Raw genomic sequence first — 57,671 nt, forward strand, 5'->3', positions numbered from 1 at the left:
CGGCTGCTGCCGGCGGCGGATCGCGAGAAGGAAGAGCAGGCGCAGAAGGGCGCGACCGGGACCGCGCCGGCTGGCGCGGTGCGCTAAGGGAGCGAATGGCGAATAGGGAGTGGCGAACATGGCCACCCCTTCTATTCGCTACTCGCCACTCACTATTCGCTAATCCACAAACACCACGGTCTTGCGGCCGTTGAGAATGACGCGGTCGTCGAGGTGGTAGCGGATCGCGCGGGCCAGCACGCGACGCTCGATATCGCGGCCCTTGCGAACGAGATCCTCAGGCGTGTCGCGATGGCTGATGCGCTCGACGTCCTGGTCGATGATCGGACCTTCGTCGAGATCGCGCGTGACGTAATGCGCGGTGGCGCCGATCAGCTTGACGCCGCGCTCATGGGCCTGGTGATAGGGCTTTGCGCCCTTGAAGCCCGGCAGGAACGAGTGATGGATGTTGATGCAGCGCCCCGAAAGCTGCGCCGACAGATCGTCCGACAGGATCTGCATATAGCGGGCGAGCACGACCAGATCGGTCCTGGTCTTGGCGACGAGGTCGAGGATCTGTGCCTCCTGCTCGCGCTTGGTCTCCTTGGTCACCGGCAGATGGTGGAACGGAATGCCGCCGAAATCGAGCCCGCCATAGACCTCGCGCGGATGGTTGGAGACGATGGCGGCAAGCGTCATCGGCAGTTCGCCGGTGCGCCAGCGATAGAGGATGTCGACCAGGCAGTGGTCCGACTTCGACACCAGCAGCATCACCTTGCGATGCGCGGCCCGATCGCGCATCTGCCAGTCCATGCCGAAACGCTCGGCGATCGCGGCAAAGCCGGTCTGCAGCGCCGACAGTTCCACGGCGAGATCGGCCGCGGTGAACACCACGCGCATGAAGAACTGCTTGGTCTCGATGTCGTCGAACTGCTGAGCATCGAGAATGTTCTGTCCGTTGTGGGCGAGAAACGTCGACACCGCCGAGACGATGCCGGGACGATCCGGACAGGACAGGGTCAGGACATATTGATGATCGGGCATGTTGATGAACAGGCTTGGCTCTTGATGAAGGTTTGGGCAAATGATGCGGAACGACCCGCGATTTGCGCCCTGCTCTATCACCGACGTCCCCTTGCGCCAATCCCAAGACTTGCTTCGACCTGAAGCGCGGAGTCAGGATGAACGGACGACTGCTTTAACTGACCGGAGTACGCCCATGGCCGAACGCTTGAACGGCTACCGCATCCTGATCCTGGAAACGCGCGAGGAGGCGCAGTTCTCGAAGCTTCTGGCCGAGCAAGGCGCCGAGGTCGTGCAATGCCCGATGTTTACCATCCAGGATGCACCGGACCCTGCTCCGGTCGAGGCCTGGATCCGCCGCGCCATCGACAAGCCCCTTGACGACCTTGTGCTGATGACCGGCGAAGGCCTTCGGCGGATCATGAAGCTCGCGCGGGCGCGTGGGCTCGACGGCGCGTTTGTCGCATCCCTCGCCGGATCGCGAAAATTCACCCGCGGCCCGAAGCCCGGCAAGGCGCTGCGCGAGGTCGGCCTCGAAGCGCAGCAGACCACGGGCAAGCCGACCACCGAGGGCGTGATGGAGATGCTGGGCAAGCTCGACCTGAAGGGCCGGCGCCTTGGCCTTCAGCTCTATCCCGACAAGGACCATGGCGCGCTGATCGGCGCCCTTGCCGCGCAAGGCGCCGAGGTCGATGCCGTGCTGCCCTATGCCTACGATTCCAAGGCAGCGGATGCCAACATCGTCACCGCCATCGACGACATGGCCGCGGGGCGGATCGATGCCGTCGCGCTCACCAATCTCGGCCAGGTCCGCCGCCTGATCGAGGCCGCCAAGGCGCATGGCAGCGAGGCGAAGCTGCGCGCCGGCTTCGACCGGACGCTGATTGCGTCGGTGGGCCCGGCTGTTTCGGGTGAGCTTGCTGCCCATGGACTGCGCACGGACGTCTCGCCGGCCGATGAAGCCTATTTCATGCGGCCGCTGATCTCGGCGATGGCAGCCGCGCTCGCGGAGAAGCTGCCCCGGCAAGGGAGGTAAGGGTCCTACCCGGGCACGACACGATACACGCTGGCATTTCCTTCAACGCCGCGAAGAGGAGCTTCAAACACCGCGATTGCATGCCCGGAAAGGAGATCGCTCACTCCCGGCGCCGAATACAGCGCCTCCGAGATACAAATCTCGCCCGCATCCGCCAGCGACTGGACACGCGCGGCAACATTTACGGTCTGGCCGAAATAATCCAGATTGTCGTTCAGGGTCACGGCGATGGAGGGGCCGCAATGGGCTCCAATCTTCAGGATGATGCTCGGATCGCCGTGGTCGGAATTGTAGCGTTCGATTTCCCCCAATATGTGGAGCGCCGCCGAGATCGCGTCTGTCGGGCGAGAGAAGACCGCCATGACTGCATCGCCGATCGTCTTGACGATGGCACCGGAATGTTCCTGAACGGTCGCACCGAGCAAAGCAAAATGTTCGCGGACCAGCGCATAGGCATTGAGATCGCCGAGCCGTTCGTACATGGCGGTCGAACCTTTGAGATCCGTGAACAGCAGGGTCACCTGCCGGATTCCCAGGCCCTCCCTTTCGTCCACGCGTTCTGACCGGAACAGGCGGCGAAACGTCTGTCTCGCGAGCAACATCCCGCCGGACATGTAGGGCTCGAAATCAAGCGGCGGCTTGATCGCTTGAGCCAAAACCTCAGGCGGCCAGTTGATCAGGAGCAGGGAGCCTCGCGTGGATCCGCGGTTCTCCGCCTCGACAATGACGGGGCCGGGCGGCACGGCGGCCAGCGAGGGGGAAAAGCGCTGCCCATCGTATCCAACTCGCAAGATTGTCGGCGAGGTTGTCGGCTCGCCGGCCACCGCAACGGCGAACGCAGCCTGGGTTTGAATATTGACCCCCGCCAGAGCGCCGGGACCGAGTTCGCAACGAATGGTCGTGGCGGAGCCTGGCGGCAAGAACGAAAGGCCGCGAACGAACGCATGCAAATAGTCGAGAAATCGGATTTGTTGGCCAGGTATCCGCGCGTCATTCAGAAATCGAAGCTTCCAATGGAAATCCTCGACCGAGAGGGAGGCAGGATCGTGAAACGGAAGCCGCCGAAGCTGGGGCGACACCGTAAACGTGACCTCTATGAAGTCGTCGAGATCGGTTTCGCCAGTGACGTCGCACAAACCACAAACATAGTGGGTCTTGAGCGTGCGCAAGGCGCCGAAGCTATCGAGCACCATCCCGGATTGGGGACAAACAACATCCCAGCTCATCTCGAATAGCCCGCTTCTCGTCGCATAGAGAAACAGGTCAATGCTTTCCGGCTCTGCAATGGCGCGGTCGCGCGCGAATGCCAGCGGATTGACGCGGTAGAGCGATAGATCGTCACCGCTCCTGATGAGCGTTTCGAATTTGGAGATCACGCGGGGGCTCCAGGATCGGGCCCGCTCGATCTCGGTCATCTTGCTTTCGAGGAGCCTTTCCTGAATGTCGGTCATTGTGCGCTCGGATTAAGTGCGCTCGGATTAATCGTTCGTCACGCGCAGGCGTGGGCGCGAAAACGGCGGCACCACCTCGAGCGCACCGGCTCGTGCCTGCTGCGGTCGAGAGCACCACGCCAACCGCGCGACGATGTCTAGCCCGCCACCTGCGAAGCCGCCGACATCAACTCACCCGGGCTCGGCATCCCGAACATGCGCTGGCCGCCTTCCGGAACTTCTGTAAAGGCCCAGCGCACGACCCCTTCCCGATCGAGCAGGAACTGGCCGAATAGCTGGCCCTGGCCGGTTGCAGCCATGCGCTGATCGGCCTCCATCATCTCGTAGCCATCCTTGTTGTTGAGCTGCTCGGCGGCTGCCAAACGATTCATCGGCCCGGGCAATTCTCCGGGAATGTCAACTTGCATGCCCATGACCACATCCATGCCCACCTTGCGCGGCCACTCGGTTTCCTTCTCGGTGAACTCGAGATTGGGCAGGCCGAACGCGCGGTGCGAGACCCGCTCGGGATCGGACGCGGCAAGCAGATTGGGCAACGGGTGATAACGGAAGTAGAGCCGAGCGCGCTCGATCGGCGTATTGACGACCGTCAGACTTTCAACGCCCTTGTCGCGCAGGGCCGCGTCAAGCTGCGCCTGGGCCGCGATATGGCGGCGGCAGAACGGGCAGTGCAGGCCTCGAAACAGGCCGACCAATATCGGACTTTGCCCGCGAAAATCATCGAGCGCGATCTTCCCTTCGCGGGTGATGGCATCCAGCACGATGTTCGGTGCGCGATCACCCGGTTGCAGCGGTCCATCGACATGACGTTCTGGCATGGTTGAACTCCTTCACATGACCTAGTCAAGAAATGGCAGTACAATCAGTCCGGCGGGATCAAGCCCGTGCCTGGTGCAGACGTCATCGGCCAGCGCGAAATACCGCTCGGCCTCGGGCATGTCGCCACGATCAAGGTTCAGCGTCGCGAGACCATCATAGCACGGAAAAAGCTGCTGCGGCTCGCCGGTTTCGCTCGCGACCTTGATCGCCTCATTGTAGCAGCGGGCGGCCTGATCGGGCCGGAAATGGCATTGATGGATTTGCCCGAGCACGATCAGGGGCACGGGGAGATGCTCGCGCTGATCGAGCGCACGGTCGATCTCGATTGCCTTTTCGGCAGCCGGCACCCCTTCCTCGGTGCATTTGTCCGTGAAGGTGCAACAGGCAACGGCGAAATTGGCGAGAAGACGCGCCTGGAACCCGAGATCGCCAATACGATGCGCGACATCCAGTCCGCGCCGACATACATCAATGGCTTGCGCCGGGTCGACAATCGTGTAGAGCACGCTGAGATTGGTGTAGCCGCGGCAGGCCACATTGAGAAGGCCGGCGGCCTCGGCCGCCGCGACACTTTGCTCCACTTCGCACACCGCATCCTGGTGTCGCCCAAGCCGTGCCAGCGCAACCGCCTTGGTATTGAGAGCCTCGGCAATGGCGCGCGCCGCCTCGAGTCCGGCCTGCTCGTCCGCGTCCGCCGGGACGGATCGGGCGTAGCCAAGCGCCTCGTCCGCCCATGTCGCGGCGGCCACGTGATCGCCCATGCGAAACGCGAGACGGCCGCGCTCTTGCAAGAGGTGCGCCCGCTCGATCGGCGCATCGGTCCCTCCAAGCAGGTCAGCCGCCTCGGCGTAATGCCTCTCTGCGTTGATCCGCTTGCCGGCGTCCCACAACAACCTGCCAAGCTTGCGAAGGATTCGCGCTTCGCCAATGCGGTCCTTTTCGGCGCGGTGCCCCTCCAGCGCGCTCTGGTAGTGCTCCTCGGCCGTGTTGCGGCGGCCCGCCGCGGCGCAGAGGTCCGCGATCCGCTCGTACAGAAGCAGGCGCTCCGGCACGCATTCGCCGCCGGTCAACAACATGGCGAGGGCCTGCTGGTAGAGACGGATGGCATCGTCATTGGCATAGGTCGCGCGTGCGCGATCGCCGGCCGCGCGCAGATGGCGGGCGCCTTTCGACTTGTGCGCGCTCAGGCTGAAATGATGGCCCAGCAGGATGAGGTCCTCGAGCCGTTCGGGCTCGCTGCCATAGAGCCGCTCCAGCGCGGCACCAATCCGTCCATGGAGCTCGATCCGCCGCTGCAAGAGCAGGTTTTGATAGATCACGTCCTGCAGCATGGTCTGCGTGAAACGGTAGGATCGCAGCGAGATCGAGTTTGCGCCCGCAACCTCCTCGACAATCTCGGCGTCGCACAGAAGTTCGAGGCCCACTTCGACCTTCGCCGGCCCGGTTGCCGTCGCACCGAGCAGAGCCGCGTCGAAGCGCGGGCCGATCACCGCGGCCTCCTGGGCCAGCCGGCGCACCTCATGCGGCAGCCGGTCCAGCCGCGCCAGCAATAGCGCCTGAATGCTTGCCGGGATGTCGGCGGCGGCCTCATCCGACTTTATCCGCCACTGCGGGCCGTCACGCTCCAAGGCGCCGGCCTCGATGAGACCGCGGATGATTTCCTCGAGGAAAAGCGGATTGCCGCTCGCGCGCTCCAGGATTCGACTGAACAGATTTCCCGGCGGCTCGCGCCAACCGTGACTGAAATAAGCCGCCAGCAGGTTCTGTCCGTCGGCGTCACCGAGCGGAAGCAATCGAAGGGTCGTGTGGCTGATCCGGCCCGAACCGAACTGATCCAGCTCCAGCATTGGCCGATGCGTAAACAACAGCATCAACCGCGTGCGCTCCAGCCGGTCCATCAGGAACCGCAGCGCCTCGAGGGAGACGGCATCGGCCCAGTGCAGATCCTCGACGATGATCAGAAGCGGTGACAAGGCCAGGCGCCGTTCGAAGACGGTCCGGATCGCAAAGAATATCTGCCGCCGGAGCTGTTCGGGCTCGACGTGCTGCAATGCGGCGTCCGGGCCGCCGAGGCCAAGGACATGGACATAGAGCGGCATCAGCCGCTCTGCCTCTTCGGCCGGAAGGCCAAGCTCCGACAGGGCCTCAGCCAGCCTGGCCTCAGCCGCCGCGGCGCTGGCCTTCTGCGCGATCCCATAGGCGCTGCGCAGCACCGCGGCGAGCGTGCCGTAGGATTGTTCGCCGAGGGGCGAGCAGGCGGCCTGCCGGATCGCCACACCTGCGAAGCGCTCCTCATCGCGGATGCGGGCGACGAATTCGTTCACCAGGCGCGTTTTGCCGATGCCCGCTTCGCCGACCAGCCGCACCAGTTGCGCCGCACCGCCGCACGCGCGATCGAGACTGCCGATCATGCGGGCAAGCTCGACGTCGCGGCCGATCAGCGGCGCACTGAGGCCCAGCGTGTCGAGGCCTCGCGCCGCACGCGGCGTGTCGAGCGGTCCCTTGAGACGATGGACCAGGACACTGCCCATCTTGCCCTTGAGCGAGACCTCGCCGAGCGATTCATACGAGAACGCATGCCGGGTCAGGCGGTAGGTCAAGGGCCCGACCAGCACTTCGTCCGGCGGCGCCATCGACTGCAATCGCTGCGCGGTATTCACCGTGTCGCCCGTTACCGAATAGGACTTGGCAACGCCCACACCCAGTCCGCCCGCAACCACGTGCCCGGTATTGATGCCGATGTGGAGCAGCAGCGGTGCGCCGGCATAGACCTTCGCGCGCTCGCTGAGCTGCTCCGTCCGCTTGATCATGTCGAGTGCAGCACGGACCGCCCGCTCCGGATCGTCCTCGTGCGCTGCTGGCGCGCCGAACAGCGCCAGCAGCGCATCGCCGATGAATTTGTCCACGAAGCCGCCAAAGCCTTGCACCGCTTCCGTCAGCTCCTCGAACAATTCGTTCTGAAGGGCCTGCATGACCTCGGGGTCGAGGCGCTCGCTCATCGCGGTGAAGCCGCTGAGATCGGCAAACAGCACGGTAATGGTGCGGCGGTTGGCTTCGTTGTCCATCCTGTCTGGCTGCGGTCGAAAAGCCTGGTGAGGGTCGACCACCGGCGCCAGCGGCGGTGACGACGCTCTGACCGGCGCTGTCGACCGGCCCGGCTGCGCCTGTCCCCCGGCTTTGGGGGGTTCACTGACGAGGGCGCCGCATTTCGGGCAATACGTGAAATCCGGAGCGCATGCATAGCCGCAGCCGGGGCACGCGTTCGGCTGCTTCGTGCCGCACTTCGGGCAGAAGGCAAAGCCGCTCTGAACCTCGGAACCGCAGCAAGAGCAGTTCATGGGTCAAGACCCCGCGGAAGCCGCGATGACGCGGTCTACTGGACCTGTCGGATGGGCCCAGCGACCTGACAAGCATGGGCTCGTCGTGCAGGAAGAGCAAGCGGTGGTTGATTAACGGCCGCGAGCGCCGCTTCACTCATCCCCGCAAACAGCCGGTTCAGCGCGCGGCGGCGCGCTGAACCGCTAGATGGCGCCGGCCCCCACCAGCACGAAGGGCGCCCAAGTTGCGGGCTGCGCGCTCTCGCCGCCCTTGGTGATCAGTGCCGAGATCGAGCGACGCAGCGCCTCTGCTCGGCCGATATCGGGATGCGTCTTCATGGCGTCGATCGTGCCGGTGGTGATGGCGACCGCGGCGTCGGAGTTCACCGCCCAGTGCGACACCAGCAGCGCGCGCGTGCCAGCATAGAAGAAGGCCCGCGCAAGACCGGAGAAGGCCTCCGAATTGGCGGCCTGCCCGCCAGCAGTGTTGCAGGCCGACAGGATCACCCAATCGGCATCGAGCTTGAGGCCGGATATCTCCGACGACGAGAGATAGCCGTCATCGGTGGACGTCGGCGCCGCTGGCGGGCTGAGGATCAGTCCGGGCTCGATCGAGCCGCGCACCTGGCCCGCAAGCGCGCCATGCGTCGCAAAATGCAGGATGCGATACTTCGCGAGATCGCCGCTTTGGCCGAGCGTCTTCATCCTGGTCTCGGAGGCGTCGCCAGCGAGGACGACGTCGCCTTTGACGGGCGTGAAGGTGCTGGCCACCGCGCACAGTTCGAGCGCAGTTTCCGGCAGCGGCATCTGCCGCCTGAGCTGCACGATGTCCGCGGTGCCGCCCGACAGCGCGTCCACGGCGCGCAAGCTCCGTTGTGCGACCTGGGTCGCCTGCGTCGGGAGGACGGCGCAGGTCTGAATCTGGCGCGCCAGCTTGGCACGCGCCATCGCGACATCGCTGCGGCCATCGCCGTCGAGCACGGGATTGCCGATGCCGAGAAAGGGTTTCGACGCCGCGCTCTTGCGTGCGACCTGCCGCAATGCCTTGAGGCTGGAGACTGAAGGCAGCACTGTGGTGGCAAATCGCTGGACCAGCCAGGGCGCCTTCGCGAGGTCCTGGCCGGCAGCCGGCTTCTCGGTCAGCAAGACCTGAAAGGGCAGCGTCGCCAGCGGTCCCGACGGCACCAGGATCAGCTCCTTGCCATCGATGTCGCGCGCGACAGGCCCGAGCAGCGCCTGGTAGAGCGCAAAGGCGCGCTCCTGGTCGAACGGCAATCGCTCGTCCGCCCCAAGCGGGGCCTTGCGGCCGAGCTTCTGCGGACATGTGGTCGCCTTGTCCAGCCATGCATCCGTATCCAGACCGCAGCGCAAGGCACCGGCGGCCTCAGCGATTTGCTTTTCGCCGAGATCCGCCGAATGCCAGCGCACGTCCGAGCGCGTCACGGTCCAGACGAAGGTGGCGCGTGACGTCGTCGTGAACAGCAACATCGCCTCGTTGGGACGAAGCTGCTGCTGGGCATCCTCGATCGCAATCGGCGCCTTCGTTACGAGCGCTGCATAGTCCGGAAACTGCGCAGCGATTGAGCGATCCAGTTCCCGGATTTGACCTGAGATGGCCGAGGCTCGGGCACGAAGCGCCTGCTCCGCCGCCGGGTTGCGCGCAGCATCCGCCTGCGAGATCGCCGCCACGAGCATCTTGTCGGTCGCGACAGCTTGCGCGCCGAGATCCTGCCGCTCGCGGACGCGCGCGGCGAGATCCCCGCTGCCATCGGCGATGCGGGCCGACATGCCGGCAATCGCCCGCGCAGCCTGCTCGTCACCGATCCATTGCGCCGCTTCGAACGCCTCCGATTGCAAGGCGCCGGCCTGCCCCGCATTGGCGTTCGCGAGGTTATATGCGGCTACGATCAGTCCGGGATAGGGATTGGTCTCTTCATGGACCTTCACATCGCCGCGGCTCTCCTGCTCGGCGGCGCGGCGGCCGTTCTGGATCGCGACCGCGCGCGCGAACGCGTCGCGGGCCTGCTGCCAATCCTTCAAATCGATATGATGGGCGCCGAGATTGGCGAAGCTGTTGGCAACATCCGGATGCTGCTCGCCGAGAGCGCGCAGGCGGATATCCAGCGCGCGCTTCAGCAGCGGCTCGGCCTCCTGCGGCCGGCCGGTGCTGTCCAGAATGACGGCCAGATTGTTGAGACTGTTGGCGATCAGCGGGTGAGAACCCCCGAGCGCGGCCTCGCGTATCGCAAGCGACCGGCGCGCGAACGGTTCGGCCTCGGCGTAACGATCGGCCTCGCTCATCAGCGTCACCCGATTGTCAAGCGCGATCGCGACATCCAGATGCGCCGGCCCGAGCGCCGTCTCACGGATCGCCATCGACTTGCGGAACAGCTGCTCCGCCTCCTGCTTGCGATCGAGATGGGCCCAGGCCTCCGCAAGGTTGTTCAATGCCGTCGCCACGTTCGGATGCGCTATCCCGACGGCCTTCTCCTGAATGGCGAGTGCGCGGGTCAGCAGCCCCTCGGCCTCGGCGTCCCGGCCCTCGCGCGAGAACACCAGGGCCAGATTGTTGAGGCTCGCGGCGACATCGGGATGATCAGGTCCGAGCGCCTTCTCCCTGATAGCCAAAGTCCGTCGGGCCAATTGCTCGGCCTCCGGAAGCCGTCCCTGCGCACGGCGGAGCTCGCCGAGATTGTTGAGGGTCGCTGTCAGATAGATGCTGTCCGGGCCATGCTGCTTCTCCTGAAGCACAAGCGCTTCGGCAAAACTCGCCTCGGCCTGCTGTAACCGGCCTTGCGCCCGATTGACCTCCGCGATGTTGTTCAAGGTCACCGGGATCATGATGTCGGCCTGTCCCGGAGACTTCCTGAACACCACGAGCGCACGGTTGAACAGATCGAGCGCCTCCGTCTCCTTCATCTGGCGGTGACGGAGATTGCCGAGCTGCATCCGCGCCAGCGCCGTGGTGAGATGGTCAGGGCCCAGCACGCTCTCGTCGATGGCGATCGCGCGCGACATGTCGCGTTCGGCATCGCCGAGCCTGTTCTGGCCGAGCTCGATCTGGCCCAGCGTGGCGAGCACGGCTGCGACATCGGGATGATTGAGACCAAGGCTCTTCTCGCGAATGACGAGGGCCCGCCTCAGCACGCTTTCGGCCTCGGTGGTCTCGCCTTTCGTCTGGAGCGCCTGCCCCAGCACGACCAGCGTGGTCGCGGTCAGGGGCGATTGTCGCCCCGTGCTTTTCTCGGCCTCAACGACGAGCTTCCTGGCCAAGCCGACCGCCTCGCCGTAGCGGCCCTCCTTCGCCAGCGCCGTAATGCGCTGCATCAGCGCCAACATGTCTTGCGGCCCCGCCTGCCCCGGCGAGACCATGACGCTTACGAGAAGTACAAAACAAAAAGACTGCGCGGCAAACCTCGGCCACCGTACCCACATGCTGCGATCGCTCCGATTCCCCGCGCCCGCGACCTGTTGGGCCACAGCACGATGAAGACACTATGACCGCCTCCTGCGTCCATGGACGAACCGATCGCAGAAACCAGGGGAAGACATTCGCACGGACCGGTCACGCGCCTGCAGCGGACGTGCTGATGCAGCCATGCATGGCAGCATGCGGCCGGTCCGATTGACACGCGCGTCGCCAACGCTACGTTGCTGATCGGAAAGAAGAAACAACAAGGCAAGGGATTCGCCGTGACACGCGTCATCGCGTCTTGAGCGCAGCCGCGCGGCCGTCGGCGCTCGCGCCATTCCGCATCCGCAACTATCGCTTCCAGTGGCCGTCCGACCTGCTCACATCCTGGGCGTTCGAGATCGAGACGCTGGTGCTGGGCTGGTACATCCTGGTCGAGACCGGCTCGGTGCTGCTGCTCACCGTGCTTGCCTCGCTCCAATTCGTCGGGACCTTGGTCGGGCCGGTGTTCGGCATGATCGGCGACCGGATGGGTCATCGCGATCTTCTGGTCGCGATGCGTCTTGCCTATACTGTGCTCTCGTCAACCATCATGGTTCTGGCGCTGACCGGTCATCTGTCGCCGCTGAGCGTCATGATCATCGTCGCGGTCATGGGCCTGATTCGCCCCTCGGATCTCGGCGTCCGCGGCGCGCTGCTCGCCGAGATCATGCCGGCCGAGCAGCTGGTGGGCGCCATCAGCGTTGCGCGCACGACCCAGGACAGCGCGCGCATCGCCGGAGCGTTGACGGGCGCCGGGCTGTTCGCCGTCCTCGGCATTGGCCTCGTTTACGTGGCGATTGCCTGTCTCTACTTCGTGGCCGCGCTTCTCATGCTGTGCCTGACCCGGCCCAAGAGGACCGTCATCACGAGCGATCTTCCGGCGAATAGCCATGCCGTCTCGCGGCTGCTCGGCGATCTGAAGGAAGGGATCGTTTACGCCTGGAGTGGCCCGGGAATGCGTGCGGCGCTGTGCGTCGCCTTCCTGGCCAATCTCACCGCATTTCCCTTCACTGGCGGATTGCTGCCCTACATCGCCCGGGAGATCTTTCATACCGACCAGACCGGCCTCGGTTACCTCTCGGCGAGCTTTGCGGTCGGCTCGCTGATCGGCTCCATCACGCTCAGCCTGGTCGGCGGACTGCGCATTGCCCGGCTTCTGATCGGCGCGACGCTGGCCTGGTACGCCATGCTGCTGGTATTCGTCGAGGTCAGGACCATGCCGGTGGCGATGGCCTGCCTCATGCTCGCCGGCATCGCCCAGAGCATGTCGATGATCTCGGCGGCCGTGATCCTGATGCGCACCGCGAGCGCACACCTTCGCGGCCGCGTGATGGGCGTGCGCATGATGGTGATCTACGGCCTGCCGATCGGATTGCTCGCGGCCGGCAGCCTGATCGACATCATTGGTTATTCCGCGACAGGCTCGCTCTATGCCGCCGCCGGCTTCATCGCGATGCTGGCGATCGCCATCCGCTGGCGCGCCGACCTCTGGCCGGTCCATGCACCCGCCAATGCGCGATGACCGCGCCTAATCCCCATAGCCGCGCAGCCGCTCGATATCGAGGATGGTGACGCCCCCATATTCGAGCCGCAGCAGTCCCTCCTTCTCCAGCCGGTTCAGCGCGCGGTTGGCGTTCTGGCGGGACATGCCGGAGAGCGCACCGATCTCCTCCTGGGTGATCTCCAGATGAGCGGTCGATTCCGGATAGAGGATCGGATTGAACAGTGAGGCGATGCTGCGGGCGAGGCGCGCGGTGGCATCCAGCGTGCGGTTGACCTCGAGCATGCCGATGAACTGGCCGAGCCGTTCGTTGAGCTGGCGCACCAGAAAGCGGTTGAAGCCGACGCTGTTCTCGAACAGCCACATGAAGGCGCTGCGTTCCATCAGCGCGACGCGGCTGTCGCGCAGCGCGACCACGTCATAGCGGCGCGGCTCGTTCTTGAGCACACTGCCCTCGCCGAACCAGGCCCCCGCCGTCAGCCCGGCGAGGCTGGTCTCCTTGCCGTCCCTGGAGACCCCGCCCATGCGGGCAAGGCCGCCCACCATGCCGGCCCAATAGGCAAAAATATCACCGCGCATGAACACGGTCTCGCCGGTGCCGTAGGACCGCTCCGTGATTCCGGCGCGCGCGACCTCGATCTCCGCTTGCGTGAGCTCGCGCGACCAGGCGGCGACGCGCTTCAGTTGATCTTCTGAAATCATGATCTCGCGGCCAGCCGCACCGTTTCGTCACTCCATCTTCTGCTGCATTGCAGCATGATGATTCCAACCGCCATCCGACGAAAGATGAAGGCCGCCGCCGCCCGGCAAACTTTGTCGCAGAATTGTCAGCCGCGAGACATTTCAAAATAGCGCTTTCCCCTATTGAGGACCACCTCGGACGATGCGGCTTTTGATCCCTGACGGGAACGAGAGTGGCGCGGCTCCGGTCGAGACCATCTGCTGCATGGCCTCACCGGCACCACCGTACTAGGATCGCTGGGCAGGAACGGACGAAGAGCGCCACTAAAAAGCGCCATCACCGGGAGGGTTTCGTTTGGTGGCTACCAGTCTTGAAGTGCGCGACGTGTCCTTGCGATTCGGCGGCGTCCGGGCGCTGACCGACGTCGGCTTCTCCATCAGGGAGGGCGAGCTGTTCTCGATCATCGGCCCCAACGGCGCCGGCAAGACCTCGATCGTGAACTGTATTTCCGGCCGCTACAAGCCGACCGAAGGCCAGCTGTACTACCAGGGCCGCGACATCACGGCCCTGACGCCGAACGCCCGCGCCTCGCTCGGCATCGGCCGCACCTTCCAGAACCTGGCGCTGTTCCACCACATGAGCGTGCTCGACAACATCATGGTCGGGCGCCATCACCTCCTGAAGAACAATTTCCTCACAGGCTCGCTGTACTGGCTCACCGGCGCGCGCAAGGAGGAGCTCGAGCACCGCCGCAAGGTCGAGGAGATCATAGACTTCCTCGACCTGCAGTCGGTGCGGAAGGCGCAAGCCGGCACCCTCTCCTACGGCCTGCGCAAGCGCGTGGAGCTCGCCCGTGCCATGGCGCTGGAGCCGCGTCTCATTCTCCTCGACGAGCCGATGGCCGGCATGAACTTCGAGGAGAAGGAGGACATGGCCCGCTACATCGTCGATCTCAACGAGGAATTCGGGATGACGGTGGTGATGATCGAGCACGACATGGGCGTGGTGATGGACATCTCCCACCGCGTCATGGTGCTGGATTTCGGCAAGAAGATCGCCGAAGGCGATCCGGCGACGGTGCTCGCCGATCCCCACGTCAGGCGGGCCTATCTTGGTGAAGAAGACGAGGTGCTGGTCGATCCGGATGACGCTGCACCCGCTCAGGAGAGCGCGGCATGATGGATTACGCAGGCCGCGTCGCACAGGCCGACACCTATCCGAAGATGCTCCGGCTCAATGCGAAGGAGCATGGCAACGAGATCGCATTGCGCGAGAAGGATCTCGGGCTCTGGCGGCTGTTCACCTGGAGCGACTACCAGACCCGCGTGCGCGACTTTGCGCTCGGTCTTCTCGAAATGGGCCTTGGCCGCGGCGACGTCATCGGCATCATCGGCGACAACCGGCCGGACTGGGTGGCGGCGGAAGTGGCGACGCACGCCATCGGCGGCCTCAGCCTCGGACTTTATCGCGACGTGCTGGACGAGGAGGCTTCCTATCTCCTCAACTATGGCGAGGCGCAGCTCGTCTTCGCCGAGGACGAGGAGCAGGTCGACAAGCTGCTCACCCTCGCCGACCGCGCGCCGAAGCTGAAGCACATCATCTATTCCGATCCGCGCGGGATGCGGAAATACGACGATCCCAGGCTGATGTCGGCGGAGAGGTTTGCCGAACTCGGCCGGGCCCGTGCCGCGCGGGAGCCGGAGCTCTACGACAGGCTGGTCGATGCAACCAAGGGCGAGGACGTCGCGATCCTCTGCACGACGTCTGGCACCACGTCCCATCCCAAGCTCGCCATGCTCGCCGCCGGACGCGTGCTCGGCCATTGTGCGACTTATCTCGCCTTCGACCCCAAGGGCCCGGACGACGAATACGTCTCGGTGCTGCCGCTGCCGTGGATCATGGAGCAAGTCTACGTGCTCGGCAAAGGCCTGCTCTGCCGGATGAAGATCAACTTCGTCGAAGAGCCCGACACGATGATGAACGATCTGCGCGAGATCGCGCCGACATTCGTGCTCTTTGCCCCAAGGGTTTGGGAATCCATCGCCGCCGACGTCCGCGCCAAGGTGATGGACGCGACGCCTCTCAAGCAGCGCCTGTTCGACGTTGGCATGAAGAGCGGCCTCGCCGCGCTCGAACACGGCAAGCGCTCGGGCCTTGCCGACGCCATCCTGTTCCGCGCGCTGCGCGATCGCCTCGGTTTCACCCGGCTGCGCTCGGCCGCGACCGGCGGCGCGGCGCTCGGGCCCGAGACCTTCAAGTTCTTCCAGGCCATGGGCGTGCCGCTGCGCACCCTGTACGGCCAGACCGAGCTGCTGGGGGCCTATACGCTGCATCCCGAGGGCAAGGTCGATCCCGACACCACGGGCGTGCCGATGTCCGACAAAGTCGAGATCCGCATCGACAATGCCGACGTCCATGGCGTCGGCGAGATCGTGGTGCGGCATCCCAACATGTTCCTCGGCTACTACAAGAATCCCGAGGCCAGCGTCGCCGACATCAAGGACGGCTGGATGTTGTCGGGCGACGCCGGCTATTTCAACGCGAACCAGCAGCTCGTCGTCATCGACCGCATCAAGGATCTCGCCGAGACCTCGCGCGGCGAACGCTTTTCGCCGCAGTTCATCGAGAACAAGCTGAAGTTCTCGCCCTATATCGCCGAAGCCGTGGTGCTCGGGGCCGGCCGTGATGCGCTCGCGGCGATGATCTGCATCCGCTACTCCATCATCTCGAAATGGGCGGAGAAGAACCGGCTCTCGTTCACGACCTACAGCGACCTCGCCTCGCGCCCCGAGGTCTATGCGCTGCTCCGCAAGGAAGTCGAGACCGTCAACGCCACGCTGCCGCCGGCGCAGCGCATCTCGCGCTTCCTGCTGCTCTACAAGGAGCTCGACGCCGACGACGGCGAGCTCACCCGCACGCGAAAGGTGCGGCGCAGCGTCATCAACGAGAAATACGAAGGCATCATCGATGCCATCTACCGCGGCGATGCCGACATCCCCGTCGACACCGTGATCCGCTTCCAGGACGGCACCACGCAGCGGGTGCGGACGACACTGCGTGTGGTGGATCTCGGCGGACCCGGGCACATGGCGGAGGCGGCGGAGTGACACGGTCTACCGTCGCGAGCGGTGCTGCCCTTCGCCTCTCCCCGCTTGCGGGGAGAGGCCGGAGCGCGTCAGCGATCCGGGTGAGGGGGAGCCTCCGCGAGGGCAGTGACAATTGTTTCGAGAACGCCGACCAAATTGCTCGAAACGTCGTTGTTCCAGAACCGCAGAATTCGATAGTTTCGGTCGATCAGCCATTTGTCCCGCACCGCGTCGTGCGCACTGTCGGCGTGTTGGCCACCGTCAACTTCAATAATCAGCCGGGCCTCGCGGCAAATGAAGTCGACAGTGTATGGGCCAATCGGCTCCTGCCGAACGAATTTGTAACCGTTGAGCCGGCGTGCACGGAAGCGATACCAGAGCGTCCCCTCCGCAGCAGTCAAGGCGGCACGCAAATGCCTGGCGCGCTCCGTCTTGCCCTCATCAGCACCTCGCATGCGGAAGCTCCCCCTCACCCGCCGCGCTTTGCGCGTCGGCCTCTCCCCGCGCGCGGGGAGAGGCGAAAGGTCCACCATACATGAACACCGCCTTCCTCATCCAGCTCCTGGTCAATGGCCTCGTGGTCGGCACGCTCTATGGCGTGGTCGCGATGTCGTTCGTGCTGATCTACAAGGCGACGCAGGTCGTCAACTTCGCGCAAGGTGAATTGCTGCTGGTCGGCGCCTGGGTGTGCTGGGCTCTGCTCGCCAAATATCAGGTGCCGTTCTGGATCGGCATGCCGATGACGCTCGTGTTCATGTTCGTGTTCGGCATCGCGGTCCAGGTCCTGATCCTGCGGCCGATGATCGGCGAGCCCATCATTTCCGTGATCATGGTGACGATCGGCCTCTCCACCGTGCTCCAGGCAACGCTGAAATGGATGTTCGGCGTCAATCCGCAGCCGTTCCCGCGCGTGTTCGAGAGCCAGTCGGTCAGCTTGCTGGGCTTACAGATCCAGACCGTCTATGTCATGAGCCTGGTGGTCTCCGTCGCCATGATGATCGGCATGGCCTGGTTCTTCCGTGCCTCCAAATACGGCCTTGCGATGCGCGCCACCGCATTCAACCAGCAGGTCGCGCAATCGCTCGGCATTTCCGTGAAGAGCGTGTTCGCGATGGCCTGGGCGATCTCGGCGACGGTGTCGGCGGTCGCGGGCGTCGTCGTTGCGGTCGTGAACGGCGTGTCCTCGGGCCTTGCCGCCTACGGCATCAAGGTGTTTCCGGCGGCGATCCTCGGCGGACTCGACTCCGTCGGCGGCGCCGTGCTCGGCGGCATCATCATCGGCCTGCTCGAGAACGTCGCACAATATGTCGACAGCGAGTACCTGCACTGGGGCAATCTCTACGAGATCGCGCCGTTCTACGTCCTCATCATCGTGCTGATGATCAAGCCCTACGGGCTGTTCGGCACCCACGACATCGAGCGGATCTGACCCATGGCCGGCCCTGCCCTCATTCCTGCTGGTGATTTCCGCACCTCTTATGCGGCCGACACCACGATCTTCCCGACCACGACCAGCCGCAACTTCGCCATCGCAGGCGTGCTGTTGCTATGCCTCGCGCCGCAATTCTTCAGCGGATACTGGCTCAGCATCCTGATCCAGATCGGCATCTTCTCGATCGCGGCGCTCGGGCTGAACATCCTGGTCGGCTTCACCGGCCAGATCTCGATCGGGCATGCCGCCTTCTTCCTGCTCGGCGCTTTCACCTCGGCTTACATCTCCAACAACGCGCCGATCCCGGTGTTCTTCGCGATCCCGCTCGCCGGCGTCGTCACCGCGCTGGTCGGCCTGATCTTCGGCATCCCTGCGGCGAGGCTGAAGGGGCTCTATCTCGTCATCGCGACGCTGGCCGCGCAGTATATCCTGCTCGACTTCTTCTCCCGCGCCGAATGGTTCACCGGCGGCTCGGTGCCGGCGAGCGCCAACCCGTTCTCGATCTTCGGCTACACACTGCGCGGCGACAAACAGTATTTCTACGTCGTGCTGGCCTATGTGCTGCTCAGCTACATCCTCGTCACCAACCTGATGCGCACCCGCGACGGCCGTGCGCTGGTGGCGATCCGCGACCATTATCTCTCTGCCGAGATCATGGGCATCAACCTCACCAAATACCGTACGCTATCGTTCGGGCTCGCCGCCTTCTTCGCCGGCATCGCCGGCGCGCTCTACGCGCACTACCAGCTCGTGGTGTCGCAGGAAGGCTTCGGCATCGAGCGCTCGATCCTGTTCCTGGCCATGATCATCATCGGCGGTACCGGCTCGATCATGGGCACGCTGATGGGCACCGCCTTCGTGGTGCTGCTGCCCGAAGGGATGGAGTTCATCAGCCATTATTTGAAGGGCGGCGCGATCGACAAGGCGCTGTCACTCAACACCAACATCACCTTCCTGCGCGAAATCGCGATCGGGGTGATCATCATCGCCTTCCTGATGTTCGAACCCGACGGGCTCGCGCATCGCTGGCGGCAGATCAAGGCGTATTGGAAACTCTACCCGTTCTCGCATTGAGCGCGGGCAACTTCACTTAAACAATAAACAGGAGGAACCGACCCATGACGATGAAATCCCTTTTGAGCACCGCATCGCTCGCCGTCGCGATCGCCGCATTCTCGGCCGGCGCACAGGCGCAGATCGCGATCGGGCACCTCGCCGACTATTCCGGCGGCACCTCCGACGTCGGCACGCCCTATGGCCAGGCCGTCGCCGACACCTTCGCCTGGGTCAACAAGAACGGCGGCGTCGGCGGCAAGCAGCTCAACGTCGACACCAACGACTATGGCTACCAGGTGCCGCGCGCGATCGCGCTCTACAAGAAGTGGTCGGCGCCGGACAGCAAGGTCGCCGCGATCATGGGTTGGGGCACCGCCGACACCGAGGCGCTGACCGGCTTCCTCGCTCAGGACAAGATCCCCGATATGTCCGGCTCCTATGCTGCCGCCCTCACCGATCCCGAAGGCGTCAGCGGCAAGGCCAAGCCCGCTCCTTACAATTTCTTCTACGGCCCGAGCTATTCGGACTCGCTGCGCGCGATGCTGATGTGGGCGGCCGAGGACTGGAAGGCCAAAGGCAAGTCCGGCAAGCCGAAATTCGTGCACATGGGCGCCAACCATCCCTATCCGAACGCGCCGAAGGCCGCCGGTGAAGCGATGGCGCAGGAGCTCGGCTTCGAGGTGCTGCCGCCGCTGGTGTTCGCGCTCGCGCCGGGCGACTACAGCGCGCAGTGCCTGAGCCTGAAATCCTCGGGCGCCAACTACGCCTATCTCGGCAACACCGCGGCGTCCAACATCTCGGTGATGAAGGCCTGCAAGACCGCCGGCGTCGAGATCCAGTTCATGGGGAATGTCTGGGGCATGGACGAGAACGCCGCCAAGACGGCCGGAGATGCCGCTAACGGCGTCATCTTCCCCTTGCGCACCGCGGTGAGCTGGGGTGGCGACGCGCCCGGCATGAAGACGCTGATGGAGATCTCGAAGATGTCCGACGCCAGCGGCAAGGTCTACCGTCCCGTGCACTACGTCGCGGCGGTCTGCTCTGCGCTGTACATGAAGGAGGCGATCGACTGGGCTGCCAAGAACGGCGGCGCTACCGGAGACAACGTCGCCAAGGGCTTCTACCAGAAGAAGGATTGGGTGCCGGCCGGCATGGAAGGCGTCTGCAATCCCTCGACCTGGACCGACAAGGACCATCGCGGCACGCTGAAGGTCGATCTCTATCGCACCAAGGTTTCTGGCGCGACCGACGGCGACCTCAACGACCTCATGGCCAAGGGCACGATCAAGCTCGAGAAGGTCAAGACCGTCGAGCTGCCGCGCAAACCGGAATTGCTGGGCTGGTGAGCGCCTGATCTGACCGTCGTTCCGGGGCGCCTCGAAGAGGCGAACTATGGTGCGCAATTGCGCACCTGAGAACCTCGAGATTCCGGGTTCGGTCCTGCGGACCGCCCCGGAATGACGGAAGAAGCTCTGACGACAGCGGAGAATGAAGACGCATGACCGACACCCTCGAAGCATCCCGCAGCAAGCCGACCGCCGTGCCGCCCGCCGCCCTGCTCGCAGTGCGCAACATCGAAGTGGTCTATGACGACGTCATCCTGGTGCTGCGCGGCCTCAGCCTCGACGTACCCAAGGGTGCGATCGTGGCGCTGCTGGGCGCCAACGGCGCCGGCAAATCGACGACGTTGAAGGCGATCTCAGGGCTGCTCAAGACCGAGGACGGCGAGGTCACACGCGGCGAAATCGTGTTCGATAATGAGCGGATCAACGGCATCGACCCCGACAAGATCGTCCGCCGCGGCATCTTCCAGGTGATGGAGGGCCGGCGCATCGTCGCCGACATGACCTCGCTGGAGAACCTCAAGCTCGGCGCCTTCACCCGCAGGGACCGCGAGGTCGATGCCGATCTCGACATGGTCTTCAACTATTTCCCGCGCCTGAAGGAACGCACCGGCCTTGCCGGCTATCTCTCCGGCGGCGAGCAGCAGATGCTCGCGATCGGCCGCGCGCTGATGGCGCGCCCGAAGATGATCCTGATGGACGAGCCGTCGATGGGCCTGTCGCCGCTGCTGGTGAAAGAGGTGTTCTCCATCATCCAGAAGATCAACCGCGACCTCGGCGTCACCATCCTCCTCGTCGAGCAGAACGCCCGCGCCGCGCTGTCGGTGGCGAGCCACGGCTACATCATGGAGCAGGGCAAGGTCGTGCTCGACGGCACCGCCGACGAATTGCGCGACAACGAGGACGTCAAGGAATTCTACCTCGGCGGAGCCGGCGACCAGCGCAAGAGCTTCAAGAACCTCAAGAGCTTCAAGCGGCGCAAGCGCTGGCTCTGAGCTTTTAGGGTTCGAGCACCTGCTCCGCTTCCGTGACCGCGCAGAGAACATGATAGAACGACGACGCAGGAATGGTGTCGATCAGCGATTTGCCGTCGCGATCGAACTGGTCGTACCAGCCGCCCCTCACGGGATGGCTGAGATAATGCCGTTCGAGCCGCACCAGCGCCGCGCGCGCCTCGTCCGCCGCGCCCGCCTCGCCGGATTCGGCCTGCGCGATCCACGCCTTCGCGATCTCGGTCTGCGGCCACAGCCGGCGCGCGCTGCGGCGGATATTGCCGATGTCGTCGCCTTCGTCGACCAGGCAGCCCGTGGCCTCGTCGCGATAGCGCATCGAGGTCGCAAGCAACTCGGCACGGCGCTGACCGGTCGGGCATCCCGTGATGCGCTCGAACCCCTTCAGCAGCCAGACCCATTCCGCCTGGTGGCCCGGCTCGACGCTGACCGGCTCGATCTTCGACCAGTCTTCCTCGAAATACTCGGTCAGGATGCGCTTCTGCTTGTCGTAGAGATTGGCCAGGAACAGCGCGAAGAACTCGCCCGCACGGTTCTGGAACGACAGGTCGTGGGTCGCGTCGAAACACGCGATCATCGCCTCGAACAGATGCATGTGCGGGTTCTGCCGGCGCGGCAGCGACGCCGGAAGGCCTTCGTGCACGCCTCCATGCGGCGAGCGGAGATGGCTGTCGAGGAAAGCGAGCAGCGCGTCGATCTCGGCACGAACCTGCGCGTCCTGGTCGAGCGTGTAGACGGTCGCGAGCGCAAACAGGATGAAGGCGTGGTCGTAGGCATCGCGCCGGCCGTCCAGCACCGTCCCTTCCGGCGTCAGCCGGTGCACATAGCCCGGCCGGCCGTCGGGCGCTTTGGCTTTGCTGAGCAGATGCTCCAGCCCCTTCAGCGCGATGGCGCGGCCCTCAGGGTACCAGCCCATTTGCGCGGCCTTCGCGTAGCAATAGATCTGCCGGGCCTGCACGAACACGCGCCGTGGCGCGGCCGCATCCGCGGCTCCGTCGCGGTGCAGCCGGTCGATGAAGCCGCCTGCGGCAGGATCCCAACCGACGGTCGACCACAGCGGCAGCGCCTCCTCGATCATGCGGCGCTTCAGGCGCGCGACGACGTCCGTCGCCTCCTCCGCCGCAATGATTCCTTCGTCCGCCATCGCGTCCTCTCCAGGCCTCGCCGATCGCCGTCTGATACCCACGCCAGCGGCGGCGCGCAACGGATGCCAACACGGAAAGAACAGCCATGACCGCCCACTACGATGCCCGCGAGACGCGCGAACAAGCCGCCCGCGAGGCCGATCTGTTCTCCCGCCTGCCGGAGGTGCTGCGAGCCGCGATGGCCGCCCCGGCCTATGCCGAGCGGCTGAGAGGTCTCGATCCCGCCGCCGTGACCTCCCGGGAGGCGCTGGCGGGCCTGCCGGTATTGCGCAAGTCGGAACTGCCCGCCCTGCACAAGGCCTCGGCGCCCTTCGGAGGCTTCGTGGCGTCGGCGCCGGGGTCGTTTGCCCGCCTCTTCACCTCCCCAGGGCCCATTTTCGAACCGGAGGGGCGGCAGGCCGATCCCTGGCGCGGCGCAAGGGCGTTGTTCGCGGCCGGGTTCCGACCCGATGACATCGTCCTCAACACCTTCAGCTACCATCTCACCCCCGGCGGCTTCATTTTCGATGCCTCAGCGCGCGCGCTCGGCTGCGCCGTGATCCCGGCAGGGCCCGGCAACACCGAACAGCAATTCGAGCTGATCGAGGCCTACCGCCCGGTCGGTTACAGCGGCACGCCGGACTTCCTGAAGATATTGCTCGATGCCGCAGCGAGTTCGGGACGGGACGTCTCCTCGATCAAGCGCGCACTGGTTTCCGGGGCGGCGTTCCCGCCCTCGCTGCAGGCCGAGATCAAGGCGCGCGGCATCGATGCCTACCAGGCCTTCGGCACCGCCGATCTCGGCCTCATCGCGTTCGAGACCGAGGCGCGCGAGGGCATGGTCGTGAACGAGGATCTGATCATGGAGATCGTCAAGCCCGGCACCGGCGATCCCGTAGCGCCGGGCGACGTCGGCGAGATCGTGGTGACGTCACTCGATCCGCACCATCCCTGGATCCGGCTCGCCCTCGGCGACCTCACCGCAGCGCTGCCGGGCCCAAGCAAGTGCGGCCGCACCAACATGCGCATCAAGGGTTGGATGGGCCGCGCCGACCAGACCACCAAGGTCAAGGGCATGTTCATCCGTCCAGAGCAGATCGCCGAGATCGGCAAGCGTCATTCTGCGCTCGGAAGACTGCGCCTCGTCGTCACACGGCAGGGCGAGACCGACGCAATGACGCTGAAGGCGGAAACGGCGGCCACGAGTGACGCCCTGCGCGAGGAAATTGCGACCAGCTTGCGCGCCGTGACGAAACTCGGCGGAAGCGTCGAGTTCGTCAATCCCGGCGCGCTGCCGAACGACGGCAAGGTGATTGCGGACGAACGCTAGTCTCAGCTCGACTTCGAGAGCCGATAGTTACCGAGATACAAGACGTCCAGCCCCGAGCAGAAATAGGTGTGCAGCGCCTCCAGCGGTGCGTTCACCGTCGGCTGCTCGTTGATGTTGAGGCTGGTGTTGATCAGAACCGGCAACGAGGTCGCCTTCGCGAACTCGCCGATCAGGCGGCTATAGAGCGGGTTGCTGTCCGCATGGACGCTCTGGATGCGTGCGGTGTTGTCGACGTGGACCACCGCGGGCATGGTCTCGGCAACCTTCTGATTGACCGGGAACGTCACCACCATGAAGGGCGCGTCGAACGTGTCCTCGAAATACTCGGCCTGACTTTCGTACAGCACGGACGGACAGAACGGGCGGAATTCCTCGCGATATTTGATGGTGAGGTTGATGCGGTCCTTCATGCCCGCATGCCTGGGATCGGCCAGGATCGAGCGGTTGCCGAGCGCGCGCGGGCCATACTCCATCCGCCCCTGGAACCAGCCGACCGTCTTCTGCTCGGTCAAATCGGTGACGCAGCGCGACACGGGATCGTCGAGCAGCTCGAACCGCGCGCCGATCTTGTCCAGCATCTCCCGGATCGTGTCGTTGGAATATTCCGGTCCCCAATAGGCGTGCGTCAGCGGTGCGATGGCGTGGCCCGCCTCCGCGCATTTCATCATCGCGGCGCCGAGCGCCACGCCGGCATCATGCGGCACCGGCGGAACGTAGAGACGCTTGACGGACGGCTCGGCCGCAATCTCCATGTTCATCTTGCAGTTCAGCCCGACGCCGCCGGCGATGCAGACATCACCGGAGCCGGTCTCGGCAATCGCTGTGCGGATCACCTCGGTGGTGACGATCTCGAGCTGCTTCTGGCCGCTTGCGGCGATGTTGGTCAACCGCTGATCGAGCGGCTGACCGCGCAACCGCCGCGGGCCCAGAATCTCCTCCATCTTCTCGGTGAAGATGCGCTCCTGCCGCGTCGAGAAATCACTGGTGAAGATCTCGGCGTCGCGCCTGCGCTTGTCGAGCTCGGGATCGAGCTCGTAATTGATGCCGTTCGGACGCAGCAGCTTGGCGAACTTGTCGAGATAGTCCGGGCTGCCATAGGACGACAGGCCCATGACCTTGTACTCGTCATTGGTCATCTGATAGCCGAGATACTGCGTCAGCATCCCGTAATAGAGCCCGAGACTGTTGTTGCGGCCGAACCGCGTCAGCACGCGGAAGTCGTTGCCGCGCGCATGGGCGACGAGACCGGAGCTGGAATCGCCCGAGAAGTCGAAGCAGGCTACGGTCGCCTCCGAGAAACCGGAGCCGTAGAACGAGCTCGCGGCATGACAGAGGTGATGGTCGTAGAGCTCGATCTTCGGGCTGTGGCCGAACTGATACTTGAAATACTCGGTGAGACGCTGCGTGTAGTTGGTGTAGGTCTTCAGCGGCGAGCAGATCCAGTCGACGTCGCGCATGGTGATGCCGGCCTGCTTCAGGCAGAAGCCGATCGCCCCGCGCGGCAGCTCGCCGCGCGCATGTTTGGCCAGCGTGAAGCGCTCCTCCTCGGCAGCAGCGATCAGCTCCCCGTCGTGCAGCAAAACCGCTGCACCGTCGTGATGCCCGTGCTTGATCCCCGAGCTGATTCCGATCACATACATGTCGCCTGGACCCCTCGGGAGCCTTCTATAGAAACCGCGGCCAATGTAAATCGGCCCCGGCCCGACGGAAGCGCTCGACGCCGGCCATTTTGGCCCGATGCCGCCGGGCGCAGGAACCTTGCATCGCCCCTGCCGCTCCCGTATTACCAACCCTGCTGCGATATGGCCTGGAATTGGCCCTTCCTGGACCCCGAAACGTGCTTGAACGAACTCTCGTCACCATCGCCGAGACCGAGACCATTGAGGAAGCCTTCCGGCGCCTGAATGCGAACATGCTCGGCATCCTGTTTGCACAGGACTCAAGCGGACGAATCGTCGGCGCCGTGACCGACGGCGACATCCGCAGGCGCATGCTGACCGGCACCACGATCCAGGACCGGGTTGCGACCTGCATCAATCGCAACTTCGTCTCGGCGAGGGCCGGCGGTCCGCGCGAGCAGATCCTCAAATTGCTCGATCAGCGCGTGCACGTGGTGCCGATCCTCGATGGTGAAGGCCGGCTCGTCGACGTGTTCAGCCGCGAGCTGTTCAATTTGTCCGAAGAGAGCGAGGTGTTCGCTCGCGCCCGCTCGCCGGTGCGGATCAGCTTCTCCGGCGGCGGCACCGACCTGACGCACTATTTCGTCGAAAATGACGGCGGCGCGGTCATCAACGCCACGATCAAGATGTACGCTCATGCGACGCTGCGGCGCCGGAGCGATTCCAGCATCCGGATCTATTCGCACGATTTCCGCAGCACGATCGAGGCCGACAATCTCGCAGAGCTCGGAACCGACGGGAATCTTGCACTGATCAAGTCCGTCGTGCGCCTGATCAAGCCGACTTACGGGTTCGAGCTCGAGGTCTCCGCCGACTTCCCGGTCGGCTCCGGCCTCGGCGGCTCGGCCGTGGTCACATCCGCCATCATCGGCTGCTTCAACGAATTCCGCGGCGACCAGTGGGACCGCCACGAGATCGCGGAGATGGCGTTCCAGGCCGAGCGGCTGATGCTCAACATCCCCGGCGGCTGGCAGGACCAGTACGCCACCGTGTTCGGCGGCTTCAATCACATGGAGTTCTTCTCCGACCAGAACACCATCGTGCCGCTGCGTCTCGACCCCAACATCATCGCCGAGCTCGAGGAGAGCCTGGTGCTCTGCTACACCGGCTCGGGCCGAGATTCCGGCGCTATCCACCGCGATCAGAAGGCACAGCACGAGACCAGCGACGCTGTCGCCGCGGCCGCCAAGCAGAAGGAGGTGACGCGTGACATCCGGCGGCATCTCCTGCGCGGCCAGCTCCTGGAATGCGGCCGGCTGATCGACGACGCCTGGCACGCCAAACGGAAGCTGAGCTCGAAGATCTCGTCGGACGCGATCGATGCGATCTACGATTTCGCCAAGCAGCATGGCGCGGTCGGCGGCAAGCTGCTGGGCGCCGGCGGCGGCGGTTACTTCATGTTCTTCGTACGTCCGTTCGAGCGCTACCAGCTCATCGCCGCGCTGGAACAACAGGGACATAGCTGTTCGCGCATCATGTTCGAAGAGAACGGGCTGCGAACGTGGAAGTCGCGCTTTCCCGCGCGATTTGCCTGACGGATATGAGACGAGAATGTTGATGACATCGCCCAAACAGCCTGCTCCGGTCCGCATCGGCAACCGTCTTCTGGCCGATGGCGAGCCCTGCTACGTCATTGCCGAGATCGGCAACAACCACAATGGCGACTTCGACCGCGCCATTGCGCTGGTCGATGCCGCGGTCGCGGCCGGTGCCGATTGCGCCAAGTTCCAGATGCGCAAGCTCGACGAGGTCTATCGTGCGTCGAGTCTGTCCGGAAAGGACGACGACCTCGCAGTCGAATACACGCTCGATCTGTTGCGCCGCTTCGAGCTTCCGGCGGCGCAGCAGAAGAAGATCGCCGAATATTGCGCGGCCAAGGGCATCCAGTATCTCTGTACGCCCTGGGACGCGAGTAGTGTCGCCGTGCTCGAAGGTTTCGGCGTGCAGGCCTACAAGGTCGCCTCGGCCGACCTCACCAACCTGCCGCTGCTCGCGCGCCTCGCCGCCACTGGCAAGGCGCTGATCGTCTCGACCGGCATGAGCACCTCGGACGAGATCAAGGCCGCGGCGAAATTCCTCGACGAGCGCAACGCCGGCTACGTGCTCCTGCATTGCCAGAGCACCTATCCGGCCGCGCTCCACAACATCCATCTGCGTTTCATGGAAACGCTGCGCGAGATTCATCCGGTCGTCGGCTATTCCGGCCACGAGCGTGGCATTGCCGTCTCGACCGCCGCGGTGGCGCTCGGCGCCGTCGTGATCGAACGCCACATCACCCTCGACCGGGAGATGGAAGGTCCGGACCATGCGGCAAGCCTGGAGCCGGAGGAATTCAAGGCTCTCGTCTCGGGCATCCGCGAGGTGGAGGCGGCGCGCGGCGAAAAGCGGGTCGAGCGCGCGCTGAGCCAGGGCGAATTGATCAACCGCGAAAACCTGGCCAAGAGCCTGGTGGCCGCGCGCGACCTTTCGGCCGGCACCGTGATCTCCGAAGCCGACATCGCGGTGAAGAGCCCGGGACAGGGCCTGTCGCCGCTGAAGATGCCGGCGCTGCTCGGCCGCAAGCTGACGCGGACGATGGCGGCCGACGACTATTTCTTCCAAAGCGACCTCGACGAAGGCGTCGCAAAAGCACGGCGCTACCGCTTCGACCGTCCGTGGGGCGTGCCGGTGCGCTATCACGACGCCGAGCGCTTCCTGGAGATCTGCCAGCCCGACATCATCGAATTCCATCTCAGCTACAGCGACATGGAGCGCGATCCCGCGGCGTATCTGTCCGGCACCTACGATCTCGGCTTCGTCGTGCATGCGCCGGAGCTGTTTGCCGGCTCCAAGCTGATGGACCTGGCGACGCCCGACGAGGCGCTGCGGCGCTATTCGCTGGAGCAGACCCAGGCGGTGATCGACATTACCCGCGGCTTGAAGAAGTACTTCCCCAAGACCAAGCGCCCGCCCATCGTCGCCAATATCGGCGGCTTCACCATGGACGAGCCGCTGCCGCCGGAGGAGAAGGCCGAGCGCTACCGCATCTTCGCGCAGAGCTTGACCGAGCTCGACATGGACGGCGTCGAGCTGACGCCGCAAACCATGGCGCCGTTCCCCTGGCATTTCGGCGGCCAGCGCCACCAGAATATCTTCATCTTCCCGGACGAGTCCGCCGCATTCTGCGCCAAGCATAACTTGCGCATGTGCGTCGACATCTCGCACACGAAACTCGCCGCCAATCATTTCGGCTTCGACTTTGCGCAAGGCCTCGCCCAGCTCGGGCCGCACACCGCGCATCTGCATTTCGGCGACGCCAAGGGGCTCGACGGCGAGGGTCTTCAGATCGGCGAAGGCGAGATCGATTTCGACGACATCGGACAGGTGCTGCGCAAGCACGCGCCGGGCGCTTCCTTCATTCCGGAGATCTGGCAAGGCCACAAGAACATGGGCGAAGGTTTCTGGACCGCGCTCGAGCGCCTCGAGGGACACATCTGATGGCGCGCAAGACGCTGGCCGTGATCGCCGCGCGCGGCGGCTCGAAGGGCATCCCGCACAAGAACCTGCTCGATCTCTGCGGCAAGCCGCTGATCGCCTGGACGGTCGAACAGGCACGCGCCGCACGCGGCGTCGATGTGGTAGCCGTGTCTTCGGACAGCGACCAGATCCTCGCCGCGGCTGAAGCCGCCGGCGCGGTCGGCGTGCGGCGCCCCGACGACATTTCCGGCGACCTCGCCTCCTCCGAATCTGCCTGGCTGCATGCGCTCGATGCGACCGACGCGCGGATGGGACGGTTCGAACGGATCGTCGCGCTCCAGGCGACATCCCCGATCCGCGAACCCGGCGACATCGAGAACGCGCTTGCGACCTTCGATCGCGATCATCTCGACAGCCTGCTCTCGGTTTGCGAGGTCGAGGATTATTTCAACTGGCATATCGGCGCGAACGGACCGGAGCCGATCAACTACGATTATCGCAACCGCCGCATGCGGCAGCAGATCGAGAAGCGCTATCTGGAGAACGGTTCGTTCTACGTCCTGATCCCATCCCTCCTGCGCGAGCAGAATAACCGTCTCGGCGGCAAGATCGGCTTTCACGTGATGGAACGTCACAAGATGTTCCAGATCGACCGTCCCGAGGACGTCAAGCTTTGTGCCGCCATCATGCGCAGTTATGGCTATGCCTGATCTCAGCGCCTTCTCGCTCAAGGACAAGATCGCGGTGGTGACCGGCGCCTCGCGCGGCATTGGCGCGGCCATCGCGACCGGCCTGCAGGATGGCGGCGCTACGGTGTTCGGCCTCAGCCGTTCCGGGACCGCGCCGCAAGGTGTGGCCGCGCTTGCCTGCGATCTCTCCGACGACAAGGCGATCGAAAGCGCGTTCCGCACGATCGCGGCGCAAGGCGGCCGCATCGACGCATTGGTCAACGCCGCCGGCATCAGCCTGCCCCCGCAAAGCGCCGAAAGCGAGCTCGCGCGCTTCCGCGCCACGGTCGCGACTGACCTCACCGGCGTCTACGCCACCATCCTCGCCGCCTATCCCCTTTTGAAAAAGGCGGGCTCGGCCGCGATCGTCAACGTCACCAGCATCAACTCGATCCGCGGTTTTCCCGGCAATCCAGGCTACGTGGCGGCGAAGGCGGGTCTTGCCGGGCTGACGCGCGCCCTCGCCGCCGACTACGCGCCCGACGGCATCCGCGTCAACGCGCTTGCGCCGGGCTATGTCGCGACCGAGATGACTGCGAAGAGCTTTGCCGACCCAGTCATGCACGAAGAGAGACGCCGTCACACCATGCTCGGCCGCTGGGGACAGCCCGCCGACATGGTGGGAGCCGCCGTCTTCCTGGCGTCGGAAGCCTCCGCCTATGTGACCGGCCAGGAGATCTTCGTCGACGGCGGCTGGATCGCCAAGGGCCTCGCCATCAGTTCGGATAGCAAATCGTGACCGCAACGCTGCAACGCATCGGCTTCATGCAAGGACGGCTGTCGGCCCTGGTCGACGGCAAGATCCAGGCCTTCCCCTGGGACGAATGGCGTGAGGAATTTTCGCGCGCGAAAGAACTCGGCCTGACGCGGATGGAATGGACCATCGACCAGGAACGGCTGCGCGAGAACCCGCTGACGACCGAGCCGGGACAGCAGGAGATTCTGGCGCTGTCGCGCGAGAACGGCGTGCGCATCCCGAGCCTGACCGGCGACTGCTTCATGCAGGCACCGTTCTGGAAGGTCGATGCCGTCGTGCGCGACGCACTCGTCGCCGACCTCGATCTCCTGGTCGCCGCCTGCAGCCGCATCGGCATCGAATTCGTCGTGATCCCGCTGGTCGACAACGGCAAGATCGAGCGCGAGAGCGAGCGCGATACGTTGATGCGTGTGCTGCTCGCACGCTCCGAGCAGTTGAAAAGAAGAAACGTCAAGATCGTCTTCGAATCCGATCTGCCGCCGGGCAAGCTTGCCCGGTTCATGGAGGCATTTCCGGCTGAAATTTTCGGCATCAACTACGACAGCGGCAACAGCGCTTCGCTCGGCTATGACAGCGACGAGGAGATCGCCGCCTACGCGCCGCGCATTCTCAACGTGCACGTCAAGGACCGCATTCGCGGCGGCACCACCGTGCCGCTCGGCACCGGCAACGCCGACCTTGCCAAGACGATCCGGCTGATCGAGCGCTCCGGCTACAAGGGCCAGTACATCCTGCAAACCGCACGCGCGGCCGACGGCGACCATGCGGGCGCACTGGCGAAATATCGCGACATGACGGTCGGCTGGATCGAGGACGCGGTGCGATGAAGCTCGATCTGACCGATCGTGTCGCGCTCGTCACCGGCGCCAGCCGCGGGATCGGGCTTGCGATCGCGACGACGCTCGCCGCTGAAGGCGCAAAAGTCGCGCTCGCGGCACGTGGTGCCGAGGCGCTGAACACCGCGCGCACGAGCGTCGGAGGCATCTCGTCCGTCCACGTCGCCGACGTCACTGACCCCGCCGCTGCGAAAGCACTGGTCGAGGACGTCGAGAAGCAATGGGGCCGGCTCGATATCCTCGTCTGCAATGTCGGCAGCGGCGCCTCCGTGCCGCCCGGCAAGGAAACCGCAGCGGAATGGTCGCGGGTGATGGACCTCAATCTGTTCGCCACGACCAACATGATCGAGGCCGCCCGGCCGCTGATGGCGCGCGGCAGCGGCGACCGCGCCATCGCCTGCATCTCCTCGATCGCAGGCATGGCGGCGCTTGGCGCGCCCGTCACTTACCATGCGGCGAAAGCCGCGCTGAACGCGACCGTGCGCGGCCTGGCGCGGCCTCTGGCGCTCGAAGGCATTCGCATCAATGCGGTTGCGCCGGGCAACATCCTGTCGGCGGACGGCACCTGGGCGCGCAAGCTTGCGGAAAACAGTGCCGCGGTCGAGGAAATGCTCGTGCGCGACGTGGCGCTGCGCCGCCTGGGCAAGCCGGAAGAGATAGCCGACCTCGTCGCTTTTCTCGTCTCGCCCCGCGCGGCATTCATCACCGGCAGCATCATGGTCGCCGACGGCGGCCAGTTGCGGTAGCTGAACAGGAGCCTTCGAATGGCAAGCCCGTCTTCGCGCTATGACCTGACCGGCCGCACCGCGCTCGTGACCGGCGCAGGCGGCCTGCTCGGGCGGCAGCATGTCGCCGCCCTTACAGAGGCAGGTGCGCGCGTCGTCGTCACCGACGTCGGGCTTCCTCAAGCCGAAGCCGCTGTCGCCGCACTCAAGCAGACCGCGCCGTCCTCAGATCTGATCGCGCTCGAGATCAACGTCACCTCGCTCGACTCGGTTCGCGCCGCCAATGAGCAGCTGGCAGGCCGCGGCCTTACCGTCGACATCCTTGTCAACAACGCCGCGATCGATCCGAAGGTGACGTCGAGCCCGGGCGTCATGCACTCCTCGCGCTTCGAGGCGTTTCCGGTGCCGCAATGGCAGACCGAAATCGCCGTCGGCCTGACCGGTGCGATGCTGTGCGCGCAGGTGTTCGGCGGCGAGATGGCCAGACGGGGCCGTGGCGTGGTCCTCAACATCGCCTCCGATCTCGGCGTGATCGCGCCGGACCAGCGGCTCTACCGCCAGCCGCAGGTGACGCGCGAAGAAGAACAGCCGGTGAAGCCCGTGACCTATTCGGTGATCAAGCACGGCTTGATCGGGCTGACGAAATATCTGGCAACCTACTGGGCCGATCACGGCGTGCGCGTCAACGCGATCTCGCCGGGGGGCGTCTTCAACAACCAGGACCCGGCCTTCGTCGAACGACTGACGCGCTTGATCCCGATGGGGCGGATGGCCGATGTCGACGAATATCGCGCGGCAGTGCAGTTCCTCTGCTCGGACGCCTCGAGCTACATGACCGGGCAGAATCTCGTCATGGATGGCGGGCGGAGCGTCTGGTAGTCACGCGGAGCATGAGGATGGCGAGACCGCACTCGCCGCCCCTTCAGCGGTGATCCAGGGCAGCACCGGCCTCAGCCGCTACCGGCTTGCGCCTCGCTCTTGCCTTCCAGCAATTTCCCAAGCCCTTCACTGGCCACGAAGACGAGCCCCGCGAGCCCAGGTATGATGAGCCGGGTCTCGGAGAAATCCGCTATGAAAAAGACGAGCCCCACATGGATCAAGCAAGCCGAACCGACTACGGCGATCGTCCGGGTCAAGGCAAATGTCCTCACGATCGCGATCACGAGCACGGGACTGGCGATCGCCACCACGAGCTTCATGGCTAGAAGATTGCCGACGAGCTTGCTGAAGTCGCCATTGGTGACCAGGAATGACCTGTAATCCGTTCCTGGATGCATCCAGATCAGCGTCTTTGGCACGGCCAGCGAGATGCCGACCAGCAAAGCGAACACGACCCACTCCTTCAGTGTCGGCCATCGCTGCTCGAAAGCCGCGAGGGCCAGCAGCGAGAACGCCGAAGCGAACACGACATCGGTCCGCCCGAAACTGATGATCAGTCCGGAAATGATCGCGGCGGGATATCGCCGCGACGTCAGCAGAAAGAGCTGCCAGAACAAGCCGCCAGCAATGAAGACGGGACCCATGCGTCCCGGGTAGATCGCGATCTGGGTGTAGAACGCAAAAGTCAGCAGACAGAGCCACGTCGCAGTCGGCGAAAGAAGCAGCGTCGCCAGCGCAAAGACGGCGAGAAACGACAGAGAATCGAACAAATAGTTGGCGATGATGTGGGTGTGGAACGTCGAGCCGCCGTGGGTGCGATCGTCGCCGAATATCTGGACGTAGGCCTCGGTAATCTTGGCGAGCAACGGCCGCATGACGCCTTCGACGGCGTCCATATGGGCAAACTCGCGCTCGTGATCGAGGCTGAACTGCAGTTGCTCACGCAGCAGGTTGGCTTCGTGCGCAGTGATGGACAACGCAAGGCAGCAGCTGACGAGCAGTCCCAGTGCGACCGGATTGAAGAAGCTCCGTCTCACCTTGAACAGGAGCAGCAGCGGAACGAGCGCGACGGCCACGTAGAAGGCTATTCCGGCGTACCGCAGCAGGCCCGGGAGATAGCGGTCGGATACATTCACCCAATACCAGGTGATGACCAGAACGTTCGAGATGACCCAGAACCCCAGCACCAGGCCGAGGGATGGAGTCTTCATGTGATCGTCAAACTTCAGCAAGCGGCCAAGACCGCCGGACCATGACAGCATTGCCCCGTGCTCCGACAATCGATTTCCTTGATCAATGCTGGAGAATGCCGGCGAGGTTCATGTGCGCGGGCCGCGAGTGCTCGATGCCCAGCAACGTCCGCCGATTGTCGTTCGTGCGCTGCAAGTGCAGGCTCGCGAGCGTCATTCCGGTGCAAGTGGTAACTGTGGTCCCGCGGCCGCCGAACGGCTTGAGAAAGTCGAACACGCGACTGCCGAACATGTCGACGACCGACACCTCTCGCGCACCGAGCGGCGGGATCTCGCCGAAATCGCCCTCGATCTGCTCGCCGTCCTCGCGGATCAGCTTCGACGTCGGCCGCGCCGCATGAGCATACTCTGGGTCGGAGGAGTGATTGATCAGCATCACGCTGCTGACGATGTCGCTGGTCGCAATGATCTTCGGATTGATCCCGGTGAACCCGACATGCGCCTTGAGCCTGCCTTCGTTCAAGGGCCGGGCAAACGCGCCGGTGCGGTAGATCGCGACGTTGTCCTGATCGACATAGGTCATCGAATAGCTGGCAGGCGAGGAACGGAAGCCGTCCATCCGCCCGCGCGACATCACGGCGATGACCAGATAATCGTGCTGCGGGAGCTTGAGCGAGGCGAAAAGGCGCGACAGCTCGATCTCGACGGAGGCGCCCGGCGCGTAGTCTTCCGGAAACTCGTAGGTCGCCCGGTAGTCGCCGTCGCGCGACAGGATGTGCAGCTTGAACCTGAGCTTTTTGCTGAAGCCCGAGGCGACCAGGCTGGCGAGCTCGGGAACGAGATCCTTGACCGTTTCGCGAAAATTCTTGCGCAGGCTGCCGGCGACGAGACTGCGGAGATACTTGATGTCGACCGGACGATACCAGGCAGGGATCGAAAAACCCATGCGCGACTCGACACCCGCGAAAGTCGGGAACATGAATCTGGGCTCGTAGGGCTTCCAGGGGCTGGACGAGAAACGTGTCACGGTCGCGCCCCTAAAAATGATGCAGGCTGAACTTGCCGTTGGCAAATTCATAATAGCTGAACGGACTTGCGATGTTGGTGCCCTTGAATTCCAGGGCGAAACCTTCGGCCGCACCGATCAGCCGTTCAGCCTCGGGGAAAAGGTCCAGCGTGCTGATGCGGATGGCGCCCATCGGCGCGATCTCCGGTATCTCGCGCTGACCCAATGCCGTGCCGTCCAAGGCCATGAGCCGTGCCGTCCCGACCGAGACGCCTTCGGACGCCATGCAGGAGTTCACGAGCACCACGCCGGACTCCTTCAGGAAGCGCGTGAGATAGGATTGCATCCAGGCGGAGGTCGGGAACGGCGCTGCCGCGACCGGTTCGCGCTCGTGCGACAACGTTATCGCACCGTGCTGCGAGAAATATTGTGCGTAATAGCCGGTCGTTACCTTGCGTCCGGGACGAAGCTTGGTCTCGTGCTTCGGGACCAGCGCCATCGCGACCGTTCCCGAAACGCGCGGACACAGCTCCGAAGTCTGCAATTGCAATTGTCCGTTGACGCCAAGTTCCCTGTGGAAATATCCAGCCGGCTTGCCCGCTCCGTCGAAGAGCCAGACGTGAGCATCCACCTCCGGATGATCCTTCATGAAGACCGAGAAGTAGTTGAATGCGCAGACTTCCGTCGTGACAGTCTCGTCATTGCGCAGATAGAGCACGGCGGGCGGATAGCCCCTTGCGACGGCCTCGCCAATCAGCAATTCACCGGGCATTCGACAAAACTCGGCGGGAGGGCAAGGGATCGGCACAGACCGAACCGGCCGGCGGCTTTGGACAAATCATACGCGATGTTCTTGCCCGCATGCTAAAACGTCGACGCGATTTCAGGGCCTGTTTACGCTGAGCCGACAGGAGAATCAACCGGGAACGGCGTCGCATCGAGCGGCTCCAAAGAGACGGCGCGAGCACCGTCGTCACGCTCGAGATCAGCCAGTCTTTGCGGCCGCGTGGCAGCGGACAAGGCGTGGCAGCCAGACAAGATGACGCTCCGCTTCCGGTGCAGGTCCCCGCGATCCTGCCAGCCCTGGAATCCTTGCATTGCCGCTGCGCCTCCCGTATGACCGAATCCGGCTACGTGACCTGGTACCCGCCTGAAAACAGGCTGGAACATCGGCCTTTCCTGGATCCACACCGTGCTTCAGCGACTGCTCCTCAGCATCACTCCAATCACGGCGTCCATTCCGCCGGGGAAACGCTGACGTGCGCTGGCAAACAAAGGCGCGGGCGTTCTCGGTGCTGTCGAATATCCCCTGGGGCGAAGGCCTGCACTACGCCCTGCAGCGCTACGTCACACGCCGGCTGCCGCGCCCCGAAAAGCAGGTCAGATCCATCTACACCCTGGCGCAGCGGCTGCTGGCCGTTCACGAGCAGTACAGTTTGCGGCCACTGCAGGATTCGACCTGCTTCGAGTTCGGCGCCGGACGCGATCTGATCGTTCCGCTGGCTTTCAGCGCTCACGGGGCCCGGCGCTTCATCACCGTCGACATCGAGCGCCTGGCCAAGCTGGAGCTGATCCGCTCCAACGCCGCGATCGTTTCTCGACTGAGCGGCACTGACCACGCCGACATAAACTCCCTGGAGGACCTCGAATCTTCGTGGAGGATCGACTATCGCGCACCGGCCGATGCCCGGACGACGGGTCTGCCCGCCGCCTCGATCGACTGCGCTGTCTCCATCGAAACGCTCGAGCACATTCCCAAGCGCGACATCGCGGCAATCTTGAAGGAGCTGCGGCGCATCATGCGCCCTGACGGACTGGTCCTCATGCAAATCGACTACGGCGACCATTTCAAAGGCTTCGATCCGTCCATCAGTTCATTCAACTTCCTGACATATTCCGAGGCGGATTGGGCGCCTTTCCAGTCGCGCTTCCAATACGTCAATCGCCTGCGCCACAGCGAATATCTGCAGCTGTTCAGGGAGGCGGGGTTTCAACTGCTCAGCGACCAACCTGACCGCCGGCCGCCGGAGCGGCATATCCTGGAACGACTGGCGCCATGCTTCAAAGACTTCTCCGAAGAGGATCTTTTTACGCTCGGCTCGCTGATCGTTGGCCGCCCGGCCGACCTATCGATAGGAAACTGAAGATCGCCATTACCCGGTTGCTTTGCCGAAGCCCATTGTAGAGACCTCGCGATGTGGACGACCACATTTGTCCTGACGCTTCTGTTCTTCCTGATGCAACTCGGGACCGGATTTTCGATCCTGACCATTGCGTCAACGAAATTCATCGAGGTGTGCCGGCTCACGAAGGCTCAGTTCGTCGTTCTCGGATTTACGGTTGGCGCCTCCACAACGGGCATCCTGCTCGGACTGCTCTCCCTATTCGTAAACGATATGTGGCTTCAGTTCGCCGCGATGCTTGCCGTCTCCGGCTTCGGCCTTGCCTGGTCGTGGCCGAACTGGCGCCCGAACTCCGGCGAGATACGCGCCGCCGCTACTTGGTGCATGCTGGCGCTGCCGATTGCGCTCCTGACATGGTGGTGGTCCTTCGGCGCATTTTCCAGCTTTCCTTACGGGGACATCGGCGCGGATGTTCACTGGATGAAGACCGCGCAAGAGTACGCCGACAGTGGCGTCATCAATCCCTACGCGGCCCAATCCTATGTCGATCTTCGTTCAGCACTGGCAGGCTCCCTCGCCGGAACGCTGGGCCTGGATCTTCTGAGATTCAGCTGGACCTATCGCTTCTTCTCGATCCTGTTCTTCCTGTTGGCGTCCTATGCCTTCGTGCAGGGTATCTATTCCACGTCTCCGCGCAAATGGATCGCCTTCTTCCTCGCCGCGACCGGCAACGCAGTCGTGTTGATGACAAACGGCAGCCTGGCTGTCGCCAGCAGCGTCGTGTTTCTCGGCGTGCTGATGAGCAATTCGAAGCGGACCGCAACCGAACTGTCGACGCGATCCGTTTTGCTGCTGGCGGTTATCGCCGGCGCGACGCTTTTGCTCGCGTTCGCATTCAACAACAACACGCTTGTACTTGCGTTGCTTATGGCCGGGCTACTCGTGGTCAGGATCCTGAGCAATACCGAAAAATATGCAGGGCTTGTCCTTCTTGGCTGGATCTGGCCGGCAACGCTGCTGCTTGCACATCGCGGCTCCTTCCTGTTCGTTCCAACCGTCCTGGCCAGTTGGCTTCTGTATCTTGCCATCGTGCGGATGATCTCCGCCTGGCCGTCCGCCAGCATCGCGACCCTGCGATTTTTGTCCTTCGCGCTGCCCCTGATCATTGGCGGAATTGTCGTCTGCGTTGCGGGAATGCGCTTCGGCTACATTCCGCAGATGAGCGCCAACGACACGTTCTCCTCGATTACGGGCCTGATCCTGGGCAGACGGATCGAGGGTGGCGAAGAGCTGTTCTTGGGCTCCGGACCACAGGTCGCCACGATCGAGCTTGGCCGGGCGATGGGGCCGCTGTTCACCATCTGCATCACACTGGGCGTTGCATGGTGGTCGATGACCCGGCCTGTCTTCCGCGGTCCCTCGGGGACGATCGGACCTCAAAGCGAAGGCTTCGCGACACTCGTGTGGTCCTGGATTGCCGGCTGCGGCCTGATGCTCGCCGTACTCTCGGGCTTCCCCTTCCTGTACCGCATCAGCACGATCATAATGTCGCTGTTCACGATCACGGCCGCTGAGACTTTTTGTCAGCTGCTGATCGATTTCAGACCTTCCCGATATCGACGGGTGCTGATTGCGGCAACCATTACGCTGTTTGCGACTGCTCTTGTGGTTCTGGTCTACGCCTTTGCCTGGCGGGCCGACCTTCCTTTTGCCCGCTACCAGGCGTTCCTGCGACCGACGGAAATCGCAGGCATAGTGCTGCTCACGATACTCGCGCTGTCGACCCTCGCCCGGTCGAGACGGATCTACGTTTACGGTCTGGTGGGGGTCGTGGGATTGGGCGTGGCGGTCGACAGGATTGGTCTGTCCGGCATTGTCAGGAGCTACAGTTACGGCGCGCTTCCCGACCGCACTGCAGTCGTTTCACACTACAACGCCGACGATCTTGAAGTCGCTCGCTGGCTCCGCGACAATCTACGAAAGGGAATCATTCTTTCGGACCCATATACGATGGGCATCGTTCAGGCGGTCACGGGCGCTCCGGCCGCCTATCTGTTCTCCAATCTGGACACTGTGAATGAAGCGGTCGCGAAGCGGACAAAATCGGTGGTGCGCACGATGCTGCAGCCCGCCGAAGGACGTCAACGGCTTGAAGACGCCTGCAGCTTGATCGCACCTCTGGTGGGAGCAATCAATTCGGAGACCTTCTTCCAGATGCGAAGGGCCGATGCTTTGGGCGGGATGATGCGATCCGTCCGCACCGTAACGGCACCGCTTCCGGAGACGGCGCAACCGTCTGCCGACGCAGGCGCCTCGGTGATCCCGGAACTCTCGGGTGAGGAAGCCAAGTCCACGATCCAGAATATCCTGGAAGCGGGTGATAACGCCTGGAACCTGGTCGCGATCATCACGCCCCGCACGATCGCCTGGACACATCTCGCAGCCGACCAGCGCCTCAGCTATTTTCCTCCCGTCGAGCCGATTGAGCCTGCGGTCATCGATGCGTTGCGCACCGGCCCGTTTCCAGTTCTGTTTGCCAACAGGCAGGCTGCGGTCGTTCGCATTCCCTGCTCGCGCTGATATGAAGTGGACCGGACATTGATCCTCGCATGGTCGCAGATTGGCGCTATGGCCCGCCAAACGTGCTGTGAAAAGGGCACCTCATGTTGAGACAGGCCGCGATCCTCGTCGGTGGGCTGGGTACCCGGCTGGGTGAGCGCACGAAGCTGGTTCCCAAGCCGATGCTCGACGTCGGCGGACGGCCGTTTCTCGACACGCTGATCGACGAGCTGGTGCGCTATGGCGTGTTCGATGAGATTCTCCTGCTCGCGGGCCACAAGGCGGAGATGGTCGAGACGCACTACGCCGCGGCCGTCCGGGGGCGGACGCGAATCGTCGTGTCGCGCGAGACCGAGCCGCTCGGCACCGGCGGCGCGCTCGTGCATGCGCGCGATCTGCTGCACGATCGTTTCCTGCTGCTCAATGGCGATTCCCTGTTCGACTTCAACCTGCTCGATCTGATCGCCCGCGCGCATGACGGGCGCGTGCGCATGGCATTGCGTGACGGCGTCGTCGGGGATCGCTACGGGCGCGTCGTGCTCGATGGTGACATGGTGCGCGACTTCATCGCCCCGGGTGCGGGTGCGACGGGACCGGTCAATGCCGGCATCTACGTCATCGACAAGTCCGTTCTCGACGACATCGCGACGCTTCCCGCTTCGCTCGAGCAGGAGATATTCCCCGGACTTGCCAAGTCCGGCGAGCTGCGTGGCACGGCCTATCGCGGTTACTTCATCGACATCGGCATTCCCGATGATTTCGCGCGTGCCGATCGCGAACTACGCCAGCAGCTGCGGCGGCCGGCCGTGTTCTTCGATCGCGACGGCGTGCTCAATCACGATTCCGGATACACGTTCGAGACGCACAAGCTTGAATGGATCGAGGGGGCACGCGAGGCCGTGAAAGCCGTCAACGATGCCGGCTATTTTGCCTTCGTGATTACCAATCAATCCGGCGTCGCACGCGGCTATTACGAGGAGCATCACGTGGTCACGCTGCACCGGTGGATGGCGGACCAGATGGCGGAGGTCGGCGCACATATCGATGCATTCGAATACTGCCCTGATCACCCCGACGGAACCGTCGCGCGCTATTGCCGCATGAGCGACCGCCGCAAGCCGGCGCCGGGCATGATCACCGACCTCGTCAGGCGCTTCCCCGTCGACATGACACGCAGCATGGTGATCGGGGACAAGGAAAGCGACATGGAAGCCGCACAGGCGGCGGGCGTTGCGGGGCACCTGTTTGAAGGCGGGAATCTGGAGACGTTCGTAAAGCAGCGCCTGAGTCCGGTGGGCGAGGCTTAGGCACGCCACGAAAACTGCTGCATCCCCGGGCATTTGGCAGCCCCCAAGCGCTGCTCTGTTGCGCGCAACCGCCAGTGTGCTATAGCGCCATCTTGTTGCGAATACTGGCTTAATCGCCTTTTGGGGTCCGGCATGGCAGATCTGAGGGACGCCCGCGTCCTCGTTACCGGCAGCGACGGCTTCATCGGCTCGCACGTCGTCGAGGAGCTGGTCAAGGCCGGCGCCCGCGTCAAGGCGATCGTGTATTACAACTCCTTCAACTCCTGGGGCTGGCTCGACACGATACCGGCCGACGTCATCAAGTCCGTCGAGGTGGTCGCCGGCGACATCCGCGATCCCCATTTCATGATCGCGGCCGCGAGCGGCTGCACCGACGTGCTGCACCTGGCGGCGCTGATCGCCATCCCCTTCTCGTATGTCGCGCCCGACTCCTATGTCGAGACCAACGTGCGCGGCACCGTGAACGTGCTGCAGGCCGCGCGCATGGCCGGGGTGCGGCGCTTCGTTCAGACCTCGACCAGCGAGGTCTACGGCACCGCGCAGACGGTTCCGATCAAGGAGAGCCACCCGCTGGTCGGGCAGTCCCCCTACTCAGCCTCGAAAATCGCCTCCGACCAGATGGCGCTGTCATTCCAGGCTTCGTTCGACATGCCCGTCGTGGTGATCCGCCCGTTCAACACCTTTGGTCCGCGGCAATCGGCGCGCGCAGTGATCCCGACCGTTATCAGCCAGATCGCGACCGGCAAGCGCAAGATCCGCCTCGGCGCCGTCAGCCCGACGCGCGATTTCTCGTTCGTCACCGATACCGCGCGCGGCCTGATCGCGGGTCTCACGGCACCTGCGGAGCAAGTCGTCGGCCAGACCATCAATCTCGGCAGCGGCTTCGAGATTTCGGTCGGCGCGACCGCGCAGATGATCGCAGACGTCATGGGGACGGCGATCGAAATCGAGACCGACGAAGCGCGGCTGCGTCCCGCCAATAGCGAGGTCGAACGGCTCTGGGCCGACAATTCCAAGGCACGCCAGCAACTCGGCTGGAGTCCGGAATTCGGCGGCATCGAGGGTATGCGCCGGGGCATGGTCAAGACGGTGAACTGGTTCACCAATCCTGCAAATCTGAGCCGCTACAAGGCTGACGTGTACAATGTCTGAGGCGATGGTGGACGGTCACGTGACGAGGACAGGCTTCGACCAAAAGACGATCGTCGATGCCGTGCGGCGCGCGGTGGGAACGCCGAACGGCATCCTCGGCCTGCACGAACCGGTGTTCGCCGGCAACGAGATCGTCTATCTCGAAGAGTGCATCAAGAGCACCTTCGTCTCCTCGGTCGGCCCCTTCGTCGACCGGTTCGAGCGCATGCTCGAGGAGGCCACCGGCGCCAAGCGCGCGGTCGCCGTCGTCAATGGCACAGCCGCGCTGCATGCCTGCTTCATCCTCGCCGGTGTCGAGCCCGGCGACGAGGTCATTTCGCCGGCGCTGACCTTCATCGCGACGACGAACGCGATCGCCTATTGCGGCGCGACGCCGCATTTCGTCGACAGCTCGCTGGAGACGCTCGGCATGGACGCGCGCGCTCTCGCGGTGCGACTGGATGCGATCGCACAGAAGACTGCGACCGGCACCATCAACCGCCAGACCGGCCGCCGCATCGCGGCGATCGCCCCGATGCACACTTTCGGCCACCCGGTCGAGCTCGACGAGATTGCCGCGATCGCCCGCGACTGGGGCATCGCGCTGGTCGAAGATGCCGCGGAATCGCTGGGATCGACCTACAAAGGCCACGCGGTCGGATCGCAGGCGCGCCTTGCGGCACTCAGCTTCAACGGCAACAAGATCGTCACCACCGGCGGCGGCGGCGCCATCCTGACCAATGACGAGGAGCTGGGCCGCCGCGCCAAGCACCTGACGACCACGGCCAAGCTGCCGCACAAATGGGCCTTCATCCACGACGAGATCGGCTTCAACTACCGCCTGCCGAACTTGAACGCGGCGCTCGGCTGCGCCCAGCTCGAGCAGCTCGACGGCTTCCTGGCGAGCAAGCGCAAGTTAGCAACGGCCTATCAGCGCGCCTTTGCGGATGTTGCCGGCGTCCGCTTCTCGCGCGAGCCAAAGGACACCACGAGCAATTACTGGCTGAATGCGATCCTGCTCGACGAGGAAAATGCCGGCCGCCGCGACGACGTCCTCGCCGCGCTCAACGACGCCGGCTTCGGCGCGCGCCCGGCCTGGACCTTGATGCACAAGCTGCCGATGTTCGCGCAAAACCCCCGCGGCGATCTTTCCGCCGCCGAATCCATCGAACGCCGGCTGATCAACCTGCCCAGCAGCGCCAGCATCAGGTCTCCCGATGAATAGTGGCGCGCGAAAGATCTGCTTCGTCACCGGCAGCCGCGCCGATTTTGGCCTGCTGGTCTGGCCGATGCGCGCGATCCGGGAAACGCCCGGCCTGACACTTCAACTCGTCGCCACCGGCATGCATTTTGCGCCGGAGTTCGGCTACACCTTCAATGCAATCCGCGACGAGGGGTTTGAGGTCGACGAGCGCGTCGAAACGCTGCTGAGCAGCGACACCGGCGCCGGCACCGCGAAATCGGTCGGCCTCGGCGTCATCGGCTTTGCCGATACCTTCACGAGGCTACAGCCGGATCTCGTCGTCGTGCTCGGCGACCGCTTCGAGATGTTCGCAGCCGCGCAGGCCGCGATGTTCATGCGGCTGCCGATGGCGCATCTGTTCGGCGGAGACGTCACCGAAGGTGCGGTCGACGAGTCCATTCGCCACGCCATCAGCAAGATGTCGCACCTGCATTTCACCAGCAATCAGGGCTCGACGCAGCGGTTGATGCAGCTTGGCGAGCACCCCTCGCGTATCCATACCATCGGCTCGGTCGGCATCGACGCCATCAAGCATCTCGATCTGATGAATCGCGACGACATAGGCGGCGCGATCGGGATGCCGCTCGGCGAACGCAATGCGCTCATCACGTTTCACCCCGTCACGGTCGAAGCCGGGCGCTCGGTGGCTGAACTGGATGAATTGTTCGCGGCCCTGTCGACGCTCGATCCCGCCTTTCGTTTCGTGTTCACGCTCGCCAACGCCGACGCCGAGGGCCGCGCCCTGAACGCCAGGATCGAGGCCTTTGCGGCCAGCCGGCCGAACACGATCGCGGTCGCCTCGCTCGGGCAGCTTCGCTACCTCAGCTTGATGAGCCAGGTGGATTTGGTGATCGGCAATTCCTCGAGCGGCGTGCTCGAAACGCCCTCCTTCGGCGTTCCCACCGTCGATATCGGCGACCGTCAGAAGGGACGCGAGCGCGCGGCCTCGGTATTTCACGCAGAGCCCGAGCGCGGCGCCATTGCCGCTGCCATCGCGGCAGGGCTCCAGCGCGGCCGTCAAGCCACCGTCAACCCTTACGGCGATGGCGAATCGAGCCGGCGATTTGCCGAAATCGTCGCCGGCGTCCCGGATTTCAGGCAGCTTCTGGTCAAGGGCTTTTACGAGCTTCGGCCAGGTGGGGCGCAGGCATGACAACGCACACGCTGATCATCGCAGAAGCCGGCGTCAATCACGACGGAAGCCTGGAGACGGCACGGGCGCTGGTCGATGCCGCCGCGGACGCCGGCGCCGACATCGTCAAATTCCAGACCTTCAATGCGAAGGCATTGGCGGGCAGCGCGGCAAAGAAGGCCGACTATCAACAACGTACGACGGATGCTGACGAAAGTCAGCTTGCCATGCTGGAGCGGCTCGAGTTGCCGCGTGCCGCGCATCACACGTTGATCGAACGCGCCAGGGAACGCGGCATCGAATTCCTGTCGACGCCGTTCGACGACGCTTCACTCGCCTTCCTGCTGTCGCTGAAACTGCCGCGCATCAAGATCGGATCGGGCGACCTCACCAACGCGCCGCTGCTGCATGCGGCCGCGAAGGCCGGCGCGACGCTGATCCTGTCGACCGGCATGGCAACGCTCGGGGAGATCGAGGAGGCGCTGGGCGTGCTCGCCCATGGCTACGGCCCATCCGACGCCCCACCCAGCATCGCCGCCTTCCGCGCGGCGTGGCGCGATCCGGCGGCGCGCACGGCGCTCGCACAGCATGTGAGCCTGCTCCATTGCACGACCGAATATCCCTGTCCCATCGGCGACGTGAACCTCGCTGCAATGGCGACGATGCGGTCTGCGTTCCAGCTTCCGGTCGGTTATTCCGATCACACCGACGGTTTCGAGGTTTCGGTGGCCGCCGTCGCGCTCGGCGCGACGATCATCGAAAAGCACCTGACGCTCGACCGCAAGGCGCAAGGCCCCGATCACGCGGCCTCACTGGAGCCTGACGATTTCCAGCGCATGGTCATGGCCATCCGCAACGTCGAGCGCGCGGTTGGCGACGGCGTGAAGACGCCAAAGGACTCCGAGATCAGGAACGTCCCTGTGGCGCGCAAGAGCATCGTTGCGGCGCGCGCGCTGAAGGCCGGCGAGACCATCGGCCCCGCCGACATCACCGCCAAGCGACCGGGCGCCGGCCGGCCACCGATCGACTACTGGTCGCTGGTCGGAACGGCCGCGCCCCGCGCGCTCGAGCCTGACGATCCGCTTTAACCTTGCGGCTTTGCCGGAACGCCGCGAAGGACGGACCCTGGCGGGCATGGACCCGTGACCACCGATCCCATCGCGACCAGCGTGTCGTTGCCGATCGCGATGTGGTCCCTGACCCGGCTGCCGAGACCAACGAAGCAGTTCTCTCCGATCTTCGCGCCTCCGCCGACCACGGTTCCCGGCGACAGATGCGTGCAATCGCCGATCCGCACGTCATGCTCGACGACGACAGCGGAATTGATGATGCAGTGATCGCCGATCCGGCTTTGCGCATTGACGATCGCGCCCGGCATGATGACCGTGCCTGCGCCGATCGTGGCTGACGGCGAGACGATAGCGCGCGGATGGATCACGGACGCCCAGCGCTTGACCTGCATGCGGCCGATCATCTGCCGGCGTGCGGGCCCCGCCTGCATCGATCCGATTCCCAACACGAAGGCGGCATCCGGATACTCTGGCGCGGCCTCGTCGGTTCCGAGATAGCTGACGTCGGCGAGCGTACCGGGCTGCCGATCGAGGAAGCCGACGACCTTGAACTGGCCGGACAGCAGCGCCGCCTCGTAGACCATGACAGCATGCTCGCCGCCGCCGATGATGATGAGATCGTCCATCCCGATTCCCTTGCGCGGGGCCAATCTTACCGGGGGTACCCCGGGTCTTCAAACCGTTGATTTGGGCCGCGAAATGCTTGGGTTAACAGGGCGGTTCAGGGGATGTCGTTGGGGTTGACGCCGCCTCTCGCAGCCGCGATATAGCAGGCTCAGCCGTGGGCCGCCCCCCAATATCTGGCGTATACGAGGCAGATTGCCATGAAATCCTGGCGTAAGGCCGTCGTTGGAACACAGGCGAGTGTGGGCGAGGCCATTGCTGCCATCGAGAGCGGAAGCATTCAGATTGCGCTCGTGCTCGACGACCAGAACCGCCTGCTTGGCGTGGTCACCGACGGTGACGTGAGGCGCGGCCTGCTGCGCGGCATCCCGCTCACCGGGCTTGCGACCGACATCATGAACCGCGCGCCGGTGTCGGCTCCAGCGACGCTGCCGCGCGAGGATCGCCTGCAGCTGATGCGGCAGAAGTCGATCAAGCAGCTTCCGCTTGTCGACGAGGGCGGCCATCTGGTCGTGGTCGAGACGCTCGATGAGCTGCTCGAACCGGCTCACTATCCGAACCCTGTCCTGATCATGGCGGGCGGCCTCGGCGAACGCCTGGGCGCGCTGACGCGCGACCTGCCGAAGCCGATGCTCAATGTCGGCGGCCGGCCGCTGCTCGAGACGATCGTGCGCAACGTCGTGCAGCAGGGCTTTGGCAACATCTTCATTTCGGTCAACTACAAGGCCCAGACGATCAAGGACTATTTTGGCGATGGCGCCGCCTTCGGCGCCACGATCCAGTACGTCCACGAAACGGAACGCCTGGGGACTGCAGGCGCGCTCGGCCTCTTCAAGACGCCGCCGGCTCTGCCCATGATCGTCACCAACGGCGACATCCTCACCACGATCAACTACGGGGCCCTTCTCGACTTCCACAACGCAACGCCGGCGGAAGCGACGATGGCCGTGCGCGAGCACAAGGTGCACGTGCCTTATGGCGTGGTTTCCACGTCGGACGGTTTTCTCGATGCCATCCGCGAGAAGCCGACTGAGAGTTGGTTCGTCAGTGCCGGCATCTATGTAATCGGCCAGTCCGTGTTCAGCCATGTCACGCCCGGCATCAGCATCGACATGCCGACCGTGCTGGAGCGCGTGATCGCGGGCAAGGGACGGGTCGCGGTCTATCCCATTCGCGAATACTGGCTCGATATCGGCCGCCTGGAGGATTTCGAGCAGGCCCATGCGGAGTTTCACGAGGTCTTCCCGTGACCCCCACAAAAGCCGTCGTGGTTGGCCTCGGCTCGATCGGCACAAGGCATGCGCGCATCCTGCGCGAGCTTGGCCTAGGGGTCGCGACCGTCAGCCGCCGCGAAGGCGGCGACTACGGATCGATCGCGCAGGCCGTCGCGGGCGCGCATCCGGACTACGTGGTGATCGCCACCGAGACCGCGCGCCATGCGGACAATCTGAATGAGCTCGCGCAGGCCGGCTTCCACGGCAACGTGCTTGTCGAAAAGCCGCTCTTCGCAACACCGGCAGCGCCCCCGAAATATCCGTTTGCCCGTGTCAGTGTTGGATACAATCTGCGCTTCCACCCGGTCATGACGGCGCTTGCCGAGACATTAAGCGGCCGCGACGTGATCACGGTCGCCGCCTATGTCGGCCAGGACATCAGGGACTGGCGGCCCGGCCGCGATCACCGTGCGACTGCATCCGCCACGGCCGACGCCGGAGGCGGCGTGTTGCGGGATCTCAGCCACGAACTGGACTATCTCTTGTGGCTGTTCGGCCCGTGGCATCGCGTCGCAGCGCTTGGTGGCGCGTCCGGCGCGCGCGACATCGACGTCGACGACCACCTCGACCTGCTGCTCGATATGCAGCGGGCGCCATCGGTCCACGTCCACATGGACTATCTCGATCGGCAGGGCATCCGCCGCATTCGCGTCAATGTCGACGACGACACCATCGAAGCCGACCTCGTCGGCAGCCGCCTTGCTATCAACGGCAAGGCAACGGAGATCGCAAGCGACCGCGACCAGAGCTATCGCGACATGCATGTCGCGGCGATGCGTGGCGCGAGCCCGGCTTGCTCGCTGCCCGAGGCGCTCGGGGTCGTGCATCTGATCGACGCCAGCGAGCGTGCTCTGCGCACCAAGACCTGGATATCGCCATGAGCGCCCTCTGCACCATCTGCGCGCGGGGCGGCTCGAAAGGGGTCGTCGGCAAGAATGCGCGCGATCTCCTGGGCAGGCCCGTGCTCGCCTGGAGCATCGCGCAGGCGCGCGAGACCGGCCTGTTCGATGCGATCGCCTTCAGCAGCGATTCGGACGCGCTACTCGAGGCTGCCCTGAAGGCCGGCGCCGACATCGCGGTCAAACGTCCGGACGAGATGGCGACCGATACCGCACCGAAGCTGCCGGCGATCCGCCACTGTCTCGAGCAGGCCATCGCGCAAACGGGCCGGACGCCGGAGATCTTCGTCGATCTCGACGTCACCTCGCCGCTCAGGCTGGCCTCCGACATCACCGGTGCAGTCGCGCTGCTGCGCGAGAGCGGCACACGCAATGTCATTACCGGCGCACCGGCGCGACGCTCGCCCTATTTCAACTTGGTCGAGCAGCGCACCGATGGCAGCGTCGGCCTCTCCAAGACCGCCGATCCTCCGATCACGCGCCGGCAGGATGCGCCGCACTGCTTCGACATGAACGCATCGATCTATGTCTGGCGTGTCGCGTCGTTCCTGGAGCACCCTGCGGTGTTCTATCCGGATACCCGCCTGTTCGAAATGCCGGAAGAACGCTCGATCGACATCGATTCCGATCTCGATTTTGTCCTGGTGGAACTGCTACTGCGCCAACGACGGCCGGCCTGAGGAGCCTCAAGCGATGACCACGAGCTTCAAGGCTCTGTTCGATCTGACCGGCCGAACCGCCGTCGTCACCGGGGGATGCGGCATCCTTGGACGTCGCTTCGCCGAGGGCCTTGCCGAGTTTGGCGCCAACGTCGCGATCGTCGATCTCGATCAGGCCGCGACCGATGCTGCGGCAGCCGACGTCGCCTCGCGCCATGCCGTGGGCGCCAAAGGTTATGGCTGCGACATTACCGAGCCAAGTTCCGTCCGCAACACGGCCGAGGCGATCGAAGCGGAGCTCGGGCCGGTCTCGATCCTGCTCAACAACGCCGCGAGCAAGACCCGCGACGTCGATGCCTTCTTTGCACCCGTCGAGAAGTTTTCGCTGGACACCTGGCGGGAGATCATGGCGGTCAATCTCGACGGCATGTTCAACATCGCGCAAGTGTTCGGCGGCCGAATGGCCGAGCGTGGCTACGGCGCCATCGTGCAGACCGCCTCGATCTACGGCCTGATGGCGCCCGACCAGCGCATCTACGAAGGCTCCGAATATCTCGGCCGCGCCATCAACACGCCCGCGGTCTACACCGCGTCCAAAGCCGGCGTCATCGGCCTGACCAAGCATCTGGCGACCTACTGGGCGGCGAAGGGCGTTCGCGTCAACACCCTCACCCCGGGCGGGGTGGAGAGCGGGCAGAACGACACCTTCAAGGCGCGCTATGGGGCCCGTATACCGCTCGGCCGCATGGCTCGCGCGGACGAGATGGTGGGGACGATGCTGTTCCTGGTGTCGGATGCTGCGTCCTACGTGACTGGCCAGAACATCGCCGTCGACGGCGGTCTGAGCGCCTGGTAGCGAAACATCGATGATCAAGCGCCTGGTCCAGAATACGGTGATTTCGGCGCTTGCCTTCGGCGTGGCCGCCTTGCTGGGCCTTGCGGTCATTCCACTGATCATCGGGACCTGGGGGGTGACCGAGTTCGGCCTCATCGTCATCTCGCGGCTGCTGCTTCCCAGCGGCATGATGGCGGTGCTCGACCTCGGCCTGTCCGAGGTCGCCACCCAGGTCGTCGCGCGCGCGAGAGAGCACCGCAATTGGACGCAGGCCAGCCGCCAGATCGCGTTCTTGGGGGTGGTCTCCATCGCTCTCACCTTGATCCTGAGCGCCGCCATTTGGTTCGCGACGCCGCTGTTCGTCATGGTGATGAAGGTTGACGCCGTCCATGTGGAGACGTTCACCCGGATCATGCACTACACGGCCCTCGCGAATCTGATCTTCGTTCCGGCACTGGTGTGGGAAGGGACCGTCAAAGGCTTCGAGCGCTACAATCTGCTCCGCGTTGCGGAGGTCACGTCAACGGCGGCCTATGTCGGCCTGACATTCGCAGCCTCGTGGGCGGCGGCAGGCTTTGAAGTGGTTGCCTACATCTATCTCGCCACGCTGGTGGCCCGCGCCGTCGTCATTGGAATTGCCGCCTTCGTCGCCCTGCGGCACAAGCACGTGCGATTGCTGTCATGGACCCCGGACATCCGGCAGGATATTCTGCACCGCTGTCTGCTGCTGCTGCAGGGCAAACTGATGGGCGGCATTTCCGGACCGCTTCAGCCTTTCCTGATCGGATTGCTGTTTGGGCCCAAGGCGGTCGGCACCTACGACGCGTTGGTGCGATTGGCGCGGGTTTCCAAAGTCGTTGTCAGCCTTCTGACATCCGCCTTGCTTCCCGTTGCCAGCCGCCTCGACGAGCGCGGCAGCGCGACGTCGTTCCAGCGCCTCGGCGACCTCGGCCTCGTCATGATGCCGATGTTCGTGGTGCCTCCGCTTGCCGCGACCGCGATCCTCTCGCCGGAGATCATGAATATCTGGATCGGTCCCCTCCTTGCGCCTTACGCGTTCTGGATGGGCCTGAGCTTCCTGGTTCCGATCTGTAGCCAATATGTGGCGATCGGCAGCCTGATCTTCCTGACGCGGCCGGAGGTGCAGTCCAGGCTCAACAGGCTGATAGCCGTTCAGCTTCTGATCTGGGCGGCGGTCTCCGCCGCGACGTTGCACCTGTTCGCGGAACGCGCCCTGATACTCGGCCAGGTCATCGGCAGTATCCTCATCCTGCCCTTGCAGCTGGGAGAGTTGCGCGGTGCACTCGAACTCGACCGCAATCGCTTCGCGAAGGTCATCGGAACCCAGTTCGCAATCCTTGTCCTGGCAAGCATTTTTCTAGCAACAATTGCAGGTTACATTCGGTTCGACAGCGTGCTAAAGCTCGCGCTCGGTTCCATGGTTTTCTGTCTGATTACCTGGACGCTCCAATACTTCCTCGTGCTTGAAAAGCGGCACCGGACTGTATTTCCAGCCGTCGGACAGCTGATGGGACTGACATCCAAAAGCAGTTGAATGAACATCCACGCGACAGACACGAAAGCCGTCACTTCAGGTTTCGCTCCGGCCTCGTTGTCGGACAAGGCGACGACTTATGCGCTGGATGCGGCAAGGAGCATCGGGCGTTTCGCGATGCGCCGCGTCAAACGCACGGCGGACGTCGTTGATTCCGAGTACAATCTATCGCATTGGCAGCGAACGCTGTCGGAAAAAGCCTGGACGAAGGCCGCAGGCATCGGCGAATTCCTGATCCCGAAGAATCCCGCGCAGGGTCTTCGCAAGGTCGACAACCAGATCTGCAGGGTCGCGGCCGACGACTATTATCGCTATCGCGCCAGGGCCCTCGGCGAGCTGCTCGCGCGGCACACGGGCGGCGCCACGGAGATCGTCGAGCTCGGCGCGGGCTGCGGCATCAACCTGCTGTCGCTTCACCTCAATCATCCCGACTGGAGGCTGCGCGGGTTCGACATCGCGCCGAACGGCATCGCCGCGGGCCGCGAGATCGCGGCGCATTATGGCCTGTCGGACCGGATATCGCTCGACAGGATCGACCTGACCGACGGCAACGACCCGAACTACCCGGCGATCAGGGACCAGGTCGTTTTCACCTATTTCTGCATCGAGCAAATTCCCTATGACGTGCGGAAGGTGGTGGACAACATCATTGCTGCACGGCCGAAACGCGTCATCAACATCGAGCCGACGACGGAGCTGCTGAACCTCGCAAGCCCGCGGGATATCGTCAGCTTCCTGTACATCCGCTCGGTCGACTACCAAACGCAGCTGTTCTCGACGCTCGACGATTACGAGCGACAGGGCCGCGTCCGCATCTTGGCGCGCGAACGCATGCCGTTCGCGCCGACGATCCACAATGATGGTTTTTTGTATTGCTGGGAGCCCACATGACAACCGTCGACACGACGGCTGATCGGCCTGCCCCGAAGAAGGCGAAGATCAGCCAGTTCCGCCGCCTGCTGTGGCACGTCAACCGCACCGATCTCGGATGGGTGCTGAAGGCGGCTCTGACCAGCCTGCAATTGCCGGCCCGCGCCAAACGTGTCGCGCTGCTGAAGCAGCTTCCGACGAAGCCCGAATGGGCCGAAGCGAGCCGCAAGCTCGACGAGGACGGCTACGTCGACGTGTCCGCGATCGTCGATCGCGGCCTCGCGGAAGCCGTCGCGTCGTTCGCCGACGGCAAGGTGAACCGCCTCCAGGAGCTGGTCGGCCGGCAGAAGGAAGGGCACAAATCGTTCTGGGTCAGCCTGCTCGACGAGGATCTCGTCAACGGCGCCTTTGCCACCGACCATCCGTTCGTGCGCTACGCCCTGCAGCCGGCTGCTCTGCGCATCATCGGCGACTTCATGCACGACCTGCCGCAATTGTCGGACGTGGTGCTGACGTTGTCGCAGCCGACACCGAACCAGGCGTTGAGCTTCTCCCAGCTTTGGCATCTCGACCACGACGACAAACGCGTCTGCAAACTCTTCATCTACCTGACCGATGTGCAAAACACCGCCGACGGTCCGTTCACCTTCATTCCGGCCGGGCCGTCGAAGGCGTTCCGCAACTCGCTCAAGAGCCACATGAGCGATGCGCAGGTGTTCGCCAAGACCGGTCCCGACGCGGTCAAGGAAATGATCGCGCCCCGCCTGTCGTCCTTCATCGTCAACACGGCACGCTGCCTGCACATGGGAAGCCGGATCCAGTCGGATCACAGCCGCCTGCTGTACACGGCGACCTACATCCAGCAGCCGCGCATCTTTCCCGAACCGCCGGCGCGTTTCCGCGCGGTCGGTGCCCTGACGGACCTCGAGCGCACCGTGATGCGGCTCTGACACGGACCTGCCGGGAGCTCACATCTTGCGCATAGGCCTGGTGGTCGATCACCCCAAGCGTGACCTGCCGGGGGCAGTCATGCTTGGTTATCAACTCGCGCGGCGCGGCGTCTCTGTCGCGCTGGTGCCGATGTACGAGCAGGCCGTCGATGTCCCACGGCTCGGGCTGGACGCACTCGTCGTCAACTACGCCCGTCCCGTCAATCTCGATTTGATGCGCAGCTTCGCTGGAGCGGGCCTCGCCCTGTACGTGCTCGATACCGAAGGGGGCGTGCTCGCAGAAAAGGGCGGCAACTCGCCGCCCGCAATGGCCGCCCACATCAAGGGCAGCGGCTACGCCGACATCCTGGCGGGTTATTTCTTCTGGGGCAATCGGCTGCACGACGCCTTCCTGGCCGCCGGAACCATGAAGCCGGAGCAGCTTCACCTCACCGGATGTCCGCGCTTCGACTTTGCAGCCCCACGTTGGCGCGCGTTGCTCGACGGCGAGCCGCGCGGCTATCTGCTCGTCAACGCCAATTTTCCGCTGGTCAATTCGCGCTTCACCGGCAAGCCGGGTGGTGAGCGCGAGGCGATGGTGCGGGCCGGTTGGGATGGCGCCTATGTCGATCGCTTCATCGCGGACCTGAAGCAGGTCTTCACCAGCTATCTCGCCGAGCTCGACCGGCTCGCCGCGGCGCGGCCCGACCGCAACATTCTCGTGCGGCCGCACCCCTTCGAGAGCGAGGACGTCTATCGCAACGCCCTCTCGCGCCACGCCAACGTCCTGATCGACGGCACCGGCAGCGTCCTCGACCGCATCCGCAACGCCGCCGCAGTGATCCATCTCAATTGCGGAACGGCCGTCGAATCGGTGTTGCTCGGAAAGCTGCCGCTCCAGCTCGAATATCTGAACACGCCGGTCACCGCCGGCCATGCCGCACTGCCCGCGCGCGTGAGTCGCCCGGTCGCTTCGTTCGACGAGCTGCTTGGCGCGATCGATCACATCGAGCGCGAGACCGAGACTTTCGACTTCGCCCGCGTTCACGCCGCCGATATCGAGGCCTTCTTCCATCTCAATGACGGAAAAGCCGCCGAACGTGTCGCCGAAGTCCTGACCAGCGTAGCGGGCTCGCGCCGGCCTTACGTCTCGCTGCTCGCGACCGTGAAGGGGACGCGTGCCAAGCCGAGCCTTGGCCAGATCGTCAAAGGGGCCGCCAGCGCCGCGCTCGGCTCTGCCGTCACGGAGCGGCTGCGCAGCCAGTTCAATCCCGCCCGGCGCGACAAGCGAATCGCACCGCCCTTCGTCCAGACCCTGCTCCAGCGCATCGCCGCTCACGATCAGGCGAGCCCGTCTCAATTTACGGCAAGACGCGCACAATGCGCGACGACGGGCTTGCCGCTCGCAAGTATTGCGATCGAACACGCCCAATAGAGCCATGGCCACACCTGCAAAGACCATTCTCATCACCACGCTTGCCGAATACCAGACCCGGTTCTGGATTCCGGTCGCGCAGCGGTTGCGCGCGGCAGGCCATGATGTCGAGTTGCTCGCCTTCGACGATCGCAGCGCGGAGATGTCGGCGACTGAAGGCGTTCCGGTCACGAACATGTATCGTGAGGGCCTCAAGGCCGGCCCCGCGCCCGACGATCGCAAAGCGTTCGACGCGCGCGTTGCGGCCTACGGGCTCAACGGGACCAACTTCCTGTTCAGCCATGAGCGTTTCACTTTCGGCATCCGCGACACCGCGGCACTGCGCCGGCGCTTCATGATCTATGCCAATGCGATGGAGACAGTGCTCGACCGGCTCGAGAAGCAAGGCAAGCGCGTCGAACTGGTGCAGGAGCTCGGCGGTTTCCTTTCGGTGATCGCGAGCTTCTACGCCGCCAGGCGCCGCGACATCCGCAACTGGTTCATCGAGCCATCGTTCTTTCGTGGCCGGATGTACTTCACGCCCGACACACTCGGTGCACCCGACGTGATGCCGACGCCGACGGACGCTGTCTCATCAGAAGTGCGCGCCTATCTGGACGATACGCTGACGCAACGCGCGATCGTCATCCCCAAGAAGGATCAGCACCATTATTCCGCGGCCTTCAAGAAGGTCGTCAATTTGCGTAACGCGCGCCGCCTCACCGAGAAGCTGTGGGACCAGTTCGCGCTCGGCAAGCACCAGGAGTTCGGGCACAATCTGCGACATGCCCGGGTGCACGCCGCGATGGCGCTCAACGCGACGCGGCTGCGCAAGCTCTATAAGCCGATCCCCGCGGCGCCCTTCGTCTACTATCCCTTCCACGTTCCCGCCGACATGGCGCTGACGCTGCGCTCGCCGGACTATCTCGACCAGGTCGCGACCGTCGACTTCCTGCTGCGCACCATCCCGGATTCGCATGTGCTCGTGGTGAAGGAACATCCCGCCCAGATCGGCGCGATCTCGGCCGATCGCCTGTTCGAACTGGCGCGCAGGTTCGACAATTTCGTGCTGCTGCCACCGCAGACCAACAATTACACCGTGCTCAACCGCGCCGATGCCGTCATCTCCGTCAACAGCAAATCGGGGGCCGAGGCGCTGCTGCTCGGCAAGCCGGTCGTGGTGATGGGCGATGCGTTCTACCGCTCCTGCCCGCTGGTCTATGCGGTCGATCGTCTGGCCGATGTGCCCGCACGCCTGCGCGAGGCACTCTCCACCGGGCCGTTCGATCCGGCCAAAGGCGCCCCCTATTTCGAGTCCGCCTGGCGCCGGTCTTATCCGGGCGAGCTCTATATCAGCGACCCCAAGTTGCTCGACATGTTTGCGGCCTCCTTGCGCGCGGCCATCGCCGAGCCGGCCGGTGCGAACTGAACGGACCCATCATGCCGCTCGTCTCGATCATCACACCGTCCTGGAATGTCGAAGGCCTGATCGAGGAGACGATCCGCTCGGTGCAGAGCCAGACCTTCGCCGATTGGGAACTCCTGATCGCGGACGACTGCTCGACCGACAGCACGCCGGCGATCATCGCCGGCATCAGCGAGCGTGACCCGCGCGTCAAGCTGATCCGGATGCCGAAGAACGGCGGCCCGGCGCTTGCGCGCCAGGCGTCGATCGACGCCGCGCAGGGCCGCTATCTCGCCTTCCTCGACAGCGACGATCTGTGGCTGCCCGAGAAGCTCGAGCGGCAGCTCGCCTTCGCGAAGGCGAAGCAGGCTGCTCTCAGCTACACCGCCTTCCGCCGCATCAACGAGACCAACACCGTCACCGGGCGGCTGATCGAGGTGCCGGCCTCGCTCACCTATGGCCAGCTCCTGGAGAACACCGCGATCGCGACCCTGACCGCGATGGTCGACCGCGAGATCGCCGGTCCCATCGCAATGAAGAACGAGGGCTATGACGATTTCTGTCTGTGGCTCTCGATCCTCAAGCGCGGCCACACCGCCTACGGCCTCAACGAGGACCTTGCACGCTACCGCGTCAGGGGCTCCTCGGTCTCCAGCCGACCGGCACGCTCGGCCAAATGGGTCTGGCAGATCTACCGCAACGTCGAGCACCTCTCGCTGATCAGGTCGGCCTGGTGCTTTGCCCATTGGGGTACGCGGGCCTGGCTCAAACGGCGGGAGTTCTAGCGCCGCCGGCGGCTTGGCACGCAGCCACTTGCAACAGCCGGAATTGAACATTGCGACCTCGACGGGTTGCCTCTAATCTGCCCCGGATCGGAGGGGGCTTTGCGTGTACAATCAAGGTGTTATTCCACTGGCAGCGCGTCCCCACGCCGATCGCCGGGCCTGGATTGGCTGGACGCTCTGCAGCCTGTTTCCTGCAATTTTTCTGCTGCTTCTGTTCGCGCTCACGTCGCTTAGCGCGCCCGAGCATGACGACTTCTGCTTCGCGGATCTGTACGCGCGTCACGGGTTCATCGAGACCGTATCGCTCTTCTATCATTCGCAATCGGGCCGGGTGCTGGCCCTGTGGTTGACCCAGGTTCCGCCGGCGATCTCTGCCGCGGCAAATGTCAGCTTGCTGTCGGCCTATTCACTGATGATGGCTGTGAGCGCGGCGCTGTTCCTGGCCGGCACTGCCCTCGCCATGGTCCGGGCCTGGCCCCGCACCGCCGCTCTCCAGCTGGTTTTCCTCACGCTCGCATTCGCGAGCGCCGTGGTCAGCGCGGCGCCCAGCGTGCGGGATCTGCTCTATTGGCTCTCGGCCGTGACCTGTTACGTCCCGCCCGCGTTGATCACCATCCTGATCCTCGGGGAGTGCGTTCGGGCGCTTGACGGGGAAGCCGGCTTCTCGTGGACGCTCAGCCTCGCGATGGCCCTGGGCGGTTTCGTCGCTGCACTGGGCAATGAATTTACCGGAACATGGCTGCTGCTGATCGTCTCGGCGTCACTGGGCGCGCGGTATCTCTTCGGCCAGCAGCGTCAGATCGTGCAGCACATCCTGATCGCGACCACCATCGCGATCGGATGGATCATCGTCGTCTCCGCCAGCGGCAACAGCACGCGCATGGAGCAGCTCCCGAACGGCGGGCATGTGACATGGTCGCTTCTTCTAGCGCTGATCGATTCGCTCGCCGGTCTCGGC

At 64.3% G+C, this 57,671-nt stretch carries 48 protein-coding genes (2 of these 48 running past the window's edge); 35 read left to right on the forward strand and 13 right to left on the reverse strand.

What is annotated here, in order from left to right; all coding sequences use genetic code 11:
* On the forward strand, window positions 1-87 hold the 3' end of the coding sequence (locus XI03_RS37195) for a hypothetical protein (RefSeq protein ID WP_028143354.1). 207 nt of this gene lie to the left of the window's left edge; 87 of the gene's 294 nt are visible here — the last part of the coding sequence; its start codon lies beyond the left edge, outside the window; it ends in the stop codon at window positions 85-87.
* A 72-nt stretch (window positions 88-159) separates the two neighbouring features.
* Here XI03_RS37195 and purU read toward each other — a convergent pair whose 3' ends face one another.
* Window positions 160-1,023 carry a formyltetrahydrofolate deformylase gene (gene purU, locus XI03_RS37200; protein ID WP_028143355.1) on the reverse strand — a complete coding sequence of 288 codons (864 nt, stop codon included), beginning with the start codon at window positions 1,021-1,023 and terminating at the stop codon, window positions 160-162.
* 175 nt (window positions 1,024-1,198) lie between these two features.
* On the opposite strand from purU, the gene XI03_RS37205 reads away from it, so the two are divergent.
* Window positions 1,199-2,038 carry a uroporphyrinogen-III synthase gene (locus tag XI03_RS37205; protein WP_271594905.1) on the forward strand — a complete coding sequence of 280 codons (840 nt, stop codon included), beginning with the start codon at window positions 1,199-1,201 and terminating at the stop codon, window positions 2,036-2,038.
* Between the two features lie 5 nt (window positions 2,039-2,043).
* Here XI03_RS37205 and XI03_RS37210 read toward each other — a convergent pair whose 3' ends face one another.
* From XI03_RS37210 to XI03_RS37225, 4 genes are all read right to left on the reverse strand, one after another.
* On the reverse strand, window positions 2,044-3,489 hold the full coding sequence (locus XI03_RS37210) for an adenylate/guanylate cyclase domain-containing protein (RefSeq protein WP_028143357.1): 1,446 nt from the start codon (window positions 3,487-3,489) through the stop codon (window positions 2,044-2,046).
* A gap of 137 nt (window positions 3,490-3,626) precedes the next feature.
* On the reverse strand, window positions 3,627-4,307 hold the full coding sequence (locus XI03_RS37215; protein ID WP_028143358.1) for a redoxin domain-containing protein: 681 nt from the start codon (window positions 4,305-4,307) through the stop codon (window positions 3,627-3,629).
* Between the two features lie 21 nt (window positions 4,308-4,328).
* Entirely contained in the window at window positions 4,329-7,646 is a 3,318-nt protein-coding gene (locus tag XI03_RS37220; RefSeq protein ID WP_271594906.1) for an adenylate/guanylate cyclase domain-containing protein, read from the reverse strand.
* A 183-nt stretch (window positions 7,647-7,829) separates the two neighbouring features.
* On the reverse strand, window positions 7,830-10,964 hold the full coding sequence (locus XI03_RS37225; RefSeq protein WP_271594907.1) for a CHAT domain-containing tetratricopeptide repeat protein: 3,135 nt from the start codon (window positions 10,962-10,964) through the stop codon (window positions 7,830-7,832).
* A 374-nt stretch (window positions 10,965-11,338) separates the two neighbouring features.
* Here XI03_RS37225 and XI03_RS37230 point away from each other — a divergent pair, with 374 nt between their 5' ends.
* Window positions 11,339-12,601: an MFS transporter gene (locus XI03_RS37230; RefSeq protein WP_271594908.1), complete on the forward strand. Its 1,263-nt coding sequence runs from the start codon at window positions 11,339-11,341 to the stop codon at window positions 12,599-12,601.
* A 6-nt stretch (window positions 12,602-12,607) separates the two neighbouring features.
* Here XI03_RS37230 and XI03_RS37235 read toward each other — a convergent pair whose 3' ends face one another.
* Window positions 12,608-13,282, reverse strand: coding sequence for a Crp/Fnr family transcriptional regulator (locus XI03_RS37235; protein ID WP_038949013.1), 675 nt, complete (start codon window positions 13,280-13,282; stop codon window positions 12,608-12,610).
* A gap of 337 nt (window positions 13,283-13,619) precedes the next feature.
* Between XI03_RS37235 and XI03_RS37240 the strand changes: the two genes are divergently transcribed.
* Together XI03_RS37240 and XI03_RS37245 are read left to right on the forward strand one after the other, a co-directional pair.
* Window positions 13,620-14,441 carry an ABC transporter ATP-binding protein gene (locus tag XI03_RS37240; RefSeq protein ID WP_095425735.1) on the forward strand — a complete coding sequence of 274 codons (822 nt, stop codon included), beginning with the start codon at window positions 13,620-13,622 and terminating at the stop codon, window positions 14,439-14,441.
* On the forward strand, window positions 14,438-16,369 hold the full coding sequence (locus XI03_RS37245) for a long-chain fatty acid--CoA ligase (protein WP_271594909.1): 1,932 nt from the start codon (window positions 14,438-14,440) through the stop codon (window positions 16,367-16,369). Before XI03_RS37240 ends, XI03_RS37245 begins: the two co-directional genes overlap by 4 nt.
* A gap of 68 nt (window positions 16,370-16,437) precedes the next feature.
* Here the strand turns inward: XI03_RS37245 and XI03_RS37250 are convergent, their stop codons facing one another.
* Window positions 16,438-16,803 carry an endonuclease domain-containing protein gene (locus tag XI03_RS37250; RefSeq protein ID WP_271594910.1) on the reverse strand — a complete coding sequence of 122 codons (366 nt, stop codon included), beginning with the start codon at window positions 16,801-16,803 and terminating at the stop codon, window positions 16,438-16,440.
* A gap of 80 nt (window positions 16,804-16,883) precedes the next feature.
* Here XI03_RS37250 and XI03_RS37255 point away from each other — a divergent pair, with 80 nt between their 5' ends.
* The 4 genes from XI03_RS37255 (at window position 16,884) to XI03_RS37270 (ending at window position 21,174) form a co-directional block, all read left to right on the forward strand.
* Window positions 16,884-17,777 (forward strand): branched-chain amino acid ABC transporter permease, encoded by an 894-nt coding sequence (locus XI03_RS37255; protein ID WP_018317428.1) that lies wholly within the window; start codon window positions 16,884-16,886, stop codon window positions 17,775-17,777.
* 3 nt (window positions 17,778-17,780) lie between these two features.
* Window positions 17,781-18,854: a branched-chain amino acid ABC transporter permease gene (locus XI03_RS37260; RefSeq protein WP_018317429.1), complete on the forward strand. Its 1,074-nt coding sequence runs from the start codon at window positions 17,781-17,783 to the stop codon at window positions 18,852-18,854.
* Between the two features lie 44 nt (window positions 18,855-18,898).
* Complete coding sequence (locus XI03_RS37265; protein WP_028143366.1) at window positions 18,899-20,182, forward strand: ABC transporter substrate-binding protein; 1,284 nt, start codon at window positions 18,899-18,901, stop codon at window positions 20,180-20,182.
* Between the two features lie 152 nt (window positions 20,183-20,334).
* On the forward strand, window positions 20,335-21,174 hold the full coding sequence (locus tag XI03_RS37270; RefSeq protein ID WP_028143367.1) for an ABC transporter ATP-binding protein: 840 nt from the start codon (window positions 20,335-20,337) through the stop codon (window positions 21,172-21,174).
* A 4-nt stretch (window positions 21,175-21,178) separates the two neighbouring features.
* Here the strand turns inward: XI03_RS37270 and XI03_RS37275 are convergent, their stop codons facing one another.
* Window positions 21,179-22,333, reverse strand: coding sequence for an AGE family epimerase/isomerase (locus XI03_RS37275; protein ID WP_271594911.1), 1,155 nt, complete (start codon window positions 22,331-22,333; stop codon window positions 21,179-21,181).
* 86 nt (window positions 22,334-22,419) lie between these two features.
* Between XI03_RS37275 and XI03_RS37280 the strand changes: the two genes are divergently transcribed.
* Window positions 22,420-23,643, forward strand: a complete 1,224-nt coding sequence (locus XI03_RS37280) for a phenylacetate--CoA ligase family protein (RefSeq protein WP_028143369.1) — start codon at window positions 22,420-22,422, stop codon at window positions 23,641-23,643.
* A 2-nt stretch (window positions 23,644-23,645) separates the two neighbouring features.
* On the opposite strand, the gene XI03_RS37285 is transcribed toward XI03_RS37280, so the two are convergent.
* On the reverse strand, window positions 23,646-25,283 hold the full coding sequence (locus tag XI03_RS37285) for a carbamoyltransferase family protein (RefSeq protein ID WP_271594912.1): 1,638 nt from the start codon (window positions 25,281-25,283) through the stop codon (window positions 23,646-23,648).
* Between the two features lie 197 nt (window positions 25,284-25,480).
* Here XI03_RS37285 and XI03_RS37290 point away from each other — a divergent pair, with 197 nt between their 5' ends.
* From XI03_RS37290 to XI03_RS37320, 7 genes are read left to right on the forward strand one after another with little or no spacing between them, the layout of a single operon-like run.
* Window positions 25,481-26,857 carry a GHMP family kinase ATP-binding protein gene (locus XI03_RS37290; protein ID WP_097668500.1) on the forward strand — a complete coding sequence of 459 codons (1,377 nt, stop codon included), beginning with the start codon at window positions 25,481-25,483 and terminating at the stop codon, window positions 26,855-26,857.
* A 22-nt stretch (window positions 26,858-26,879) separates the two neighbouring features.
* Window positions 26,880-28,799, forward strand: coding sequence for an N-acetylneuraminate synthase family protein (locus XI03_RS37295; RefSeq protein WP_271594913.1), 1,920 nt, complete (start codon window positions 26,880-26,882; stop codon window positions 28,797-28,799).
* Window positions 28,799-29,488, forward strand: coding sequence for an acylneuraminate cytidylyltransferase family protein (locus XI03_RS37300; RefSeq protein WP_095425625.1), 690 nt, complete (start codon window positions 28,799-28,801; stop codon window positions 29,486-29,488). The genes XI03_RS37295 and XI03_RS37300 overlap by 1 nt, the downstream gene beginning before the upstream one ends.
* Window positions 29,481-30,245, forward strand: a complete 765-nt coding sequence (locus XI03_RS37305; RefSeq protein ID WP_271594914.1) for an SDR family oxidoreductase — start codon at window positions 29,481-29,483, stop codon at window positions 30,243-30,245. The genes XI03_RS37300 and XI03_RS37305 overlap by 8 nt, the downstream gene beginning before the upstream one ends.
* Complete coding sequence (locus XI03_RS37310) at window positions 30,242-31,090, forward strand: sugar phosphate isomerase/epimerase family protein (protein WP_271594915.1); 849 nt, start codon at window positions 30,242-30,244, stop codon at window positions 31,088-31,090. Before XI03_RS37305 ends, XI03_RS37310 begins: the two co-directional genes overlap by 4 nt.
* Window positions 31,087-31,845, forward strand: a complete 759-nt coding sequence (locus XI03_RS37315) for an SDR family NAD(P)-dependent oxidoreductase (RefSeq protein ID WP_271594916.1) — start codon at window positions 31,087-31,089, stop codon at window positions 31,843-31,845. The genes XI03_RS37310 and XI03_RS37315 overlap by 4 nt, the downstream gene beginning before the upstream one ends.
* 18 nt (window positions 31,846-31,863) lie before the next feature.
* Window positions 31,864-32,703 carry an SDR family oxidoreductase gene (locus tag XI03_RS37320; RefSeq protein ID WP_271594917.1) on the forward strand — a complete coding sequence of 280 codons (840 nt, stop codon included), beginning with the start codon at window positions 31,864-31,866 and terminating at the stop codon, window positions 32,701-32,703.
* A 71-nt stretch (window positions 32,704-32,774) separates the two neighbouring features.
* Here the strand turns inward: XI03_RS37320 and XI03_RS37325 are convergent, their stop codons facing one another.
* From XI03_RS37325 to XI03_RS37335, 3 genes are all read right to left on the reverse strand, one after another.
* A complete protein-coding gene (locus XI03_RS37325) occupies window positions 32,775-33,914 on the reverse strand; it encodes a hypothetical protein (protein WP_271594918.1) in 1,140 nt (379 codons plus the stop codon).
* A gap of 82 nt (window positions 33,915-33,996) precedes the next feature.
* Window positions 33,997-34,839 carry a hypothetical protein gene (locus tag XI03_RS37330; RefSeq protein ID WP_244611239.1) on the reverse strand — a complete coding sequence of 281 codons (843 nt, stop codon included), beginning with the start codon at window positions 34,837-34,839 and terminating at the stop codon, window positions 33,997-33,999.
* Between the two features lie 91 nt (window positions 34,840-34,930).
* Window positions 34,931-35,671: a hypothetical protein gene (locus XI03_RS37335; protein WP_201759950.1), complete on the reverse strand. Its 741-nt coding sequence runs from the start codon at window positions 35,669-35,671 to the stop codon at window positions 34,931-34,933.
* A 487-nt stretch (window positions 35,672-36,158) separates the two neighbouring features.
* Between XI03_RS37335 and XI03_RS37340 the strand changes: the two genes are divergently transcribed.
* From XI03_RS37340 to neuB, 7 genes are all read left to right on the forward strand, one after another.
* Window positions 36,159-37,043: a class I SAM-dependent methyltransferase gene (locus tag XI03_RS37340; protein WP_271594919.1), complete on the forward strand. Its 885-nt coding sequence runs from the start codon at window positions 36,159-36,161 to the stop codon at window positions 37,041-37,043.
* 51 nt (window positions 37,044-37,094) lie between these two features.
* Window positions 37,095-39,602 carry a hypothetical protein gene (locus XI03_RS37345; RefSeq protein ID WP_271594920.1) on the forward strand — a complete coding sequence of 836 codons (2,508 nt, stop codon included), beginning with the start codon at window positions 37,095-37,097 and terminating at the stop codon, window positions 39,600-39,602.
* Window positions 39,603-39,685: 83 nt separating this feature from the next.
* Window positions 39,686-40,888, forward strand: coding sequence for an HAD-IIIA family hydrolase (locus XI03_RS37350; protein WP_095425634.1), 1,203 nt, complete (start codon window positions 39,686-39,688; stop codon window positions 40,886-40,888).
* A gap of 132 nt (window positions 40,889-41,020) precedes the next feature.
* Window positions 41,021-42,040 (forward strand): NAD-dependent 4,6-dehydratase LegB, encoded by a 1,020-nt coding sequence (locus XI03_RS37355; protein ID WP_097668490.1) that lies wholly within the window; start codon window positions 41,021-41,023, stop codon window positions 42,038-42,040.
* A 19-nt stretch (window positions 42,041-42,059) separates the two neighbouring features.
* The gene (locus tag XI03_RS37360) at window positions 42,060-43,244 is read left to right on the forward strand and encodes a LegC family aminotransferase (RefSeq protein WP_271594921.1); all 1,185 of its coding nucleotides are present in this window, start codon (window positions 42,060-42,062) and stop codon (window positions 43,242-43,244) included.
* The gene (neuC, locus tag XI03_RS37365) at window positions 43,237-44,415 is read left to right on the forward strand and encodes a UDP-N-acetylglucosamine 2-epimerase (protein ID WP_271594922.1); all 1,179 of its coding nucleotides are present in this window, start codon (window positions 43,237-43,239) and stop codon (window positions 44,413-44,415) included. The genes XI03_RS37360 and neuC overlap by 8 nt, the downstream gene beginning before the upstream one ends.
* Entirely contained in the window at window positions 44,412-45,482 is a 1,071-nt protein-coding gene (gene neuB / locus XI03_RS37370; RefSeq protein ID WP_271594923.1) for an N-acetylneuraminate synthase, read from the forward strand. The genes neuC and neuB overlap by 4 nt, the downstream gene beginning before the upstream one ends.
* On the opposite strand, the gene XI03_RS37375 is transcribed toward neuB, so the two are convergent.
* A complete protein-coding gene (locus XI03_RS37375) occupies window positions 45,479-46,090 on the reverse strand; it encodes an acetyltransferase (protein WP_271594924.1) in 612 nt (203 codons plus the stop codon). The two genes, neuB and XI03_RS37375, sit on opposite strands and share 4 nt — an antisense overlap.
* A gap of 198 nt (window positions 46,091-46,288) precedes the next feature.
* On the opposite strand from XI03_RS37375, the gene XI03_RS37380 reads away from it, so the two are divergent.
* The 11 genes from XI03_RS37380 to XI03_RS37430 form a co-directional block, all read left to right on the forward strand.
* On the forward strand, window positions 46,289-47,338 hold the full coding sequence (locus XI03_RS37380) for a nucleotidyltransferase family protein (RefSeq protein ID WP_097668485.1): 1,050 nt from the start codon (window positions 46,289-46,291) through the stop codon (window positions 47,336-47,338).
* Window positions 47,335-48,243, forward strand: coding sequence for a Gfo/Idh/MocA family protein (locus XI03_RS37385; protein WP_095425641.1), 909 nt, complete (start codon window positions 47,335-47,337; stop codon window positions 48,241-48,243). Before XI03_RS37380 ends, XI03_RS37385 begins: the two co-directional genes overlap by 4 nt.
* Window positions 48,240-48,941 carry an acylneuraminate cytidylyltransferase family protein gene (locus tag XI03_RS37390; protein WP_271594925.1) on the forward strand — a complete coding sequence of 234 codons (702 nt, stop codon included), beginning with the start codon at window positions 48,240-48,242 and terminating at the stop codon, window positions 48,939-48,941. The genes XI03_RS37385 and XI03_RS37390 overlap by 4 nt, the downstream gene beginning before the upstream one ends.
* A 13-nt stretch (window positions 48,942-48,954) precedes the next feature.
* Window positions 48,955-49,776, forward strand: coding sequence for an SDR family oxidoreductase (locus XI03_RS37395; RefSeq protein WP_097668484.1), 822 nt, complete (start codon window positions 48,955-48,957; stop codon window positions 49,774-49,776).
* Window positions 49,777-49,786: 10 nt separating this feature from the next.
* Window positions 49,787-51,310: an oligosaccharide flippase family protein gene (locus tag XI03_RS37400; protein ID WP_271594926.1), complete on the forward strand. Its 1,524-nt coding sequence runs from the start codon at window positions 49,787-49,789 to the stop codon at window positions 51,308-51,310.
* A complete protein-coding gene (locus tag XI03_RS37405) occupies window positions 51,311-52,201 on the forward strand; it encodes a class I SAM-dependent methyltransferase (protein WP_271594927.1) in 891 nt (296 codons plus the stop codon).
* Window positions 52,198-53,130 (forward strand): hypothetical protein, encoded by a 933-nt coding sequence (locus tag XI03_RS37410; protein WP_095425646.1) that lies wholly within the window; start codon window positions 52,198-52,200, stop codon window positions 53,128-53,130. The genes XI03_RS37405 and XI03_RS37410 overlap by 4 nt, the downstream gene beginning before the upstream one ends.
* 40 nt (window positions 53,131-53,170) lie before the next feature.
* Window positions 53,171-54,544, forward strand: a complete 1,374-nt coding sequence (locus XI03_RS37415; protein WP_271594997.1) for a surface carbohydrate biosynthesis protein — start codon at window positions 53,171-53,173, stop codon at window positions 54,542-54,544.
* A 4-nt stretch (window positions 54,545-54,548) separates the two neighbouring features.
* Complete coding sequence (locus tag XI03_RS37420) at window positions 54,549-55,952, forward strand: capsular polysaccharide export protein, LipB/KpsS family (RefSeq protein ID WP_271594928.1); 1,404 nt, start codon at window positions 54,549-54,551, stop codon at window positions 55,950-55,952.
* Between the two features lie 11 nt (window positions 55,953-55,963).
* Entirely contained in the window at window positions 55,964-56,713 is a 750-nt protein-coding gene (locus tag XI03_RS37425) for a glycosyltransferase family 2 protein (RefSeq protein WP_095425649.1), read from the forward strand.
* Window positions 56,714-56,816: 103 nt separating this feature from the next.
* On the forward strand, window positions 56,817-57,671 hold the 5' portion of the coding sequence (locus XI03_RS37430) for a DUF6056 family protein (RefSeq protein ID WP_271594929.1). It continues 624 nt past the right edge of the window; only the first 855 of its 1,479 coding nucleotides appear in the window; it begins with the start codon at window positions 56,817-56,819; the stop codon falls past the right edge of the window.

It is taken from the genome of Bradyrhizobium sp. CCBAU 65884 (assembly GCF_028128835.1).
Taxonomy (GTDB): domain Bacteria; phylum Pseudomonadota; class Alphaproteobacteria; order Rhizobiales; family Xanthobacteraceae; genus Bradyrhizobium; species Bradyrhizobium ottawaense.

What these genes read in the sequence shown, in the direction of transcription:
- purU (WP_028143355.1), bottom strand. Translation starts at nt 1,023, where the DNA reads ATGCCCGATCATCAATATGTCCTGACCCTGTCCTGTCCGGATCGTCCC.
- XI03_RS37205 (WP_271594905.1), top strand. Translation starts at nt 1,199, where the DNA reads ATGGCCGAACGCTTGAACGGCTACCGCATCCTGATCCTGGAAACGCGC.
- XI03_RS37210 (WP_028143357.1), bottom strand. Translation starts at nt 3,489, where the DNA reads ATGACCGACATTCAGGAAAGGCTCCTCGAAAGCAAGATGACCGAGATC.
- XI03_RS37215 (WP_028143358.1), bottom strand. Translation starts at nt 4,307, where the DNA reads ATGCCAGAACGTCATGTCGATGGACCGCTGCAACCGGGTGATCGCGCA.
- XI03_RS37220 (WP_271594906.1), bottom strand. Translation starts at nt 7,646, where the DNA reads ATGAACTGCTCTTGCTGCGGTTCCGAGGTTCAGAGCGGCTTTGCCTTC.
- XI03_RS37225 (WP_271594907.1), bottom strand. Translation starts at nt 10,964, where the DNA reads ATGTTGGCGCTGATGCAGCGCATTACGGCGCTGGCGAAGGAGGGCCGC.
- XI03_RS37235 (WP_038949013.1), bottom strand. Translation starts at nt 13,282, where the DNA reads ATGATTTCAGAAGATCAACTGAAGCGCGTCGCCGCCTGGTCGCGCGAG.
- XI03_RS37245 (WP_271594909.1), top strand. Translation starts at nt 14,438, where the DNA reads ATGATGGATTACGCAGGCCGCGTCGCACAGGCCGACACCTATCCGAAG.
- XI03_RS37250 (WP_271594910.1), bottom strand. Translation starts at nt 16,803, where the DNA reads ATGCGAGGTGCTGATGAGGGCAAGACGGAGCGCGCCAGGCATTTGCGT.
- XI03_RS37255 (WP_018317428.1), top strand. Translation starts at nt 16,884, where the DNA reads ATGAACACCGCCTTCCTCATCCAGCTCCTGGTCAATGGCCTCGTGGTC.
- XI03_RS37260 (WP_018317429.1), top strand. Translation starts at nt 17,781, where the DNA reads ATGGCCGGCCCTGCCCTCATTCCTGCTGGTGATTTCCGCACCTCTTAT.
- XI03_RS37265 (WP_028143366.1), top strand. Translation starts at nt 18,899, where the DNA reads ATGACGATGAAATCCCTTTTGAGCACCGCATCGCTCGCCGTCGCGATC.
- XI03_RS37270 (WP_028143367.1), top strand. Translation starts at nt 20,335, where the DNA reads ATGACCGACACCCTCGAAGCATCCCGCAGCAAGCCGACCGCCGTGCCG.
- XI03_RS37275 (WP_271594911.1), bottom strand. Translation starts at nt 22,333, where the DNA reads ATGGCGGACGAAGGAATCATTGCGGCGGAGGAGGCGACGGACGTCGTC.
- XI03_RS37280 (WP_028143369.1), top strand. Translation starts at nt 22,420, where the DNA reads ATGACCGCCCACTACGATGCCCGCGAGACGCGCGAACAAGCCGCCCGC.
- XI03_RS37285 (WP_271594912.1), bottom strand. Translation starts at nt 25,283, where the DNA reads ATGTATGTGATCGGAATCAGCTCGGGGATCAAGCACGGGCATCACGAC.
- XI03_RS37295 (WP_271594913.1), top strand. Translation starts at nt 26,880, where the DNA reads ATGACATCGCCCAAACAGCCTGCTCCGGTCCGCATCGGCAACCGTCTT.
- XI03_RS37300 (WP_095425625.1), top strand. Translation starts at nt 28,799, where the DNA reads ATGGCGCGCAAGACGCTGGCCGTGATCGCCGCGCGCGGCGGCTCGAAG.
- XI03_RS37305 (WP_271594914.1), top strand. Translation starts at nt 29,481, where the DNA reads ATGCCTGATCTCAGCGCCTTCTCGCTCAAGGACAAGATCGCGGTGGTG.
- XI03_RS37315 (WP_271594916.1), top strand. Translation starts at nt 31,087, where the DNA reads ATGAAGCTCGATCTGACCGATCGTGTCGCGCTCGTCACCGGCGCCAGC.
- XI03_RS37320 (WP_271594917.1), top strand. Translation starts at nt 31,864, where the DNA reads ATGGCAAGCCCGTCTTCGCGCTATGACCTGACCGGCCGCACCGCGCTC.
- XI03_RS37325 (WP_271594918.1), bottom strand. Translation starts at nt 33,914, where the DNA reads ATGAAGACTCCATCCCTCGGCCTGGTGCTGGGGTTCTGGGTCATCTCG.
- XI03_RS37330 (WP_244611239.1), bottom strand. Translation starts at nt 34,839, where the DNA reads ATGGGTTTTTCGATCCCTGCCTGGTATCGTCCGGTCGACATCAAGTAT.
- XI03_RS37335 (WP_201759950.1), bottom strand. Translation starts at nt 35,671, where the DNA reads ATGCCCGGTGAATTGCTGATTGGCGAGGCCGTCGCAAGGGGCTATCCG.
- XI03_RS37345 (WP_271594920.1), top strand. Translation starts at nt 37,095, where the DNA reads ATGTGGACGACCACATTTGTCCTGACGCTTCTGTTCTTCCTGATGCAA.
- XI03_RS37350 (WP_095425634.1), top strand. Translation starts at nt 39,686, where the DNA reads ATGTTGAGACAGGCCGCGATCCTCGTCGGTGGGCTGGGTACCCGGCTG.
- XI03_RS37355 (WP_097668490.1), top strand. Translation starts at nt 41,021, where the DNA reads ATGGCAGATCTGAGGGACGCCCGCGTCCTCGTTACCGGCAGCGACGGC.
- neuC (WP_271594922.1), top strand. Translation starts at nt 43,237, where the DNA reads ATGAATAGTGGCGCGCGAAAGATCTGCTTCGTCACCGGCAGCCGCGCC.
- neuB (WP_271594923.1), top strand. Translation starts at nt 44,412, where the DNA reads ATGACAACGCACACGCTGATCATCGCAGAAGCCGGCGTCAATCACGAC.
- XI03_RS37375 (WP_271594924.1), bottom strand. Translation starts at nt 46,090, where the DNA reads ATGGACGATCTCATCATCATCGGCGGCGGCGAGCATGCTGTCATGGTC.
- XI03_RS37380 (WP_097668485.1), top strand. Translation starts at nt 46,289, where the DNA reads ATGAAATCCTGGCGTAAGGCCGTCGTTGGAACACAGGCGAGTGTGGGC.
- XI03_RS37390 (WP_271594925.1), top strand. Translation starts at nt 48,240, where the DNA reads ATGAGCGCCCTCTGCACCATCTGCGCGCGGGGCGGCTCGAAAGGGGTC.
- XI03_RS37395 (WP_097668484.1), top strand. Translation starts at nt 48,955, where the DNA reads ATGACCACGAGCTTCAAGGCTCTGTTCGATCTGACCGGCCGAACCGCC.
- XI03_RS37400 (WP_271594926.1), top strand. Translation starts at nt 49,787, where the DNA reads ATGATCAAGCGCCTGGTCCAGAATACGGTGATTTCGGCGCTTGCCTTC.
- XI03_RS37405 (WP_271594927.1), top strand. Translation starts at nt 51,311, where the DNA reads ATGAACATCCACGCGACAGACACGAAAGCCGTCACTTCAGGTTTCGCT.
- XI03_RS37410 (WP_095425646.1), top strand. Translation starts at nt 52,198, where the DNA reads ATGACAACCGTCGACACGACGGCTGATCGGCCTGCCCCGAAGAAGGCG.
- XI03_RS37420 (WP_271594928.1), top strand. Translation starts at nt 54,549, where the DNA reads ATGGCCACACCTGCAAAGACCATTCTCATCACCACGCTTGCCGAATAC.
- XI03_RS37425 (WP_095425649.1), top strand. Translation starts at nt 55,964, where the DNA reads ATGCCGCTCGTCTCGATCATCACACCGTCCTGGAATGTCGAAGGCCTG.